Annotated in this window: 50 protein-coding genes and 1 tRNA gene (1 of these 51 running past the window's edge); 15 read left to right on the top strand and 36 right to left on the bottom strand. The window is 62.1% G+C overall.

Going from position 1 to position 57671, the window contains the following annotated elements; all coding sequences use genetic code 11:
* Positions 1-133: 133 nt before the first annotated feature.
* Positions 134-814 (top strand): polysaccharide lyase family 7 protein, encoded by a 681-nt coding sequence (locus CXP40_RS13850; protein WP_106734221.1) that lies wholly within the window; start codon positions 134-136, stop codon positions 812-814.
* Positions 815-874: 60 nt separating this feature from the next.
* On the opposite strand, the gene CXP40_RS13855 is transcribed toward CXP40_RS13850, so the two are convergent.
* The 16 genes from CXP40_RS13855 to metR form a co-directional block, all read right to left on the bottom strand.
* On the bottom strand, positions 875-2356 hold the full coding sequence (locus tag CXP40_RS13855) for a right-handed parallel beta-helix repeat-containing protein (protein ID WP_106734222.1): 1482 nt from the start codon (positions 2354-2356) through the stop codon (positions 875-877).
* 14 nt (positions 2357-2370) lie between these two features.
* Positions 2371-3486, bottom strand: coding sequence for a polysaccharide lyase (locus CXP40_RS13860; RefSeq protein ID WP_177429670.1), 1116 nt, complete (start codon positions 3484-3486; stop codon positions 2371-2373).
* On the bottom strand, positions 3477-4895 hold the full coding sequence (locus tag CXP40_RS13865) for an alginate biosynthesis protein AlgX (RefSeq protein WP_106734223.1): 1419 nt from the start codon (positions 4893-4895) through the stop codon (positions 3477-3479). Before CXP40_RS13865 ends, CXP40_RS13860 begins: the two co-directional genes overlap by 10 nt.
* Positions 4896-4929: 34 nt before the next feature.
* Positions 4930-5571 carry an alginate O-acetyltransferase AlgF gene (locus tag CXP40_RS13870; RefSeq protein WP_106734224.1) on the bottom strand — a complete coding sequence of 214 codons (642 nt, stop codon included), beginning with the start codon at positions 5569-5571 and terminating at the stop codon, positions 4930-4932.
* Between the two features lie 15 nt (positions 5572-5586).
* Positions 5587-6690 (bottom strand): alginate O-acetyltransferase, encoded by a 1104-nt coding sequence (locus CXP40_RS13875; protein WP_106734225.1) that lies wholly within the window; start codon positions 6688-6690, stop codon positions 5587-5589.
* A gap of 10 nt (positions 6691-6700) precedes the next feature.
* A complete protein-coding gene (locus tag CXP40_RS13880) occupies positions 6701-8134 on the bottom strand; it encodes an MBOAT family protein (protein WP_099523198.1) in 1434 nt (477 codons plus the stop codon).
* A gap of 17 nt (positions 8135-8151) precedes the next feature.
* Complete coding sequence (locus tag CXP40_RS13885; RefSeq protein WP_106734226.1) at positions 8152-9543, bottom strand: alginate export family protein; 1392 nt, start codon at positions 9541-9543, stop codon at positions 8152-8154.
* On the bottom strand, positions 9540-10979 hold the full coding sequence (locus CXP40_RS13890) for a sel1 repeat family protein (RefSeq protein ID WP_177429671.1): 1440 nt from the start codon (positions 10977-10979) through the stop codon (positions 9540-9542). The genes CXP40_RS13885 and CXP40_RS13890 overlap by 4 nt, the downstream gene beginning before the upstream one ends.
* A 43-nt stretch (positions 10980-11022) precedes the next feature.
* On the bottom strand, positions 11023-12168 hold the full coding sequence (locus CXP40_RS13895; RefSeq protein ID WP_099523195.1) for a PilZ domain-containing protein: 1146 nt from the start codon (positions 12166-12168) through the stop codon (positions 11023-11025).
* 17 nt (positions 12169-12185) lie between these two features.
* Positions 12186-13706 (bottom strand): glycosyltransferase, encoded by a 1521-nt coding sequence (locus tag CXP40_RS13900; RefSeq protein WP_106734228.1) that lies wholly within the window; start codon positions 13704-13706, stop codon positions 12186-12188.
* A 61-nt stretch (positions 13707-13767) separates the two neighbouring features.
* The gene (locus CXP40_RS13905; RefSeq protein ID WP_106734229.1) at positions 13768-15192 is read right to left on the bottom strand and encodes a mannose-1-phosphate guanylyltransferase/mannose-6-phosphate isomerase; all 1425 of its coding nucleotides are present in this window, start codon (positions 15190-15192) and stop codon (positions 13768-13770) included.
* Between the two features lie 114 nt (positions 15193-15306).
* Complete coding sequence (gene algD, locus CXP40_RS13910; protein ID WP_106734230.1) at positions 15307-16617, bottom strand: GDP-mannose 6-dehydrogenase; 1311 nt, start codon at positions 16615-16617, stop codon at positions 15307-15309.
* 809 nt (positions 16618-17426) lie between these two features.
* Entirely contained in the window at positions 17427-20582 is a 3156-nt protein-coding gene (locus tag CXP40_RS13915; protein ID WP_106734231.1) for an efflux RND transporter permease subunit, read from the bottom strand.
* A gap of 1 nt (position 20583) precedes the next feature.
* On the bottom strand, positions 20584-21666 hold the full coding sequence (locus CXP40_RS13920; RefSeq protein ID WP_106734232.1) for an efflux RND transporter periplasmic adaptor subunit: 1083 nt from the start codon (positions 21664-21666) through the stop codon (positions 20584-20586).
* A 6-nt stretch (positions 21667-21672) separates the two neighbouring features.
* On the bottom strand, positions 21673-22326 hold the full coding sequence (locus tag CXP40_RS13925) for a TetR/AcrR family transcriptional regulator (RefSeq protein ID WP_106734233.1): 654 nt from the start codon (positions 22324-22326) through the stop codon (positions 21673-21675).
* A gap of 221 nt (positions 22327-22547) precedes the next feature.
* Complete coding sequence (gene metR / locus CXP40_RS13930) at positions 22548-23465, bottom strand: transcriptional regulator MetR (RefSeq protein WP_045735252.1); 918 nt, start codon at positions 23463-23465, stop codon at positions 22548-22550.
* 167 nt (positions 23466-23632) lie between these two features.
* Between metR and metE the strand changes: the two genes are divergently transcribed.
* On the top strand, positions 23633-25936 hold the full coding sequence (gene metE, locus CXP40_RS13935) for a 5-methyltetrahydropteroyltriglutamate--homocysteine S-methyltransferase (RefSeq protein ID WP_106734234.1): 2304 nt from the start codon (positions 23633-23635) through the stop codon (positions 25934-25936).
* A 201-nt stretch (positions 25937-26137) separates the two neighbouring features.
* Positions 26138-27127, top strand: coding sequence for an alpha/beta fold hydrolase (locus tag CXP40_RS13940; protein WP_106734235.1), 990 nt, complete (start codon positions 26138-26140; stop codon positions 27125-27127).
* A gap of 10 nt (positions 27128-27137) precedes the next feature.
* Here the strand turns inward: CXP40_RS13940 and CXP40_RS13945 are convergent, their stop codons facing one another.
* Positions 27138-27398, bottom strand: coding sequence for a DUF6316 family protein (locus tag CXP40_RS13945; protein ID WP_106734236.1), 261 nt, complete (start codon positions 27396-27398; stop codon positions 27138-27140).
* A gap of 278 nt (positions 27399-27676) precedes the next feature.
* Here CXP40_RS13945 and CXP40_RS13950 point away from each other — a divergent pair, with 278 nt between their 5' ends.
* Positions 27677-28627 carry a DMT family transporter gene (locus CXP40_RS13950; protein ID WP_106734237.1) on the top strand — a complete coding sequence of 317 codons (951 nt, stop codon included), beginning with the start codon at positions 27677-27679 and terminating at the stop codon, positions 28625-28627.
* On the opposite strand, the gene CXP40_RS13955 is transcribed toward CXP40_RS13950, so the two are convergent.
* A complete protein-coding gene (locus CXP40_RS13955) occupies positions 28624-29091 on the bottom strand; it encodes an Lrp/AsnC family transcriptional regulator (protein WP_013714912.1) in 468 nt (155 codons plus the stop codon). The genes CXP40_RS13950 and CXP40_RS13955 overlap by 4 nt on opposite strands.
* A gap of 198 nt (positions 29092-29289) precedes the next feature.
* Between CXP40_RS13955 and CXP40_RS13960 the strand changes: the two genes are divergently transcribed.
* From CXP40_RS13960 to CXP40_RS13980, 5 genes are all read left to right on the top strand, one after another.
* On the top strand, positions 29290-32757 hold the full coding sequence (locus tag CXP40_RS13960) for an indolepyruvate ferredoxin oxidoreductase family protein (protein WP_106734238.1): 3468 nt from the start codon (positions 29290-29292) through the stop codon (positions 32755-32757).
* 81 nt (positions 32758-32838) lie between these two features.
* Positions 32839-33897, top strand: coding sequence for a Glu/Leu/Phe/Val dehydrogenase dimerization domain-containing protein (locus CXP40_RS13965; protein ID WP_106734239.1), 1059 nt, complete (start codon positions 32839-32841; stop codon positions 33895-33897).
* Between the two features lie 88 nt (positions 33898-33985).
* Complete coding sequence (locus tag CXP40_RS13970) at positions 33986-35383, top strand: sodium-dependent transporter (RefSeq protein WP_106734240.1); 1398 nt, start codon at positions 33986-33988, stop codon at positions 35381-35383.
* A 146-nt stretch (positions 35384-35529) separates the two neighbouring features.
* Positions 35530-35604, top strand: a tRNA-Arg gene (locus CXP40_RS13975).
* A gap of 161 nt (positions 35605-35765) precedes the next feature.
* The gene (locus CXP40_RS13980; RefSeq protein ID WP_106734241.1) at positions 35766-37097 is read left to right on the top strand and encodes an integrase arm-type DNA-binding domain-containing protein; all 1332 of its coding nucleotides are present in this window, start codon (positions 35766-35768) and stop codon (positions 37095-37097) included.
* 378 nt (positions 37098-37475) lie between these two features.
* Here the strand turns inward: CXP40_RS13980 and CXP40_RS13985 are convergent, their stop codons facing one another.
* The 18 genes from CXP40_RS13985 to CXP40_RS14065 all read right to left on the bottom strand — a co-directional run bounded on the left by CXP40_RS13985 (position 37476) and on the right by CXP40_RS14065 (position 48836).
* A complete protein-coding gene (locus tag CXP40_RS13985) occupies positions 37476-38252 on the bottom strand; it encodes a hypothetical protein (RefSeq protein ID WP_106734242.1) in 777 nt (258 codons plus the stop codon).
* 433 nt (positions 38253-38685) lie between these two features.
* A complete protein-coding gene (locus tag CXP40_RS13990; RefSeq protein ID WP_106734243.1) occupies positions 38686-40485 on the bottom strand; it encodes a DUF927 domain-containing protein in 1800 nt (599 codons plus the stop codon).
* On the bottom strand, positions 40482-41498 hold the full coding sequence (locus CXP40_RS13995) for a toprim domain-containing protein (protein ID WP_106734244.1): 1017 nt from the start codon (positions 41496-41498) through the stop codon (positions 40482-40484). Before CXP40_RS13995 ends, CXP40_RS13990 begins: the two co-directional genes overlap by 4 nt.
* Positions 41491-41811 carry a hypothetical protein gene (locus CXP40_RS14000; RefSeq protein ID WP_106734245.1) on the bottom strand — a complete coding sequence of 107 codons (321 nt, stop codon included), beginning with the start codon at positions 41809-41811 and terminating at the stop codon, positions 41491-41493. Before CXP40_RS14000 ends, CXP40_RS13995 begins: the two co-directional genes overlap by 8 nt.
* On the bottom strand, positions 41804-42085 hold the full coding sequence (locus tag CXP40_RS14005) for a hypothetical protein (protein WP_177429672.1): 282 nt from the start codon (positions 42083-42085) through the stop codon (positions 41804-41806). The genes CXP40_RS14000 and CXP40_RS14005 overlap by 8 nt, the downstream gene beginning before the upstream one ends.
* Positions 42078-42341, bottom strand: coding sequence for a hypothetical protein (locus CXP40_RS14010; RefSeq protein ID WP_106734246.1), 264 nt, complete (start codon positions 42339-42341; stop codon positions 42078-42080). The genes CXP40_RS14005 and CXP40_RS14010 overlap by 8 nt, the downstream gene beginning before the upstream one ends.
* The gene (locus CXP40_RS23840; protein ID WP_177429673.1) at positions 42334-42501 is read right to left on the bottom strand and encodes a hypothetical protein; all 168 of its coding nucleotides are present in this window, start codon (positions 42499-42501) and stop codon (positions 42334-42336) included. Before CXP40_RS23840 ends, CXP40_RS14010 begins: the two co-directional genes overlap by 8 nt.
* Positions 42494-42751: a hypothetical protein gene (locus tag CXP40_RS14015; RefSeq protein WP_256579443.1), complete on the bottom strand. Its 258-nt coding sequence runs from the start codon at positions 42749-42751 to the stop codon at positions 42494-42496. The genes CXP40_RS23840 and CXP40_RS14015 overlap by 8 nt, the downstream gene beginning before the upstream one ends.
* Before the next feature lie 504 nt (positions 42752-43255).
* Positions 43256-43492, bottom strand: coding sequence for a hypothetical protein (locus CXP40_RS14020; protein WP_106734247.1), 237 nt, complete (start codon positions 43490-43492; stop codon positions 43256-43258).
* A gap of 49 nt (positions 43493-43541) precedes the next feature.
* Positions 43542-43754, bottom strand: a complete 213-nt coding sequence (locus tag CXP40_RS14025; RefSeq protein WP_106734248.1) for a hypothetical protein — start codon at positions 43752-43754, stop codon at positions 43542-43544.
* Positions 43755-43758: 4 nt separating this feature from the next.
* Positions 43759-46272 (bottom strand): phage tail tape measure protein, encoded by a 2514-nt coding sequence (locus CXP40_RS14030; protein ID WP_106734249.1) that lies wholly within the window; start codon positions 46270-46272, stop codon positions 43759-43761.
* Entirely contained in the window at positions 46262-46384 is a 123-nt protein-coding gene (locus tag CXP40_RS14035) for a GpE family phage tail protein (protein ID WP_106734250.1), read from the bottom strand. The genes CXP40_RS14030 and CXP40_RS14035 overlap by 11 nt, the downstream gene beginning before the upstream one ends.
* An 8-nt stretch (positions 46385-46392) precedes the next feature.
* Positions 46393-46689: a phage tail assembly protein gene (locus CXP40_RS14040; protein WP_106734251.1), complete on the bottom strand. Its 297-nt coding sequence runs from the start codon at positions 46687-46689 to the stop codon at positions 46393-46395.
* A 9-nt stretch (positions 46690-46698) separates the two neighbouring features.
* Positions 46699-46953 carry an AlpA family transcriptional regulator gene (locus CXP40_RS14045; RefSeq protein WP_106734252.1) on the bottom strand — a complete coding sequence of 85 codons (255 nt, stop codon included), beginning with the start codon at positions 46951-46953 and terminating at the stop codon, positions 46699-46701.
* Positions 46950-47141 (bottom strand): AlpA family transcriptional regulator, encoded by a 192-nt coding sequence (locus CXP40_RS14050; protein ID WP_256579444.1) that lies wholly within the window; start codon positions 47139-47141, stop codon positions 46950-46952. The genes CXP40_RS14045 and CXP40_RS14050 overlap by 4 nt, the downstream gene beginning before the upstream one ends.
* Positions 47142-47185: 44 nt before the next feature.
* A complete protein-coding gene (locus CXP40_RS14055; RefSeq protein WP_256579445.1) occupies positions 47186-47512 on the bottom strand; it encodes an ogr/Delta-like zinc finger family protein in 327 nt (108 codons plus the stop codon).
* A gap of 134 nt (positions 47513-47646) precedes the next feature.
* Entirely contained in the window at positions 47647-47856 is a 210-nt protein-coding gene (locus CXP40_RS14060) for a helix-turn-helix domain-containing protein (RefSeq protein WP_106734254.1), read from the bottom strand.
* A 98-nt stretch (positions 47857-47954) separates the two neighbouring features.
* Positions 47955-48836 carry a hypothetical protein gene (locus CXP40_RS14065; RefSeq protein ID WP_106734255.1) on the bottom strand — a complete coding sequence of 294 codons (882 nt, stop codon included), beginning with the start codon at positions 48834-48836 and terminating at the stop codon, positions 47955-47957.
* 646 nt (positions 48837-49482) lie between these two features.
* Between CXP40_RS14065 and CXP40_RS14070 the strand changes: the two genes are divergently transcribed.
* The 6 genes from CXP40_RS14070 to CXP40_RS14095 all read left to right on the top strand — a co-directional run.
* Complete coding sequence (locus CXP40_RS14070; protein ID WP_157831688.1) at positions 49483-50820, top strand: lysine N(6)-hydroxylase/L-ornithine N(5)-oxygenase family protein; 1338 nt, start codon at positions 49483-49485, stop codon at positions 50818-50820.
* Complete coding sequence (locus tag CXP40_RS14075) at positions 50817-52016, top strand: YbfB/YjiJ family MFS transporter (RefSeq protein WP_106734257.1); 1200 nt, start codon at positions 50817-50819, stop codon at positions 52014-52016. The genes CXP40_RS14070 and CXP40_RS14075 overlap by 4 nt, the downstream gene beginning before the upstream one ends.
* Positions 52006-52590, top strand: a complete 585-nt coding sequence (locus tag CXP40_RS14080; RefSeq protein ID WP_106734258.1) for a GNAT family N-acetyltransferase — start codon at positions 52006-52008, stop codon at positions 52588-52590. The genes CXP40_RS14075 and CXP40_RS14080 overlap by 11 nt, the downstream gene beginning before the upstream one ends.
* Positions 52587-54449: an IucA/IucC family siderophore biosynthesis protein gene (locus CXP40_RS14085; protein WP_106734259.1), complete on the top strand. Its 1863-nt coding sequence runs from the start codon at positions 52587-52589 to the stop codon at positions 54447-54449. The genes CXP40_RS14080 and CXP40_RS14085 overlap by 4 nt, the downstream gene beginning before the upstream one ends.
* A 168-nt stretch (positions 54450-54617) precedes the next feature.
* A complete protein-coding gene (locus tag CXP40_RS14090) occupies positions 54618-55802 on the top strand; it encodes an aromatic ring-hydroxylating dioxygenase subunit alpha (protein ID WP_106734260.1) in 1185 nt (394 codons plus the stop codon).
* A gap of 102 nt (positions 55803-55904) precedes the next feature.
* Positions 55905-57671, top strand: the 5' portion of a protein-coding gene (locus CXP40_RS14095) for a TonB-dependent siderophore receptor (protein ID WP_106734261.1). Its footprint extends 420 nt past the window's final position; only the first 1767 of its 2187 coding nucleotides appear in the window; it begins with the start codon at positions 55905-55907; its stop codon lies beyond the right edge, outside the window.

The following is a 57671-nucleotide window of genomic DNA, read 5'->3' on the forward strand; positions in this document are numbered from 1 at the left end:
TACTGGGTCAGTTTTCGGTCAGCGGCAACATTCAGTGTGCCGATATTCTCCACCTCAACGCTCGAAGCGATGCTGGCACGGCCATGGAGAGATCGGGCGTAGACCACCGTTTTACCCTCGGAGTACCGCCCCCATGATCGATCTGTCCACCTGGAACCTCACCATCCCTGTCGGTGTTCCCGCCGCCGTTATTTCCACCCCCGTGCTGGCCGGTGGGTATCAGGATCACTACTTTCAGTCCAAGGAGGGCAAGCTGTTTTTCTGGGCGCCGGTCAACGGCACCACGACCGCCAACTCGACCTACCCGCGCAGCGAGTTGCGCGAGACTTTCGCTGACGGCGCTCTGCGCAACTGGCCCTATAGCGCTGCGGATAACGTGCTGACCGCCACGGCGAGAATCACCCAGGTGCCTTCGAACGGGCTGATCGCGTTCTCCCAGATCCATTCGAAGAACGGCACCTCGCCCCCCGTGATGCTGGGCTATCAATCCTTGTCGCCTACGGGCTATGGCAATGTGGTGATTTCGTTTCGAGGCAATCCGGCCAGCGCCAATGCAACCAAGATCGTGCTGTCGAGCAAGATCAAGCTGAATCAGGATTTCAGTTATGAGGTGTTTCTGGCGAAGAACGGCAGGCTGACGATTGGCCTGGTCGAGCCTGATGGCGCAGTCAGGTCCTGGAGCGGTGTGCTCAACTCGGCCTGGGCCAGCCACAACCTGTATTTCAAGGCGGGCGTTTACACGCTCGACAACAACGGTAATGAGACCAGCGCCGGGGCTGCTGTGTTTTCACAACTGAAAGTCGAGCACCGTTAGGGTCTTGGCCTGCACTCGGATCAGAATGAGTGCAGGTTTTTTGACCACGTCTGGCGCTGGTCAGTTGGTGCAGGTGGGGGCGTCTGCGCTGCTGCTGGTGCCGGTCAGAGGCTGGGATATCTGCAGGTGGCAGTTGCGCCGCACGGTGTTGTCGAGGATCTGGCTCTGTAGCGGCAGCAGGTCGCCGATCAGCAGGTTCTGCAATAGCGGGTTGGCGCGGTACTGGTTGCTGCCCAGCACGGTGTTCTGCATGCCTTCCACGCGGATCATGGCTTTGCCGATGCTTTCCAGGGTGTTGCCGGTGATGACCAGTTGGCCGGCGGTGAGCTGCTCGTTGCGCAGGCTGATGGCGTATTCCGGGGTGGACTGAATGCGGTTGTCGATGATCAGGGCGCCGCTGAGCCCGCCGGCGTCGATGGCGCTGAGCCGGCTGTTGGCGATCAGGTTGTTCTCGATCAGCAGCCCGGCGCCGCCGTTGATCTGCCGCAGCATCACGCCGTAGCCCTTGGACGCACCGAGGCGGTTGTTCTCGATCAGCAGGGCACCGCTTTGCTCGCTGACTTCGATGGCGCTTTTGCCGGTGTGCAGGATCAGGTTGTTCTGAATGCGCCCGCTGCTGCTGCCGCCGATGCGGATGCCGCTGTTGTGCTTAACGTCGTCGATACGGTTGTCTTCGATCAGGAAGCGGCTGTTGCCCAGGTCGATGCCGTACTGCTGCAGGTGGCTGAACTGGTTGTTGCGGATCAGGGCATCGCTGTGGCGCAGCTCCAAGGCGCTGGCCATGCTGTCGAAGCGGCTGTTGTCGATCAGGATGCGCGCCGCCGGCCGGGTGGCCGATTGCTGCGCGCTGATGCCGCTACTGATGCCGCGGGAGAAGTTGGCGTTGTAGCCGATCTTGACCAGGTGCGAGTCGGCAACCTTTAGACGGCTGCCGGCCCAGTTCATGATGAAGGGGCGGGTAGGGCGGTCGGTGGCCAGCGCGCGGCCGTCGCTCCAGCTTTCCAGGCGCGAACCCTTTACCTGCAGCAAGCCCTGGTTGATCAGCGCGGTGCCCGACGGGCCGAAGAGGTAAAGCACCTGATCGTCGATGAGCAGGGCGGCGTCTTCGGCGATCATCAGCGGGTAGCTGAGCAGGTAACCGTCTTCATGCTTACGCAGCACCTTTGGGTCGTTCAGTTGCGCGTGTAGTTGCGCCAGGCTGACGCTGCCACCGCGGATGACCACGGTGCGCGGGTGCTGCGCCTGGTAGCCGGCGATGGCGCGGAACAGGCCGTTGTGCACGAATGGCTCGAAGGGCCAGCTGCCCGCCTGCGCGGAGTACATCGGCTCCAGGCTGGCGTTGCCGCGTTGCGTCGGTGCCTGCAGATCGAAGGCCGGTGGCTGGCTCTGCTGCATGATCTGCTGGCTGGTGCGCTGTTGCTGCTGCTGTTGCCATTGCGGGTCCAGCGTGTGCAACGCCGCGGGGCCGCCGAGGGCACTCAGGCTGCAGGCTGCGCAGGCCGTCAGCAGCAGCGCGCGGGAGAGGGTCAGTGCCTGGGACATGGTGGCATCCTGCGTCAGTTGAGCTGGGGGTACAGCGGTTTCAGATCGCCGCCCACCTGGCTGTAATGATTGATGGCTTTGCCGTGCGCCTGGTACAGGCGTGCGGCCCATTGATGCTGCGGATAGCGAGTGAGAAAGGGCAGCACCCAGACCATCTTGTGCGGGCCGACTTCCGTCTGGCGCTCGGTCAGTTCCGCCAGGGTCTTGGGCTCCAGCACGGCGCGCGCGGCAAAGTTGGCCAGGCCGGCGAGTTTCTCGCGCTCCTGCTCGGTGAGCGGGCGACCGTTATGTTCGGCGGCCTCCACCAGCAGCATCAGCGGTACCAGGGCGTAGTGGCTGTAGTCGGCAGCCAGGCGGCCGCGGGCGACCTCCAGAGGCAGGTACTGGTAGTCGCCCTTGCCGGGCTCGAGCTGAGTGAAGGCGCGTCGCAGTGCGACATCGGCCCATGCCAGGGCGCGGTCATCGTCGAGCAGCATGGCGGTGGCAGCCACGGCCCAAGCGGCCCAGTAGTCGTGGTTGTTGAAGTAGATGCCACTGTCGTAGCGGCGTGGTTCGTACTCGGCCATCACCTTGGCCGACAGCTGGCCCAGCCAGCGCGTCTGAACGGCGCTCAACTGATAGCGCTGATCGCTCAAGGCCTGCACCTTGAGCAGTGTCGAGGCGATGGCGGCCAGTGCCCATTTGCGCGAGGCGACGCCGGTCTTGCTGGCGTCGTCGCTGAGCAGTGCCGACTTGCTGGCCCAGGCATCGAGCCACTGGTTCAGGCAGGCCAGGGCAGTGGTGGCTTCGTCGGCCTTACTGGTGCGCTGGAACACCTGAGTCGCCTTCACCAAGCCGCCGATGTATTGCTTGACCTGCTGGCGGATGCGCTCGGTGTCCTTGCTCTGACGCGCTACCAGCCGTGATTTGCTGGCGTCACTCTGGTCGTACTTGCTGTCCAGTTGCAGGTGTCCGGTGTAGGCGGCAGGCGGTTTTTTCGGGCAGCTTTCGTTGCGGTAGTCGCCCGTCATCTGCGCCGCTATGTTCGGCGTGTGGTTGCTCCAGATCGACTGTGCGGCGCTGGCGCTCATGGGGCCGGCGAGCAGCACCAGCATGGCCGTCAGGCGGCCGGGCGAAATCCTCACAGACATAGCTTGGTCTCGATCTGGAAGGGCTGCTCCACGACCTGGGTCGGTTCGAGCAGCACGGACAGCAGGTTGGCGTCGCGAAATTCTGCGGCGCGGCTCAACTCCAGGTAGTACTGGCCGCCGGTGACGATGGCTTCACGGCGGAACCACACCTTGTCGCGTGTGCCGTTGTCGTAGTAGGTGATGATGTAGAAATTCTTGATGTTGGGATCGCTGATGCGGATGTCGAGCACTGCGTCGCGACCCTTTAGGTCCTTGCGCTGCTCGCCGGCGTTGCTGAGCAGTTCGAGACGGTCGTTGAGACCCATGGACGGGCGTTCGACGCGGTCTTCGAGCAGGCTGTCGCTGGCTTTGCAGCCGCCGTTGACCGCCGGGATCAGCTGGCGGTAGGTCAGGTCGCCATCGAGGCGATAGTTGGCTGGCAGCTCCCAGATGATCAGCTTGGGCGCCTTGTCCGGGGCGTAGTTGGACGACAGCAGGTATTCCAGCAGCGAACCGTCCTGGCCCGCACCGGGCATGGCGTAGTTGATCAGGTCGCTGCTCAGGTACTGCTTGAGAAAACCGTCGAAGTTGAACTGCTTGGTCTCGTCTTCACGGGCGGCGGAGTTACTGGTGCCGACCAGGACGATTTCCGGGTCGGGCTGCTCTTCGAACAGCAGGGACGCATCGTTGTCTTCCGGAACGGTCTGGTAGCCGGGCACGAACTGATAACCGAAGTGGTTGCCGCAGATCGCCGCCAGGCCTAGGTTGAGGGTGCCGTCCTTGTACAGGGTCAGGGTTTGCTCGGTGGTGTAGCCCTTGCGCGGCAATTGCGCGTAGACCGGGTGCTGGCGAATGGCGTCGGCAGTGACCCGGGCGGTGGCTTCTGCACCTACCGGGGTCCAGTGGTGGTCGCGGCGGAAGAAGAAGTCCTTCGGTGGCTGTTCGACCAGGGTCATGATGTCCGGAACGATGGCGCCACCATCACGCATCTGCTGCAGAAACTTGCGCAGGTTGGCGCTGGCGCGCGCGTAGTCGAAGCCATGCATCTGTCCTGGCTGCAACTGAGCGCGATGCATCAGGCCGCGAGTCGGCTGCACGGCCACTGCCACTTGAGTGCCATGGCTGGCGAACGCACGCATCAGACGGGCGAATTCCGGCTGCATGGCTGGCGGAATGCCGAATTCGTTGGTCAGGTCGACTTCCGAACGAAACAGCCAGCGGTCGCTCCCCGGCACGATCTGCTTGAGCGACTTCATGTTGCCTTCGGCATATTCCTCGGGCGCACTGAGTTGCGGGCAGATCAGGCATTGCAAGTCCGTACATTCATCGGTCTTTTCGCTTTGCGACGCAGCGGAAACGTTCTGTACGCCCGCTGCGATCAGGCTACCGATGGCCAGGAGAAAATAGTGCTTCATGCTCTTTGCGATCATCGTCCGCTCACTTGTTTGGCCAGCCGTTCAGGGTTCATTCGCTGGGGTCGATGCTGTTGGCCAGGGTTATCGCGCGGTAGCCGTTGGCTGCGGGTAGCAGGGCGTAGGTGTAGGAGCGGCCCTTTTTCAGGAACAGCTCGTCGAAACCGATCAGCTGTTCGCTGTCGGCATAGGCGGCGAAGGCGATCTTCAGTTCGTTGACCATGCGGCTGCCGGTCTCGTCGCGCTTGATGGTGTCGACCACCACGTGCTGCCCGTCGACGGTCTTCAGCGCCGCCGGCTTGTCGGTGAGGTTGTAGAAGGCGATCTGCGCCTTGCGCGGTTCGTTGACGAACTGGTCGGCGATCAGCAGCAGTTGGCCGTCGCGGTAGATCACCGTGCTGGCGGTATTGGCCTTCAGCTCGTGCTCGATCGCCTGGTTGGCCACGGCGATACGCTGCTTGCCTGGCGTAACGAAGCGATAGCCCCCGAACTGGCCTCCGGTGACGACCTGAGGTTTGTTCTTGCCGCTGAGGGTGACCTCGATGTTGCGTTCACTGAGGTTGAGTACCCGTACGAAAGCCGAGTTGGCCGGGGCCACCGGGTCGTAAAGGTCGGCGTTGCCGTCCTGGGCCTGTGCGGCGGCGCTGGCGATCGTCAGCAGGATGATCAGGGCGCGGGAGATGAGGGCGGGCATATGACGTTACCTCGGTCAGTGTTGGGCAGTTTCTGGCATAGCCAGGGCGGAAGGAATCTGACGCTGGGCGAGCAGGGTGCGTAGGGGGAACTCCCAGATCACGGTCTGCAGGTCACCGCTTTTCGCGGCTGGGCCGGCGAGAAATTCGCTCATCGATTGGAACGGGCCGCGGGCTTCAAGTGCGACGCTTACCAGGTCACGCTGCAGGGCCTCTTTGAGAAAACCAACGAAATTCCAGTCATCGATGCGCGTGTAGCTGGTGCCTACCAGCGCCAGCGACACGGCCTCTTCGCCGAACAGGCTGTCGGCAAGGTCGTTATGGCTCTGCTGCAGGGTTTCGTAGAGCTGGATATGCACTGGCTCGAAATAGCTGGGCGCCAGCCTGGGGTCGAACTTGAGATAGTTGAGCAGATCACCGGTCACCTCTTTTTCACTGACGGCCTGGGTCAGGTAAGGGGTGTCGCCCAGTAGCTCGGGAAACTGCTTGGCCAGAGTCTGGGCTGCCAGTTCGGCGCCCCTTGGGCTCCAGTGGGTGTCGTTACGCAGGAACAGCTGCTCGGTGGCCGCCGCGCTCTGGTAGGCGCTGCGCAGGTCCACGGTGTCGATGCCGTGGTCGTGCAGGCGCTGACTGAAGTGCTGGTACAGGCCGCTGATCTGCTGCGAGGGGGTATAGGTGGAGTGTTCGGCGTAGGTGTCCAGCTTCATCGGAATCGGCAGGACGATCAGCCGCGCGCCCTGTTGCGCCAGTTGCGCGCGCACCTTGTCGATCAGCACGATTTGCCGCTCCAGGTTGCCCTCGAGGTCACGGGGTTGCAGGTATTCCTGGTTGGTGAACAGCCAGCCGTCGCGGCCCAGTACCACGCCGCTGGCGCCTTCACGAAAGATCGCGTGCTGGATGTTGGCCCACAGCTCGACGGATGGGTCGCGCAGGAACAATTGCTTGTCGTAGAACTGCTCGAACTTGCGCACCAGTTTGCCATCGAGAAACAGCGACAGAGCCTGGGTCTGCGTGCCGGCGAAGGCGAACACCGTCGGCAGCGAGTACAGGAACATGGCGCACAGCATCACGCAGAAGAGAATCCCGTTGATCTTGCTGGCCGAGTTCATCACCGGAAACATGTGGGCATCCTCAGAACTGGAAATACAGGAAAGGTGAGAAGGAGTTCGCGGCCAGGCGGGTCAGCGTCAGCAGGAAGCCGACCCACAGCAACAGGGCGCTGAAGCCGCTGACGTGCTGCATGAAGTACTGGTCCTTGTGCGTGCCGGCGTAGTAGCGAATGTTGATGCCGCCGGCGATGACGATCCACAGCAGGGCGATCAGGGTGAAGGTCATGCTCATGGCGGAGGTGCCGAACCAGTAAAGGTCCAGCGAGCCGATGCCGTTGAGGCCGATCAGCGCCTGGTAGACCTGCAGGGCGTGCGGCAGGTTGCCGGTGAAGAACAGTGGCATGCACGAGGCCAGCACGAACATGCAGCGGGCATTGCGCCAGAAGTTGTAGGGCGTATTGACCTTGGTGGCGATACCCAGCTTGCGTTCGACCACCATGGCAATACCGAAGAACAGCCCCCAGAAGATGAAGGCGAAGCTTGGCCCGTGCCAGAGCCCGGACAGCACCATGGTGATGACCAGCCCGACGAGCATACCGGCCAGGCGCTTGCGTACCAACGGCATGTACACGTAGTCACGCAGGAAGTCGGCCAGGGTCATGTGCCAGCGCTGCCAGAACTCGGTGATGCTCTGCGCGATATAGGGCTGGTTGAAGTTCTCGGCGAAGCGAAAGCCCATCATCATGCCCAGGCCGATGGCCATGTCGCTGTAGCCGGAGAAGTCGAAGTACAGCTGCAGGGCGGAGATCAGCAGGCCAAACCAGGCGTCGGCCATCTGCAGCTCATCACCGCCTCCAATGAACAGGGTATTCATCGGTGCCAGGGAGTCGGCGATCAGCACTTTCTTGATGAAGCCGAGCATGAAGCGGCAGGCACCGAGGGAAAACAGCTCCAGCGAGTGGGTGCGGTTCTTCAACTGCTTGTCGATCAGGCTGTAGCGCAGGATCGGCCCGGCGATCAGTTGCGGGAAGAGGGCGATATAGGCAGCGAAATCGACGAAGCGATTGGTGGGTTCGGCATTGCGTCGATAGATGTCGACGATGTAGCTCAGCGCCTGGAACACATAAAAGGAGATGCCCAGCGGCAGGATGATGTGTTCCAGGGTGAAGGTGTTGATGCCCAATGGCTCCAGCACTGCCACCAGCACATCGGCACCGAAGTTGGCGTACTTGAAGTAGCCGAGGGTGGCCAGGTTGCCGATCACGCCGACGGTCAGCAGGCGAAAGGCAATCTTCTTCTCGCCGGCATCGATTCGCGCCTTGATGCGCAGGCCGAACCAGTAGTTCCAGTACGAGATGGCAACGAACAGCAGCAGGAAGTCCGGACGCCACCAGGCGTAGAACAGGTAGCTGCCGAGCACGATCACGTACGAGCGCCAGTGGTCCTTGGCTATGTAGTAACAAAGCAGGAACACCGGCAGGAACAGGAACAGAAAGACGTTGGAGGCGAAGATCATGCTAGCGCTGCTCTCGGTCAGTAAGTCAGGGTTATGCCCAGCGTCAGTTGATAGTCATCACCGATTTCCAGCGCGCTACCGGCCTTGAAGTAGCTCAGGCTGGTAAGGGTGTTGAGCTGTACCCGTTTACCGTTGTAGGCCAGCGGGAACATGCGCCAGTAGTGGTTGATGTCGAGCACCTGGCCCAGGTGGGACGAGCTGGTATCGCGTACCACGCCTTCGTTGGTGGTACGCAGGGGCATCTGCGCCGAGCTGTTACGCAGGTGCAGGTCGCTGATGCGCAGATCCAGCGCGCTGCGGTCAGTGGGCTGGGTTTCCAGCACGATGCCGTAGAAGGCGAGGTTGCTCAGGTTGACGCTGACCAGGTTGCTGACCAGGCGATTGCTGTAGCTCAGCGGATCGTTGCGTCGGTCGGACTGAATGCGGTTGAGGGTGAACCCGTCGCTGCCGCTGTCGTCCGGGCGATCGGTGATACCACCGCTGATGCCTACGCGCGGTGTCCATGGCAGTGTCTCGAAGCGTTTGCCGACATCCGCCACCACCGCCCAACCGGTCTTGTCGCCACTGTCGCGCAGGCCATTGTTCTGCGTGGTTTCCAGCCTGCCGTCGAGTGCAGCGACTTCCAGATGGTAGTCGCTGATCAGCGATGTCAGGTGGCGGGTATCACCGTGCACAAATACGCCGTAACGCAGGCCATCGAAGTCCTGGCGATCATCCGGCGAGCTGCCCGAGTAGTCGTCCTCGTACAGCAGGCGCGCGCCGATCCAGTGATCGGCATGCCAGCGCAAGGCGTATTCGGCCATCAGGTAACGAATCTTCTTGTCGCGCGGGTCGAGTCGGTTGTCGTCGGAGTTGTAGTAGTAGAACTTCTCGGCGATGGCGACGAAGCCGCTGGCGAAACTGTCGTTGTAGTCCAGTCGCAAGGCTTCGATGCTGTCGTCCCACCAGATACCGAAGCGATCACTGAAGCGCTGGCGGCCGAGGGTCGCGGAAAAGCGCGGGTCGTCGCCCAGCAGGTTACGGCGTACATAGAACTCGCGGGCTTCGCTGTAGGCATGGCGCCGACTCGATACGTTCTCGTCATTGCCCTCATCGCTTTGCAGGGCATTCGGATCTGTGTCGTAGTTGAGCCACAGGCGGCCGAAGGCTTCCCACTTCGCCCAGCGTTGCTCGGGCGAATACCAGCGGTAGGACGGCTCGTAGCGCAAGCTGAAGAAGCTGCGACGGTCTTCGCCCAGGCGCGTTTCGTCCGGCCCATAGCCGGTACGCAGGAACAGCTTGTGCGTCAGCAGCGAGGTGACCGGCTCCAGCTCGGGCGAGGTGAGGCTGGGTTCTTCTGCGTGCAGCAGGCCGAGCGGCAGGCAGGCGAGCAGCAGTGCTGCGCGGCTAAGGGCGTTAGGAGCGCTCACAGTGTGGATTCCTCGATAAGACGGTTGCCTTCGGCGGTGGCTGTATCGCGCTGTTCAGGCGTGAGCCGGGTGCTGAGCGAGTGCATCAGATCGCTGGCGCGCAGGTCGCCCAGCTCATGGGCGGCATAGGCAAAGGCATAGGCCTTGCCGTTATCGCGGCAGATGGCGCGGCCGTAGGTATAGAGGCGGGCGATGCGCAGCAGGGCATTCACCGAGCCTTGGCGGGCCTCTTCCATGTACAGCGCCAGGGCGCGATCCTGATCGGGCTCGTCCAGCCCGCCCTGGCTGTACAGGTCGCCTTCGAGCAGCAATGCCTCGGGGTATTGCTCGGCCTGCAGTTCGGCGATCAGGCGTTGGCTCAAGCGTGGATCGAGGGTGCGCCACAGCACCATGTGCAGGCTGGCGCGCAGTGCCTTGATGCGCTGCGGAGTGATCGGGTTTTCGCGTTCGACCATGCTCAGGGTCGGGCTATTGTTCTGGCGTTGTTCCAGGCGTTGAATCAGGGTCAGCACCGGCTCCGGGCTGTAACGGTCCGGTGCGGTCATGAGAAAGCTGGCCTTGCTCAGCATGGCTGGGCCGAAATCACGTTCGATGGCGTTGTCCAGCCACTGCAGTACTTCCCGGTCGAGCTGTTCGACCAGGCTGGCATGGGCCTTTGCCTTGAGTTCGCGGGCTGCTTTTTCTTCGTCGTTCTGCGCGCGGGTTGTCGGGCGGTTGTTGTTGAAGGTGCTGATCTCGATGTTGCGAATGTTCGCCACCTGCTGGGCGATGCGGTGCACCAGGTCGATCGGCAGCGCGTTCATGCGCGGTGCCAGGCGTTCGGCGAAGGCGCGAAACAGCACGTTGCGCTGCTCGCCAAGAAAGTCGTAATAGCGCTGTACGGCGCGCGGGTCACTCTCCACGGCCAGCTGGAACCACTTCTCGGCTTCGTTTCTGTCGCCGTAGCGGGCTGCCGCCACCGCTCGGTACAGCGGCGCGTGGCAGTAGATCAGGCAGGCGCGGTCATAGAGTTCGATCAGGCGGGTGACTTCGTCCTGCGTGAACAGCTCGGGGTAGACCAGAAACACTTCGAGGCGCGTGTCGACTGCGATGAAATCGCGTCCCGGTGTAAAGCGGCTGAGGGCCTGACGCATGTATGTGCGGTTGGCCTCGCGCCAGCGCGGCTTGTTGTCCAGCAATCTGGCCAGGGGAATCAGCGCACCGATGTCACCGCGGCCATCGGCGAAGGCCTGCTTGAACAGGTCGATGGCCTGTGTGGTGTTCGCCGGGCTGCGGCTGGCCAGTACCTCGCCAAGCAGGCGCGTGGCGGCCAGGTCGCCACGCGCGGCCAGATGGCGCAGGTCTTCCTCGACCTCCGCCTGGCCGTCCTGAAACAGCGCATAGCGGACCTGCTCGAGGCTGCGTGCCGCATGAGCCGAGCTGGCGAGAGCCAGCATCAGAGCGGTTGTGCAAAGAAGATATCTGACCGGCATGGCGACCTCAGAACGTCCAGCGCAGTGGCAGGCCAAGTTTGAAGTCGACGGCAGTGGGCAATTGATAGGCGCTGCGCGGCAACTCCTGATCCGGCTTGATGGTCAGCTCGACCATTTGTCGTTGATCGTCGACGCGGCTGGCGACGATCTCGCCGGTGTAGATGGTGTCACTGCCCAGGACGCGCATCTCGACCGCTCGCACGCGCTCGATCTTGTCCATGCGCTCGAACGGCACGCTGGCCTTGACGTTCAGCGGCTGATCCTGCGGCAGCAGGTGCACCAGTTGCTCCTGCTTGTAGGCGAAGCCGTCCATACGCGGGCGGGGGAAGTACAGGCTGCAGTCGCAAGGGCTGGCGATCACCGTCTCGACGGTCACGCGGCCGAGCAGGGCGGCTGCATCCTGTTCGGAGAGGCTGGCCAGAGCGGCGATGTCGGTCGGGCTGGTCAGGCTGCTGGCCAGTTGCGTGGACACGCTGGCCAGCGGCTGGCCGGTGCTCACGCTGGTCTGCTCGGGGCCGATCAGGTACTTGAGGTTGCCGTTCTCCGGCATGCTCAGCACATAGGCGTTGGCGCTGACCACCGCCTGTGCGGCCGGCATCTGGAAGAACAGCAGGTAGCTCTTGTAGACGATCAGGCTGACTGCCGCGAGGCCGGCGCCGAGAAACAGCATCGAACCCAATGCCGCCTTCAAGCGTTCCGTGGGCGTACGCGAGCTGGCCTGCTTGGTCTTGCGCTCCTTGATGTAGTTCTCGCGCTGCATCACGTTGAACAAGCCGTTGATGTCGGCGATGTCGCCGGACATGTAGGCCGAGATGATGTAGCGCAGGATGTCGCGCTTCTGCCGATCCAGCTCGACGAACTCGGCGCCGACTTCGTGACCGCGCTGGGAGACGATCTTCAGCTTGGTGTCGATGTTCAGATCGACCTTGTTCAGCTTCAGCTTGATCGAGCCCTGGAACAGGCTACCGAGCTTCAGTGGCTGCTCGTAGGACAGGCCGATGCCGCCCAGGGAGATGTCCAGGATCTCGCATTCCACGCCGTTCAGGCCGTGACCTTGCAGGCTGATGCGGGCGGGGATCTTGGCGCGCACGAACTGGCGCTCATCGATCGCTTCGTGAACAACGTTTACAGGTAAGACAGTGGTGCTACTCATAGCATTCGCGCCTTTACTTAAGATTGCGTGAGTTCTAGCAGGACCGAAATGACCCCGAAGAAGATGGCAATGGAGGACAACAACATCGTCTTCGACGTCCATCGATTAAGGGCTGCATCGAAACTGACGCTGCCGTTGCTGAGCGTGGTCTTTTGCCGGGTCCAGCTCTGCTGATCCATGTGGAACATGGTGTAAACCTTCATCACCGAGCCGACGATCTGGTTGTAATACAGAACGAAGGGGTACATCGGATGCACCGGGTGCTTGGCAAAGAAGAACAACAGCGTTACCAGGGTGCGCGACAACAGGACCCAGAACAGGTACAGCAGCAGGTACTGGATGCCGAACAGCAGGCCGGCCACCACCGAGGCGCTCAAACCCATCAGGCAGGTCCACATGGACACGCGCTGGTCGTACAGCACGTACATGGTGAACAGGCCCAGGCGGTCGAGGCCCAGCAGTCGGGTGGCGCGGAAGTTCTGGCGCAGCGAGTTGCCATACCAGCGGTACATCAGTTGCCGGGTCGCGCGCAGGAAGCTGTTGTCTGGTGGATGCTCCACCGTCAGGGTGTGGCTGTCGGGCACGTAGAAGGTGTCCCAACCGGCGCGCATCAGGCTGAACCAGGAGGATTTGTCGTCGCCGGTGAGGAACTGGAAGCGGCCCAGCCGCCAGTGATCGAGGAAATCGGCTTCCACGTCCTTGATGAATTCCGGGTTGGTCATCACGCTGGCGCGGAAGAACGACAGGCGCCCGGTCATGGTCAGCACGCGTTTGCTCAGCGCCATCGAGCACATGTTGATGTGCCGCTGGACGAAGCGCATGGTGTGCCACTCCTGCATCAGCTTGCTGCCTTCCACCTCGCAGAACTCGTTGGTGGTGATGCCGCCGACGCTGGGTAGATAGGCGAACATGCTGACGGCGCGCTCGACGCAGCCGGGCAGCATCATGGTGTCGCCATCGACCACACCGACCACGGCGTTTTCCAGGGGCATCTGCCGGGACAGCGCGCGGAAGGCATGCGCCAGGCCGTCGCGTTTACCGGTGCCACGGGCGCGCACGATGATCAGCTTGATATCGTCGCGGTCACGGACCTCCTGACGCATGATGTCCTTGATGAAGTTCTCGTCGCCTTTCTCCACGATCGAGGCGATGACGGTGCATGGCACCGGCATCCGCTGCACTTCCTGAAACACCGACTGGTAGACCTTGAAGGTGGTGTGGGTCGGGATACGGAAACTGGTCACCACCATGAACATGTGCTCGGGCAGTGCCGCAGCCCCCATGCGCTCGACGGCCTTGCGCATGCGTGGGAAACGCCAGTGCAGGAAGTACATGCCGCGGACATAGTGAGTGGCCGCATTGCCATAACGCCACATGCCCAGCGCACCGATCAGAAAAATGAATTTCTGATGCGACGGGTCGAGGTAGCTCGGGTCGACCATTTCCGAGGCAAGCGCGAGCAGGGCGATTAGGCACGCCCAACCGCACAGCTTGCCGAAGCCGGATGAGGTATCGACCCCGTTGAATAACCTAGGCATGTGACGTGCTTCCTCCAGTGAAGCCGTGTACGAGCGTCAGCCGCTGTGACGCTGAAAGTCGCTAGTTGACCGTGGTGTCGGTGCGGCCGTAGACATCCTCGAAGCGCTCGATGTCGTCCTCACCCAGATAGCTGCCGGACTGGACCTCGATGATCTCCAGAGGAATCTTGCCGGGGTTGGCCAGACGGTGAACCGCGGCGATGGGGATGTACGTCGACTGGTTTTCCCAGAGCAGGAAGGTCTTGTCGTCACAGGTCACCCGTGCGGTGCCGGAGACCACGATCCAGTGCTCGGCACGGTGGTGGTGCTTTTGCAGTGACAGGCTGGCGCCTGGCTTGACCACGATGCGCTTGACCTGAAAGCGGTTGCCGCTGTCGATCGAGTCGTAGCTGCCCCACGGGCGATAGACCTGGCAATGGTTCTGCGCCTCGGCGCGCCCATCGCAGGTGAGGGTGTTGACCAGTTGTTTGACGTCCTGCACGTGATCCTTGTGGGCGACCATCACGGCGTCCTTGGTCTCTACCACCACCACGTCCTTCAGGCCGACCAAGGTCACCAGCTTGCTCTGGCTATGGGCCAGGCAGTCCTGGCTGTCATGAATCACCACGTCGCCAGAGCGGCTGTTGCCGTTGTCGTCCTTATCCTGAACGTCCCACAGCGCGGACCAGGAACCGACGTCGTTCCAGCCTGCTGCGAGCGGCACCACGCAGGCGCGCTCGGTCTTTTCCATCACCGCGTAGTCGATGGAGTTATCCGGGCAGCACTCGAAGGAGCTGGGGTCGATGCGGATGAATTGCAGGTCGCTCTTGCTACGGCTGAGTGCCAGCTGGCAGGTGTCGTAGATGTCCGGGTCGTGACGCTGCAGTTCTTCCAGATAGCGGCTGCAGCGGAACAGGAACATGCCGCTGTTCCAGACGTAATCGCCTTGCGCCACGAACTCGCTGGCGGTGGCCAGGTCGGGCTTCTCGACGAACTGCTCGACTGACAGAACGCCACCCGGCAGCCCGGCTCGCTCGCCGGTCCTGATATAGCCGTAACCGGTCTCGGGTCGTTCGGCGGGGATGCCGAACAGCACCATTTCGCCCTGTTCTGCAGCCTTGCGAGCTACACCGAGGGCGCCGTGGAATACCTGCAGGTCTTCGATCACGTGATCGGCCGGCAGCACCAGAAGCAGTTCGTCACGCCCGGCCGCGAGCAGGTGCATGGCGGCGATGGCCACGGCCGGCGCGGTGTTGCGGCCGAACGGTTCCAGCAGAATGGTCTGCGCCTCGTTGCCGATGGCGGCAAGTTGTTCGCTGACGATGAAGCGATGTTCTTCGTTGCATACCACGATGGGGCGGCTGATGCCTTCGATTGCCAGGCGGCCGAGCGTCTGCTGAAACAGGGTCTCGCTGCCGGTGAGGGCCAGGAACTGCTTGGGATATAGCTTGCGCGAGAGCGGCCAGAGTCTGGAGCCACTGCCGCCGGACAAAATCAGAGGAATCATGCTGTCACTCCTTGTAAACATCGGCTCGGATCGTATGGGCAGTGAACTGGCGACACGCCATAACCAACCAAGCGGCACCTGACTGGTGCCGCCTCTGTTCTTGTTAGCTGTCTGCTACCAGCAGATGCCTTCCTTGTTGGCCTGGGTGGCATGCGCCATGAACCCCACGAGATCGACGATCTGTTTGTCGTCGCCGACGCTGTTCATGACCTCGGCGAAGCGCTGTTCGCCATTGCCGATGATCAGTACATCGGATTGCGAGACCACCTCATCGAGCTCCTTGCACAGCAGCGAGGAAACGTGAGGGATCTTCGATTCGATGTATTCCTTGTTCGCGCCGAACACGCGGGCGTACTCGACGTTGCTGTCGAAAATACGCAGCTCATAGCCTTTGCCGATCAGCATTTCGGCCAGCTCGACCAGGGGGCTTTCGCGCAGGTCGTCGGTGCCGGCCTTGAAGCTCAGACCCAGCAGGCCGATGCGGCGCTTGTCGTAGTGGGTGACGATGTCGAAGGCTTTTTTCACCTGGGCGGCGTTACTGCGCATCAGCGAGCTGATCAGCGGTGTTTCCACGTCCAGGCTGCCGGCGCGGTAGGAGAGGGCGCGCACATCCTTGGGCAAGCACGAGCCGCCGAAGGCGAAGCCGGGCTTCATGTAGTACTTGGAGAGATTGAGCTTGTGATCCTGGCAGACCACATCCATCACTTCGCGGCCGTCGACGCCGGCTGCCTTGGCGATGTTGCCGATCTCGTTGGCGAAGGTGACCTTGGCCGCGTGCCAGACGTTGCAGGTGTACTTGATCATCTCCGCCACTTCGATGGACTTGCGGATGATCGGAGCGTCCAGTTCGCTGTACAACTCCTGCAGTAGGTCGCCGGACTGCTCGTCCAGTTCACCGATCACGGTCATGGCCGGGAAGTCATAATCCTTGATCGCGGTGCTTTCACGCAGGAATTCCGGGTTGGTGGCCACGCCGAAATCGACACCGGCTTTCTTGCCGGACGCTGCTTCGATCAGGGGAATCACCACATTCTTTACCGTGCCCGGCAGAACCGTGCTGCGTACGACCACAGTGTGGCGCTCCTGCTTGTCGCGCAGGGCGGTACCGATCTGCTTGCACACCGACTCCATATAACCGAGATCAAGGTCGCCGTTGCGCTTGCTCGGCGTGCCCACGGCAATGAAGGACAGTTCGCTGGCCAGGACTGCTGCCGCCACATCGGTGGTGCCACGCAGCAAGCCGGAGTTGACGCCGGCTTCGAGCAGTTCGGCGAGGCCGGGTTCGACGATGGGGGACTTGCCTTGATTGATCAGGTCGATCTTGGTTTGCGATACGTCGACGCCGATGACCTCATGGCCGCGAGCCGACAAGCAACCGGCGCATACGGCGCCCACATAACCCAGGCCAAAGATGCTGATTCGCATAGATCCCTCTCTCATATAAGTGAGCTAGCCGATTTGAACTGGCCAACATCCGTGTTCATTAAGTACGCCATTAAGATTGCGTAATGGTTACTGCAATCGAATGGGGTGCTCGAATTGGCGCGGATACTAAGTTGGCTGTTTTGGCATTTCAAGCAAAACGTGAACCAAAAGTTAGGAAATGTGTGCTGCTCACTTTATTTAATATTTTTTATAATAAAAACAATTACTTGTAATTGTTGTTTTTTAGGCGCCAAAAAATAGTTGTAGCTTTTTGGTGCGTTATTTTTATGGCGTCATAAAAACATTATCTTTTGTGCTTGGTTCTATTGCACTGAAGTAAGACTCTGCTCGGAAGTTGTGCGTGAGTGTGCTGCGTAGTTTTCAGCGCCACGAACGGAGGTGGTGATCTGCCATCATGCGAACGTGCTGGGGGAGTTTCGAAGTGTCAGAGTTGCCAGGGGAGCTTCTTTGCTCTGTGAGTCGGGCCACGTAATTGAGGCTTGGCACGATGCCAGTGCCTGGACTACTCTCCGGTCACCGGGCTAACGAAGTGGCCAACAGGCAGGATGCCGACCCCATACACTTCGTTAGCTCGGTGTTCATTGCTTGCGCTGGCCTATGCGAGGCGAGCGGAAACGACAAAGCCCTCCGAGAGAGGGCTTTGTCGTTTCTGCAAGACGCCTTGCGCGTCTGCTGTCTGTTAAAAGCATCCCTGCTTCCTTTCCATTCCCGCCCTAAGCACCGTTGTTGGTTAGCCTAGGCGATATCTGGCGTTTTGCCGTGTTGCCCCTGCCAGGTGGACTCCAGTATCAGTCGCTGCGCTGTAGGTGCGTTCTGTCGGGTTTGGGGGCTATCAGGTGCTCGGGCAGGTCGAGCAGGTCGGTGTCGTAGGTCTCCAGTGGCGGTGGGCGCCGTTCGAAGCGGGCACCGAGCACCAGCATGCAGGGCGTGAGCAGCAGGGTTAGCACCGTGGCGAAGGCCAGGCCGCCAGCGATGGCGCTGGATAGCTGCGTCCACCACTGTGTCGAGGGGGCGCCGAAGCCGAGGCTCGGGGTGATCAGGTCGACGTTGATGCTGAGCACCATGGGCATCAGGCCGAGGATGGTGGTCACTGCGGTGAGCAGCACTGGGCGCAAGCGCAGGCTGCCGGTTTCCAGCGCCGCTTCACGCGGTTCCAGGCCCTGGCGACGCAACTGGTTGTAGGTGTCGATCAGGATGATGTTGTTGTTCACCACGATGCCGGCCAGGGCGATCAGGCCCATGCCGACCATGACGATGCCGAACGATTGACCATTGACCAGCAGACCCATCAGCACGCCGGCGGTGGACAGGACGATGGCTGACAGTACCAGCGCCGCCTGGTAGAGGCTGTTGAACTGTGTCACCAGGATAATCGCCATGAGGAAGATGGCGACGACGAAGGCGGTCATCAGGAAGGTGGCCGCCTCGCGCTGGTCGGCATCCTCGCCGGCGAACGTCACCTTGACCTCGGCCGGTACATCGCCGAGCGCTTCGCGCAATGCCTTGAGGCGTTCGTCCAGGCGCGCACCTTCGGCCAGATCGGCCTGCAGGGTGATGGTGCGGTCGCCGTCCACGCGCCTCAGGGTGCCGACCTTGGGCGCAGGCTGCAGGTCGACGAAGTTGCTCAGCGGCACCTGGCCGGCCGGTGTGTTGAGGGTCAGGCGGCCGAGCTGGTCGAGCGAGCGCCAGTTGCCGGGCAGGCGCACACGGATGTCCACTTCGTCGGTGGCATCTTCGGGGCGGTAGGTCGCCAGTTTCAGGCCGTTGGTGATCATCTGCACCGCGTTGCCGACGCTGAGCACATCGGCGCCGAAGCGTGCGGCGGCCTCGCGGTCGACCTTGATCCGCCACTCGATGCCGGGCAGGGCGCGGTCGTCCTCGATATCGGCGAAGCCGCCGAGGCGCGTCATTTCCCCGCGGATACGCTCGACCCACTGCTCGCCCAGTGCAGGGTCCAGTGAGCTGATCTGCAATTTGACCGGCTTGCCGTCAGTGGGGCCCTGTTCCTGTTTACGGAACTCCAGCACCACGCCAGGGATACCCGCGGTACGCTGGCTCATTTCGGCGAGGATGTCCTTGGCCGGTCGGCGCTGGTGCCAGTCGACGAACTGGAACTGCAAGGTGCCGATCACGTCGGCACCGAGCTGGCCCTGCTGGCCTTCTGGCTGGGCCAGCGAGCGCGCATACAGCGCCTTGACCTCACGCATGCCGATCACCTGCTTTTCCACCTGCTGGAGCAGGGCGTCCTTCTCCTGCACCGACAGATCGCCGCGAGCGCGCAGCCAGATCTGCGCGCTTTCCGGCTCGACGTCGGGGAAGAATTCCACACCATGGTTGAAGCGCCCGTAACCGACGTAGATCAGGGCGATCAGCGCCAGCATGCCGAGCAGGGTCAGCCCCGGGCGCTTGAGCAGCGTCGCCAGCAGATTGCGGTAGGCGTTGCCGGCGCGATTGGTGCTGGGGGCTTGCGGGCGTGCCTGGCCGCCAGTGACGGCGCCGAGCACCGGCAGAAACACCAGGGCCATGGCCAGCGAGGCCAACAGGCAGAGAATCACGGTTGCCGGCAGGTACTTCATGAACTGGCCGACCACGCCGGGCCAGAACAGCAGTGGTAGGAACACCACCAGGGTGGTGGCGGTGGAGGCGATCACCGGCCAGGCCATCCGTGTCGCGGCATTGGCCCAGGCCTGGCGAGGCGTCTGGCCCTGTTGCAGGTAGCGGTCGGCGAGTTCGGAGACGACGATGGCGCCGTCGACCAGCATGCCGGCCACCAGAATCAGGCTGAACAGCACGACGATATTGAGGGTGAAGCCGAGCATCCAGATCAGCAGGATGCCGCTGAGGAAGGCGCCGGGAATGGTCAGGCCAACCAGCAGCGCCGAACGCATGCCCATGCTCGCCACCACCAGGATCAGCACCAGGACGATGGCGGTGAGTACGTTGTTGAGCAGGTCGCCGAGCATGTTCTGCACTTCCTGCGACTGATCCATGATGTAGCTGACTTCCACACCTGGCGGCAGCAAGGGCTTGGCTTGCTCCATCAGTGCCTTGACCTGATCGATGGTCTCGATGATGTTGGCGCCGCTGCGCTTGGCCACTTCCAGCACGATGGCCGGCTGGCCGTTGATGCGGGCGAAGCCGGTCGGGTCCTTGAAGGTGCGGCGGATGGTGGCGACGTCGGCGAAGGTGACCACGCTGTCGCCGACCACCTTGATCGGCATGCGCATCACGTCTTCGAGGTCTTCGATGACGCCAGGCACTTTCATGCTCATGCGGCCGGCGCCGGTGTCCAGGCTGCCGGCAGCGACCAGGCGGTTGTTGCGGCTGACCAGGTTGAACAGCTCGTTGTAGTCGATGCCGTAGCTGTCGAGCACTTGCGGGTCGACGACGATTTCCAGCAGGTCTTCACGGTCGCCGCCAATTGTCACCGAGAGCACCTCGGCGATGCCTTCCACGTTCTCCTTCAGGCGCCGGGCGATATACACCAGCTCGGTTTCGGCGATGGGCCCGGACAAGCCCACCGACAGTACCGGGAACAGCGCCACATTGACTTCGGTAACGGTCGGCTCGTCGGCCTCTTCAGGCAACTTGCTGCGCGCGGTATCGACTTTCTCGCGCACGTCGGCCAGCGCCACCTTGGCATCGAAGCCAGCGTCGAACTCCAGCGTTACCGAGGCGTGGCCTTCGCTGGAGACCGAGCGCATTTCCTTGACGCCCTCGAGGCTGCGCAGCTCCTGCTCCAACGGGCGTACCAACAGGCGCTCGCCGTCTTCCGGGCTGATGCCTTCGAGGGTCACCGACACGTAGATGATGGGGATGACCACGTCCGGGTTGGATTCCTTGGGCATGGCGATGTAGGCCACCAGCCCGCCGCAGAGCAGGAACAGCAGGATCAGGATGGTGGTGCGACTACGGTCGAGTGCGGCGGCGATCAGTGCGTGCATCTCAACTGCCCTCGGCCGCAAGTTGTGTGCGTACCTGCTGGCCGGGTTGGACGAAGCCCTGGCCGAGGGTGATCAGTGCCACCTTTGGCGGCAGCCCGCTGACCCAGGCGCCCTGATTGTCGACGCTGATCAGTTGCACTGGCGTGAACTCGACGCGCTGCGCATCGTTGACCCACTTGACGCCGTGGCGGCCGCTTTCATCCAGGCTGAGCAGGGCAGGGGACAGACGATGAGCCATGGCCTCGCCAGTCTGGATGTGCAGGGTGGCGCTGGCACCGGCCAGACGCAGGCCTTCCGGGTTGTCCAACTTGACCTCGATGCGGAAGCTGCGTGACCCGGGATCGGCAGCCGCGGCGATAAAGTGCAGCTCACCTTGCAGCGTACGGCCATCAAGCAGTTCAACTTTTACCGGCTGGCCCAGTTCGAGCTGGGTGACCTGCTGCTGGGCGATCTGTGCGCTGACCTTGAGGCGGTCGATATCCACCAGGGTCAGCAGGCTCTGCCCGGGCTGGACGAAATCGCCCAGTTCGACCATGCGCTGGTCATAGATGCCGGCAAACGGCGCCCTGATCTTGGTGTTGCGTTGCTGCAGGCGGGCGCTGTCGAGCTCGGCACGGGCCTTGGCCAGTTCGCTTTCCAGGCGCATCAGCTCGTTGGCCGACACCAGGCTGCGCTCGCGCAGGCGCTTGGCGGCGGTGACGTCGCTCTGACGTTGGCGCACATCGGCCTCGCTGCGCGCGACCTGGGCCGGACGGTCGTCTGGTGAAATGCTTAGCAGCAGTTGATCGGCAGCGACGCGGTTGCCTTTGTCCTGATCCAGGTTCTGCACGCTACCGCTGACCTGAGCGCGCAGTTCTACCCGGCGCCAGGCCTCGATCTGCCCCTGCACCACATGCTGGCGTTGCATGGGTTGGGCTTCCAGCCACTGAATTTCGACGCGCGCCAGATCGTTGGTGATGGCGGGCTGGTCGGGCTCGACAGCGTCACGAGCGACGAAACGATCGCCGCTGAACAGCCAGGCCAACAGCAGGACTGCAATGACGACGGCAATGATCCAGGGACGCTTGCTGAGTTGGGCGAACATGTGGGTTTACTCGCTGAGGGCAGGCGCTGTGTGCAGCGCGGCGGCCTGGCCTTGCAGGCCGGCAATGATGAAGTCGGTGACGCGATCGAAATACGCATCCAGTTCGATGTATTCGGCCCAGTGCGCGAAACCACCGGAGGCGATGCGCGCCATGACGCCATTGACGCAGGCCTCCACGCCCCAGAGCAGATGCTGGCAGTGGGCGGGGGAGAGTTGCAGGCCGAAGCTGTTCTGCAGCAGACCGCTGAACAGCGTCATGTACTGGTGTTCAAGTTCGATGAACTGGTCGCGGTAGAGCGCTTCCAGGCGTTCCTGAAAAGCTGGGCGGTCGCACAGCAGGCAAAGCTGCGCTTGCAGCGGATCGGCGTGGAGCAATTCGAAGGCGCGGCGAATCACCAGGCGCATGGCTTTGTCCGCGGGCGCAGTGCGGGAGATTTCCTGCATCTCGGCCAGGTGCTGGCGCGAGCAATCCAGCACCAGGCGCGCATAGAGTGCTTCCTTGCTGGAAAAGTGCTTGTACACCGTGCCCTTGCCAATGCCGGCGTGACGGGCCACCTCGGCGATGGTGACGCGATCCCAGGACTGTCCCTGAAATAGCTGGCGAGCGGATTGCAGTAGGGCGTTTTCCCGCTGCTGGAAGAGCTGATCCTGATAGCGCATGACGGTTCCGGGTTTCGTGACCGGCGGTCATGCTATGACTGTTGGTCACAATGCGGCAATACGGGAGTTGTAACAAGGCAATTGTGGGGGGGTAGCCGTTCACTGCCTCATTCACCGCAAGGCACGGCTCCTACAGGGATACGTGTAGGAGCCCCGCCCCGGGGCGAGGCTTCTAACCCGCCCTACGACATTCGCTCGATCCTTGTCCCATCAAGCCACGCTCAACGCGCCACGCTGACGCCTTCGAGACTGGCGAAGGAGGTGTCCTTGGCGGTGAGCAGGAAGTCGCGCATAAATGGTGCGTCGAGCATGTCAGTGCGTATCGCCGCGTAAAGCGTGGCGAACAGGCCCTTTTCGCCCAGACGCTTGGCGCTGACGTAGCCGCGCGAGCTGTACTCGTGCAGCGCCCAGTTGGGCAGCCCGCATACGCCACGACCGCTGGCCACCAGTTGCATCATCATCACCGTCAGTTCGGAGGTGCGCACCTGTGCCGGCTCGATATCGTTGGGTTCGAGAAAGCGGGTGAAGATATCCAGGCGATCACGCTCTACCGGGTAGGTGATCAGGGTTTCCGTGGCCAGGTCCTGGGGTTGGATGAAGGCCTTGTGTGCCAGGCGATGCTGGTTGGCGACAGCCAGCATCGCCTCGTAGGTGAACAGTGGTACGTAGGTGATGCCAGCCAACTCGATGGGATCTGAGGTCACCACCAGGTCCAGATCGCCACGGGCCAGGGCCGGCAGCGGAGCGAAGGAGAAGCCCGAGGCCAGGTCCAGCTCCACTTCCGGCCAGGCGTCGCGGAACTGGTCGATGGTCGGCATCAGCCACTGGAAGCAGCTGTGGCATTCGATGGCCATGTGCAAGCGGCCAGCGGTGCCGCCCGCCAGGCGCGCCAAGTCACGCTCGGCGCCGCGCAGCAGGGGCAGGGTGGCGTCGGCGAGTTGTAGCAGGCGCAGACCAGCGCTGGTGAAGCGCACGGGCTTGGTCTTGCGCACGAACAGCTGCAGGCCGAGGCGCTCTTCCAGCTCTTTGAACTGGTGCGACAACGCCGACTGGGTCAGGTGCAGACGCTCGGCGGCTTCCACCAGGCTGTCGGTCTCGCGCAGGGCGTGCAGGGTTTTCAGGTGGCGTAGCTCGAGCATGGCGGTTCTCTAAAAGGTTTCACTCATCCAGTGGCGTATCTGGATGAAAATGGTTCATACAGCCTACATGAGTAAATCTTTAGATCAAGACGAAAATCTTGAGTTTGTCTCACTCGGTGTCGGTGTCGAGAATGGCGTCATCTCGATTGATTCTGGAGTTTCACGACATGGCCCTGTCCCATTCCCTAGGTTTCCCGCGCATCGGCCGCGACCGCGAACTGAAGAAAGCCCTCGAAGCCCACTGGAAAGGTGAGCTGGACGAAGCTGGCCTGCGCGCCGTCGGCCAGCGTCTGCGCGCCGAGCACTGGCAATTGCAGAGGGATGCCGGTATCGACCTGCTGCCGGTGGGTGACTTCGCCTGGTACGACCAGGTGCTCAGTCATTCCCTGGCCTTTGGCGTCATCCCTGAGCGTTTCCGTCCGGCTACCGGCAAGCCGACGCTGGACACTCTGTTCGCCATGGCGCGTGGGACCGTTGCAAACAAGAGCAGCGTTACTTGCTGCGGCGGTGCTCATGCCCAAGAGATGACCAAGTGGTTCGATACCAACTACCACTACCTGGTGCCGGAGCTCAGCGCGGGTCAGCAGTTCGCCCTGAGCTGGGAGCAACTGTTCGAGGAGGTGGCTGAGGCGCATGCCCTCGGGCACAAGGTCAAGCCGGTGTTGATCGGACCACTGACTTACTTGTGGTTGGGCAAGGTCAAGGGGGGCGACTTCGACAAGCTGGAGCTGCTCGAAAGCCTGCTGCCGGTCTATGGCGAGATCTTCCAGCGTCTGGCCGCGCAGGGCGTGGAGTGGGTGCAGATCGACGAGCCGATCCTGGTGCTCGACTTGCCGCAAGAGTGGAAGAACGCGTTCGAGCGCGCCTACAACCTGATCCAGCGCGAGCCGTGCAAGAAGCTGATCGCCACCTACTTTGGCGGCCTGGAAGACAATCTTGGTCTGGCCGCCAACCTGCCTGTAGATGGCCTGCATATCGACCTGGTGCGTGCGCCGGAGCAGTACCCGACCATCCTTGACCGCCTGCCCGCATACAAGGTGCTGTCGCTGGGCGTGGTCAACGGGCGCAACGTCTGGCGCTGCGATCTGGAGAAATCCCTTGAGGTGCTGCGTCACGCTCACGAACGCCTGGGCGAACGGCTGTGGGTGGCGCCGTCCTGCTCGCTGCTGCACAGCCCGGTGGATCTGGCTCGTGAAGACCAGCTCGATGCCGAGCTGAAAGGCTGGCTGGCTTTTGCCGTGCAGAAATGTCAGGAGGTCGCATTGCTCGGTAAGGCCCTGGAGGTGCCGGAAGACGCTTCTGTGCAAGCCGCCTTGCAAGCGAGCCGCTCAGTACAGGCTGCTCGTGCAGCTTCAAAACGTATTCACAAACCCGAGGTGCAGGCCCGTCTGGCGGCGATTCGTCCGCGCCATGCCCAGCGTCAATCGGCGTTCGCCGAGCGCATCGAGCAACAGCGTGACTGCCTGCAACTGCCATTGCTGCCGACCACGACGATAGGCTCCTTCCCGCAGACCTCGGCGATTCGCCTGGCGCGGCAGTCGTTCAAGCAGGGCAAGCTCAGCGCGGCCGAGTACACCGAGGCCATGCACAGCGAAATTCGCCAGGCGGTGCAGGTGCAGGAGCGTCTGGGCCTGGACGTGCTGGTGCATGGCGAGGCCGAGCGCAATGACATGGTCGAGTACTTCGCTGAGCAACTCGATGGCTATGCCTTCACCCGCTTCGGCTGGGTGCAGAGTTACGGCTCACGCTGCGTAAAACCGGCGGTGATCGTCGGTGATCTGAGCCGGCCCGAGGCCATGACCGTGGAGTGGATCAAATACGCCCAGAGCCTGACCGACAAAGTGATGAAGGGCATGCTGACCGGCCCGGTGACCATGCTGATGTGGTCGTTCCCGCGCGAGGACGTGTCACGTGAAGTGCAGGCTCGGCAACTGGCGCTGGCGATTCGCGATGAGGTGGTGGACCTGGAAGCGGTGGGCATCAAGATCATCCAGATCGACGAGGCGGCGTTCCGTGAAGGGCTACCACTGCGTAAATCCGCTTGGCAGCACTACCTGGACTGGGCCAGCGAAGCTTTCCGTCTGACCGCCAGCGGCGTGCGTGACGAAACCCAGATCCACACTCACATGTGCTACAGCCAGTTCAACGATGTGATCGAGTCCATCGCGGCGATGGATGCCGACGTGATCACCATTGAGACCTCGCGTTCGGACATGGAGCTGTTGGCAGCGTTCGAGAAGTTCGCTTACCCGAACGACATCGGCCCCGGCGTGTATGACATCCACTCGCCACGGGTGCCGGACAGTGCCGAGATGGCCGGGCTGTTGCGCAAGGCGGCGCGGCGTATCCCGCTCGAGCGCCTGTGGGTCAACCCCGATTGTGGCCTGAAAACCCGCGCCTGGCCGGAAACCGAGGCGGCGTTGGTGAACATGGTGGCCGCCGCCAGGCAGTTGCGTGTCGAGCTGGCCTGATTGCCCGGCAGTGGTCGCGGCTGAAGCCCCTCCTACGGATAGGTAGGAGGGGCCCTCGCGACGCTCTGGATCGCACTTCTGGTCACCGTCTGGGCAACCGTTCGTCCCCCTTCATCAAACTGTCACGCTTGTGTGGCAGCGCCGTCGAACGACTTTCATCAGACTCGCACTTCAGTGGGGTTCTGCGTTTCTGGTGTTTTCATGCGTGCATTCATTTTCCTGGCCGCGTTGCTTTGCGGCTTGCCGTCTCTTGCGGCCAATCGTTGCGACCTGTCCGAGCCGACCCGCTATGCGGATGTCGGTGAGGTGCGTCTGGCTTATCAAAGTATCGGCAACGAACGCGATCCGGCGCTGCTGCTGGTGATGGGGCTGGGTGGGCAGTTGATCCACTGGCCTGACGAGGTGGTCGAGCGTCTCTGTCAGCAGGGCTTTCGCGTCGTGCGCTTCGATAATCGCGATGTCGGGCTGAGCACCTGGCGGCGGCCTGCGCCGAACATCAACCTGCCGTACGAAGTGCTGCGCTATCGCCTGGGTCTGTCGCTTGGTGCGCCTTATCACCTGCGTGAGATGGCCGGTGATGCTATGGGGCTGATGGACCAGCTCGGTGTCGAGCGCTTCCATGTTCTGGGCGCAAGCATGGGTGGCATGATCGCGCAGCATCTGGCAGACCTGGCGCCGCAGCGCGTTCTCAGTCTGACGCTGGTGATGACCAGTTCGGGCGCGCAGGGATTGCCCGCGCCCAGCGATGCGTTGGTGGCGTTGCTGGCAAGGCGTGAGGCCGGTAGTCGCGAGGCTGCACTGCAGCAGCAGGCGGACTTGCTGGCGGCCCTCGGTAGCCCGACGGTGCATGATGATCGTGCCTTGCTCTTGCATCAGGCTGAACAGGCCTATGACCGCGCCTTCAATCCCGAAGGCGTGCAGCGTCAGCTGCTGGCGATTCTTGCCGAGTCGAGCCGCGTCGAGTTGCTCAATCGCCTGAACGTGCCGACGCTGGTGGTGCACGGCACGGCCGACCCGCTGTTACCGGTGATGCATGGGGTACACGTGGCTGCGCATATCAAGGGCTCCGAACTCAAGTTGATTCCGGGCCTGGCGCATCGCTTTCAGGATGCCTTCAAGGAGCCTTTGCTGGCCGCAGTGCTGCCGCATCTCGCGGCGCATCGGGGGGATTTGGGCTTGGCGCGTCTGTAGGTGGGAGCGCTCAAAGCTCCTGATTGTGCTTGATCGCTTCGCGGCGCTGCAGGTTGTCGATGTGCTCGCTGCTATGGCGTAGTAGTTTGTCGGCCATGACCATGCGCTCGATGTAACGCACGATGCTCTGTTCGGCGTCGTGACGGGAAAGGTAGGGACCCTCCAGCGTGCCTTCGCGAGTGGCGAAGAAATATTGGCCGTTGACGGCGCTGACGCGTGAGCTGCGGTAATGCGTGCCCGGTTGAGGGTCGATATCGCGTTGGCCGAACATGGCGGGGACTCCATCTGCAGGTGCTGGATAACCTGAGTCTACTGTGGCCAATGCGACCTGCTTGGCAAAACGACAGATGGTAGATTTTGGCGGCTTGTTAGAGGCTTTTAGCGGATTTTATGGATTATTGGCGCCGATCGGCTGGCGTTTCTGGGTTGCCGATCAGTACAGTTTCGCTCGGCAACTGTGCTGAACTGTTGCTGTGTCGGTGTGGTGGCCTCTCCTAGAATGCTCTGCTGCGGTCGACATGCTCTGTTGGCTGCCTGCCAGAGGTTGCCATGCACATTTCTTCCGGCCGTTGGATGTACGGCCTGCTGCTGGCCCTGATCACTTCGGTGCTTTGGGGCATCTTGCCAATCAAACTGAAAGAAGTTCTCCAGGTGATGGACCCGGTAACGGTCACCTGGTACCGCCTGGCCGTGGCCGGCTCCCTGCTGTTTGCCTACCTCGCTGCGAGTCGTCGGTTGCCGCGTTTTCGTCCGCTCGGGCGCAAGGGCGGTTGGCTCCTGGCGCTGGCCATTGGCGGGCTGACGGCCAACTACGTGTTGTATCTGGTCGGGCTCAATCTGCTGAGTCCCGGCACCACGCAACTGGTGATCCAGGTCGCGCCGATCCTGCTGCTGATCAGCAGCCTGTTCGTCTTTCGCGAACGTTTCAGCCTGGGCCAGGCGATTGGCCTGATGGTGATGCTGCTGGGCTTCGGCCTGTTCTTCAATCAGCGCCTGGGTGAACTGCTGACATCGCTGACCACCTATACCACCGGCGTGCTGACCGTGCTGGCCGCGGCCTTCGTCTGGACCTTCTACGGTCTGGCGCAGAAGCAACTGTTGACCCTGTGGAGTTCGGTGCAGGTGATGATGGTCATCTATCTGGCCTGTGCGCTGTTGCTGACGCCCTGGGCGCAGCCGCTACAAGCGCTGCAACTGAGCCCGCTGCAAGGTTGGCTGCTGCTGGCTTGCTGCCTGAATACCCTGGTCGCCTACGGCGCTTTCGCCGAGGCACTGGCGCATTGGGAGGCTTCGCGGGTCAGCGCGACCCTGGCGCTGACACCGCTGGTGACCTTCGTTTCCGTGGCGCTGGCCTCGAGCTGGTGGCCGAACCACGTGCTGCCCGAGCAGGTCAACTGGATCGCCTACGCTGGCGCCGTGGTAGTGGTGCTTGGCTCGGCACTCACCGCGCTTGGCCCGTCGCTACTGGCCGCTTGGCGGGCGCGCAGGGCAGGGCGTTAATCCAGCGGCAGCTCGGTGGTGCGTTTGACCTCGCTCATCGCGATGTGCGAGTGCGCCTCGTGCACGTGCGGGCGCTGCAGCAGGTGGTCACGCAGGAAGCGCTCGTAATCGGCGATATCCTTGGCCACCACCTTGAGCAGGTAGTCCGAACCGCCAGCCATGCTGTAGCACTCCAGTACCTGCGGGTAGCCGACCACCGCTTGCTCGAACTCATCCAGATTGCCGCGGCCGTGTGCCGACAGCTTGATGTCGACGAACACCGTGATGCCGAAGCCCAGGCGCTTATGGTTGAGCAGGGCGACCTTGCGTTCGATCAATCCCTCTTCCTGCATGCGGTTGATCCGCCGCCAACAGGGTGACTGCGAAAGCTCGACCTTTTCCGCCACCTCGGCGGCCGAGAGGTCGGCATTATGTTGCAGCAGGCGAAGAATCCGGCGGTCGATAGGGCTGAGCTTGTCCTGCATGATTGTTTCCAATTTATTGTGATTGTTGGAAGGATCATGCGGAGTATCGCCTTCGCTACTCGAAAATAGAAAGAAAAAAGCGGAACCCTCCAGTCATGATTTAGGCAAATCCGTCGCAGTGATCCTGCGGCAGGACTCAACGGAGCGTGTCTACCGTCGCGCTCCCTGTGCTCGCCATAACAATAAAAGGAGCGCTCCATGTCACTGGCCGAAATCCGCCTTGATGACAAATATCGCCTCGCTACTGGTCACCTCTACCTGACCGGCACTCAGGCGCTCACCCGCCTGCCCATGCTGCAGAAGCAGCGTGATGCCGCCTTCGGACTCAATACCGCCTGCTTCATTTCCGGCTATCGCGGCTCGCCCTTGGGCGGTCTGGACAAGAGCCTGTGGGATGCGCGCGAGTACCTGAAGGAAAACCACATCCACTTCCAGCCCGGCGTCAACGAAGAGCTGGGTGCCACAGCGGTGTGGGGCAGCCAGCAGGCCAACCTGTTTCCTGGTGCGCGCTACGACGGCGTGTTTGCCATGTGGTACGGCAAGGGGCCGGGCGTCGACCGCAGCGGCGACGTGTTCAAGCATGGCAACTCGGCCGGTGTCTCCAAGCACGGCGGCGTGCTGCTGCTGGCGGGGGACGACCACGGCTGCAAGTCCTCGACCATCGCCCACCAGAGCGAGCATGCGTTCATCGCCGCGTCGATTCCGGTGCTCAATCCGGCCAACGTCCAGGAGGTGCTGGACTACGGCATCATCGGCTGGGAGCTGTCGCGCTACAGCGGCTGCTGGGTGGCGCTGAAGACCATCGCCGAGAACGTCGATTCCTCGGCGGTGGTGGACGTCGACCCACTGCGCATCCAGGTGAAGATTCCCGAGGATTTCCAGCTGCCGGAAGACGGCGTGCACATCCGCTGGCCCGATCCGCCCCTGGCGCAGGAAAAACGCCTCAACGTCTACAAGATCTACGCCGCCCGGGCCTTCGCCCTGGCCAACAACCTCAACCAGGTCAAGCTGGATTCGCCCAACCCGCGCCTGGGCATTATCACCACCGGCAAGTCCTACCTCGACGTGCGCCAGGCGCTGGACGACCTCGGCCTGGACGAGGCGCTGTGCGCCAAGGTCGGTTTGCGCGTGCTCAAGGTCGGCATGAGCTGGCCGCTGGAGCCGGTCTCGGTGCACCAGTTCGCCGAAGGCCTGGATGAAATCCTGGTGGTGGAAGAGAAACGCAGCATCATCGAGGATCAGCTGACCGGCCAGCTCTACAACTGGCCGGTGGGCAAACGCCCGCGGGTGGTCGGTGAGTTCGATGAGCAGGGCAATTCGCTGTTGCCCAACCTGGGCGAACTGACTCCGGCGATGATCGCCCGGGTGATCGCCAAGCGCCTGGCTCCCATCTACAGCAGCCCGACCATCGAGGAGCGCCTGGCCTTCCTTGATGCCAAGGAAAAAGCCTTGGCCGCGCCCAAGCACAAGACAGCGCGCACGCCGCATTTCTGCTCGGGTTGCCCGCACAACAGCTCGACCAAAGTGCCGGAAGGTAGCCGCGCCCTCGGCGGCATCGGTTGCCACTATATGACCCAGTGGATGGACCGCAGCACCGATACCTTCACCCAGATGGGCGGCGAGGGCGCCACCTGGATCGGCCAGGCGCCGTTCACCGACACCCCGCACGTGTTCCAGAACCTCGGCGACGGTACCTACTTCCACTCCGGCCACCTGGCCCTGCGCGCAGCCGTGGCCGCCGGGGTCAACATCACCTACAAGATCCTCTACAACGACGCGGTGGCCATGACCGGCGGCCAGCCCATCGACGGCGAGCTGCGCATCGACCAGCTCAGTCAGCAGGTGCATGCCGAGGGCGTCAAACGCATCGCCCTGGTCAGCGACGAGCCGGACAAGTATCCAACTCGCGCTACCTTCGCGCCGGGTGTGACCTTCCATCACCGTCGCGAGCTGGACGCCGTGCAGCGCGAGCTGCGCGAGGTCAAAGGTTGCTCGGTGATCCTCTACGACCAGACCTGCGCCACCGAGAAACGTCGTCGGCGCAAGCGTGGCAAGCTGGTCGACCCGGCCAAGCGCGCCTTCATCAACCCGGCGGTGTGCGAGGGCTGCGGTGATTGCAGCGTCAAGTCCAACTGCCTGTCGGTGCTGCCGCTGGAAACCGAACTGGGGCGCAAGCGCGAGATCGACCAGAGTGCCTGCAACAAGGATTTCAGCTGCCTGGAAGGTTTCTGCCCAAGCTTCGTCACCGTCCACGGTGGCAGCCTGCGCAAGCCTGAGGCCGTTGGCCTGAGCGCGCTGTTCATCGCCTTGCCGGAGCCGAAACAGCCGGTCCTGAGTCGCCCCTGGAACATCCTTCTGCCCGGTGTTGGCGGTAGCGGTGTGACCACCGTTGGCGCGCTGCTGGGCATGGCCGCGCATATCGAAGGCAAGGGCTGCACCGTGCTCGACCAGGCCGGCCTGGCGCAGAAGTTCGGCCCGGTGATCACCCATATCCGCATCGCCACGCAGCAGAGCGACATCTACGCCGTGCGTATCGCCGCCGGGGAGACCGATCTGCTGTTGGGCTGCGACCTGGTGGTGTCCTCCAGCGAGGAGGCGCTGGCCAAGCTCAACGACAAGATTGCCCATGCGGTGATCAACAGCCATGAAGCGGCCACCGCCGAATTCACTCGTAACCCGGATGCCCAGGTGCCTGGCGCCGCCATGCGCGAGGCGATCAGTGAGGCGGTGGGTGAGGGCAAGACCCGCTTTGTCGACGCTACCCGCCTGGCTACTCGCCTGCTCGGTGACAGCATCGCCACCAACCTGTTCATGCTCGGCTATGCCTATCAGCAGGGTTTGGTTCCGGTGTCGGCCGAAGCGCTGAACAAGGCCATCGAGCTCAACGGCGTGGCGGTTCAGCTCAATCAGCAGGCCTTCCTCTGGGGCCGGCGCGCGGCTCATGACCTGGCTGCGGTGGAAAAACTCGCCGCGCCCAAGGTGGTCGAAGCGCCGCATTGCAGCACCCTGGAGGAGATCCTATCCGACCGCGTGCAGCGCCTGACGGCCTACCAGAACGCCGCCTATGCCGAGCGCTATCGCGAGCTGGTCGAACGTGTGCGCAAGGTCGACAGCGATGCGCAGCAGCGCCTGAGCAAGGCCGTGGCGCGCTACTACTTCAAACTGCTGGCCTACAAGGATGAGTACGAAGTGGCGCGTCTGTACAGCGATGCGACCTTCCGCAAGCAGCTCGAGGCCCAGTTCGAAGGTGACTACCAACTGCAGTTCCACCTGGCGCCGAGCTGGCTGAGCAAGCCCGATGCGGCCACCGGCCAGCCACGCAAGCGCAGCTTCGGCCCCTGGATGCTCAAGGCGTTCGGCGTGCTGGCGCGCTTCAAGTTCCTACGTGGCAGCGCGCTCGATCCGTTCGGTCACAGTGCCGAACGTCGCCTGGAGCGCGAGCTGATCGAGGAATACGAGGCCAACGTGGCCTACCTGCTCACCGAGCTCAATGCCGACAATTACCGCACCGCGGTGGCGCTGGCCGAGATTCCCGAGCAGATCCGCGGCTACGGTCACGTCAAGGAGGCGGCGCTGGCCAAGGCACGCGAGCAGGCGACGCAGCTCAAGGCGCGCCTGACCGTCAGCGAGATCGCCGCCGTGCAGTTGTTCGAACCGGCTGCCTGAGCCCCAGACCCATCCCCTTTGCCACCCTCTCCCACGCGGGAGAGGGGCGGCCTTTTACGACCCGAAAACCGAGGTAACCCGATGTCCGTCTTCACTCACGTCGACTTCGATCAGCACGAACAGGTGGTCTATGGCCACGACAAGGCCAGCGGCCTGAAAGCCATCATCGCCATTCATGACAGCACCCTTGGCCCTGCGCTGGGCGGTTGCCGCATGTGGAACTACGCCAGTGACGAGCAAGCGCTGCGCGACGTGCTGCGTCTGTCGCGCGGCATGACCTACAAATCGGCCCTGGCACGCTTGCCGCTCGGTGGCGGCAAGGCCGTGATCATCGGCGACCCGCATCACGGCAAGAGCGAGGCGCTGTTCCAGGCCATGGGTGATTTCGTCGACAGCCTGGGTGGGCGCTATGTCACCGCGGCGGACTCGGGCACCGGCGTGGCCGAAATGCGCATCATGGCCGAGCGCACCCGCCATGTGGCCGGCGCCGGGCAGCGCGAGGCGTTCGGGGGTGGCAGCCGTGACGGTGATCCGTCGCCATCGACCGCCTATGGCGTGTTCATCGGCATTCAGGCGGCCGTGGCGCATCGCCTTGGCCGCCTGAATCTCCAGGGCGTTCGCGTGGCCATCCAGGGCGTCGGTCAGGTCGGCTTCGGCCTGGCCAAGTTGCTCAAGGATGCCGGTGCGCAGCTGTGGGTGACGGATATCTTCGAAGCCAACGTGCAGCGCGCGGTCAGCCAGCTTGGCGCTACCGCGGTCGGTCAGCACGACATCTATGGCCTCGACGTGGACGTGTTCGCGCCGTGCGCGCTGGGTGCCATCGTCAGCCTGCAAACCCTCGAAGCCCTTCGCGCGCCGATCATCGCCGGTGCGGCCAACAATCAGCTGGCCGACGCCAGCCTGGCCGAGCTTCTGCGTCGCCGCGAGTGCCTGTACGCGCCGGACTACGCGATCAATGCCGGCGGCATCATCGATGTCTGCTACGAACGCACCGGTGGCAGCGCTGCACAGCTCAAGGCGCATATCGAAGGCATCGGCCCGACCCTGACGGAAATCTTCCAGCGCGCCGAACGTGAAGGCGCGACCACCACCGCGATTGCCGACCGCATGGCCCGCGAGCGCCTGCAAGGCGGGCTGTGACCTGCGCACCCTCGATGCGCGCCAATCACGGGGTGGGTCGACCACCCCCGTCTCCTGACTTTTCACAACAACAAGAGGGCCAGTCCCAATGAGTCAAGACAGCATCGCTTCCGGCGCCATCGCCGGCGCTTCCAGCAACAGCGCCGGGCGCGGCTTGTGGTCGTCGCGCTGGGTGTTCTTCCTTGCCGCCACCGGTTCGGCCGTCGGCCTGGGCAATATCTGGAAGTTCCCCTATATCACCGGGCAGAACGGCGGCGGCGCTTTCGTCCTGGTTTACCTGGCGTGCATCCTGGCCATCGGTATTCCGCTGCTGATGACCGAAGTGATGATCGGCCGTCGTGGCCGTGCCAATCCGGAGGGGGCTATCGCCGCTCTGGCCAGGGACGCGCGGGCCAGTCGGCACTGGCGCTGGCTGGGCACCCTGGTGGTGCTGACCGGCTTTCTGATCCTGAGCTTCTACACGGTGATCGCCGGCTGGGCCGTGGCCTATACACCCACGGCCATGAGCGGTGGCTTCAGTGGTTTGAACGGGGAGAGCAGCGGGGCGCTGTTCGGCGCCATGCTGGCAAACCCCTGGAATCTGGCTGGCTACGGCACGCTGGTGTTGCTGCTGACATTGGCTATCGTCGCCTTCGGCGTGCGTGGCGGGCTGGAGCGCTCACTGCGCTTTCTGATGCCGGGGCTGTTCGTGCTGCTTTTGGTGCTGGTGGGCTACGCGGCCACCACCGGGCACTTCATGCAGGCGGTGCATTTCCTCTTCGATGCCGACTTCAGCAAGCTCAGCGGGCAGGGCGTGCTGGTGGCGCTGGGGCATGCCTTCTTCACCCTGAGCCTGGCCAGCGGTGCGATGATGGCGTACGGCTCCTACCTGCCGGCGGGGACCTCGATCGCCAGAACCGCGCTGATGGTGGCGCTGGCCGATACCGGTGTGGCGCTGCTGGCGGGGCTGGCGATCTTCCCGCTGGTATTCGCCAACGGCCTGGAGCCAGGCGCGGGGCCGGGGTTGATCTTCGTCACCCTGCCGATTGCCTTCGGCCAGATGCCGCTGGGGCAGATGATCGGGGGGCTGTTCTTCATCATGCTGGCAATTGCCGCATTGACCTCGGCGATTTCCCTGAGCGAGCCGACCATCGCCTGGCTGACCGAGAAGTTCGGCATCAGCCGTCTGAAGGCGGTGCTGGCCAGCGGTATTACGCTCTGGTTGCTGAGTCTGGGTACGGTCCTGTCGTTCAACGCCTGGAGCGAGGTGACCCTGCTGGGCAAGACCTTCTTCGACAGCCTGGACTTTCTCACCACCAACCTGCTGATGCCGCTGGGAGGCCTGGCCACGGTGCTATTCGCGGGCTGGGCACTGAGCCGCAAGCTGGTCCAGGAATCCATCGGCATCGACCAGCCACAGCTGTTCGCGCTGTGGTGGCAGGCGCTGCGTGTGGTCACGCCGCTGGGGATTCTGGTGGTATTCCTGCACAGCCTCGGGTTGTTCTGATTGAGTATGCCTCCACCCTGCGCCGAGCCGGTGTGGGGTGGGGTTGTCGCTTGAGACATTACCGGGTCGGCCGCTCTACGGCATGACAAAACCGCGTGACGCCGCTAAGATGCGCGCGGTCTTGGCGACACCACTCGCTGGGCCAGGTCCCCTTAGTTCAACGGATAGAATAAGCCCCTCCTAAGGGCTAGATGCTGGTTCGATTCCAGCAGGGGACGCCAAGATTTTGTCTCTCATTGTCTCCAGTTGTCTACGGAGACCAGCAAAGCCGGCTATCTCAGCCGGCTTTGTTGTTTCTGGTTGTCTCCTTTTATCTATACACATATCCAGCTTTTAGGGGTATGTTTGGGGGTACGTTGGTTCGATATTTGAGCGTACCCCTATGGCTCGTACTGTCACCCCTCTGACCGACACCAAATGCGATGCCGCCAAGCCCCGTGACAAGGACTACAAATTGTTCGACGGACAGGGGCTTTTCCTGCTGGTGAAGGCATCTGGTGTGAAGACTTGGCGCTTCAAGTACCGGCGTCCGGACGGGCGCGAGGGGCTGGCGACCTTCGGCAACTACCCAGCTCTTGGACTGCGTGCTGCGCGTGATCGCCGGGCCGAGGCCCTGGAGCAACTGGCCTTCGGTCAAGACCCTATTGAGGTCGCCAGGCTTGCCAAGCTAGACGCGGCCAATGCCCGGGCCAATACGTTCATGGCCATGGCCCTGGAGTGGTACGCGGCATGCGCTCTCAAATGGTCGCCAGGGCATGCCGCCACGGTGTGGCGCAACCTCGAGTTACACGTGTTGCCGGCGCTTGGTGCGCGCCCGCTGGGTGAGTTGAAAACCCGGGATCTGATGCAGCCACTCAAGGCTGTGGAGAAGCGCGGCACTCTGGAGCTGGCCGGACGGCTACGCCAGTACATCACCGGCATCATGCGCATGGCTGTGCAGCACGGGCTGATCGACAGCAACCCGGCCAACGACCTGGTGGGCGCCACTGCCACTCGCAAGAGCACGCATCGGCCAGCGCTGCCACTGGATCGGCTATCCGAGCTGCTGCAACGCATCGAGGCCGACTCTGGCCGGGCGCTGACTCGGCATGCGGTATCGCTCACCCTATTGGTGTTCATCCGTTCCAGTGAGCTGCGCTTTGCCCGCTGGAGTGAGATCGATAGCGGCCGGGCGATGTGGGAGATACCCGGCCAGCGTGAAGCCATCGAGGGCGTCAAGTTCTCCCACCGTGGCGCCAAGATGGGCACCCCGCACCTGGTACCGCTGAGCCGCCAAACGCTGGAGCTACTGGAGCAAGTACGCCAGCTCACCGGCCGCTTCGATCTGGTGTTCCCTGGCGACCACTACCACCACAAACCCATGAGCGAGAACACCATCAACAAGGCTCTCCGGCGTATGGGCTATGACACTAAGGTGGATCTGTGCGGCCACGGCTTCCGTACCATGGCCTGTTCGGCCTTGGTGGAGTCCGGGCTATGGTCGAAGGATGCCGTTGAACGGCAGATGAGCCACCAAGAGCGCGACACGGTACGGGGTGCTTACATCCACAAAGCCGAGCATCTGCAGGAGCGTCGGCTTATGTGCCAGTGGTGGGCCGACTACCTTGATGCCAACCGGCAGCAGTACGTCACTCCCTATGATTTTGCTCACCGCTGGGAAGAGATCGGCAACGTTGTGTCGGTCATGGGGCGCCGTGCAAAGGCGCAAGGTTGATTGGCTGTTTTCGAGACTTCCTGAGCTTGCCCAGGCTCGGCTAAGACGCTCGTTTTTCCTATCCAAGGCTTCAGGGCTGCGAAGGCTGCCCACCAGGGCAAAATCGCCGGTTAAGAACAGGGCCTCGGTGCAGGGATTCGCAGGGAAAAGAAACCTCAAGCAGGCGGCCAGGAGCCCAGTAACGGTGATGCTTGGCGATCTGTGCAGGCAGTGCAGGGAAAGCGGTAGGTTTAGTGGGCAGGCGTGGAGGGGGGAAGATTGCGCGCGCCCGCAGCAGCTCCATCAGCAGCAAGGACGGCAGCCGGTAGGGTGGGAAAGGGGACGAGGTCAGGGCAAAAAGAAAGCCGCACAAGGCGGCTTTCTTAGATGGGTAAACGGTTAGGCGCTTGCTTGAGGCTGCTGGCCAAGCTGTACCGACAAGTCCTTGAGCTTGCGCTGCATGGCGATGGTGGATTCAAGCTCTTTTGGCAGCACCTCTACGGGTAGTTTTCCGATTGGCTTCAGTTCCTGAAACGTGCCGTCCTCCTGCGCTTCGAAGGTGCTGCGTGCTTCGTTGATCTGGCTTTCCACCAGTCGTCCCAGTCGCAACGTGCGCGCTTTCTCCGAGGCGTTAATGGCATCAATTTCGTTTGCATGAAGGCGCGCGGAGCTGTTCTGGAGTTGCCCTTTTGGATTGATCAGGCCCTTTTTCTCCAGATTAGAAACGAACACTTGTGCTTCTGGGGTCGCTAAGAGCGCGGCAGCGGATTCGGTCAGGCAATGGTCAAGGTAGCGTTCCGCGATCCCCTCACGGCAGGTATTGAAGGTGCGGCGTGCTTTGTCCGTTTCGATCTGACACAGCTCGAACTCGGGCTGTAGCTCTTTCGCCAGGTTGTTGTATTCCTCGGCCAGTTCGCGGCCATCCAGCTCCTGCCGCTTGAGATCTCGGATGGCTTTGGTCAGCTCGCCATCCTGCTCACGGAACTGCTGACGCCATTGCTCGCCAACCTTGGTTGACTCTTCGCTGGCTGCTGCTGCCGTCTTCCGGTGTTTCTCGATGCGCTGTGCCAGGCCGACCAGGCGTTCGCGAATGCCCAGGTATTCGGCTTTCAGTTCCTGGAGCCGCAGCAAGGATTGCTGGATCTCGCTGGGAAGTGAAGTGATTTGCTCGTTCATATTGGATCTCCATCTAGTGGGGTGTATGCGGCCGGTACCGGCCAAGTGGTTCTGCTCGAAGGCGACAGCGGTGCGGGCCGGTCATCGCGTAAAAGCAATCTACTGGCGTGGAACAAATGGGTTGAGCTGTGTCAACAAAAACAACACATCCCCCCCTTGTTCCAATGTCTGAATTCGAAATTGGTGGGAACGCGGGATCGTGGGCACAACCGCTCTAAATCGGGCCTTACAGGCCGAAAGCTTGTTCCCACCGTTTTTTGAGCGGGAACAGACAGGGGGGGCAGCCTATTAATCAAGCAGAGTTGTGTTCCCTTGTTCCCACTCTCGTTTCTATAACGGGAACGCTGCAGGCCTTGCTGTTTCTGGGCTGTTCCCGCGTTCCCGCTGTTCCCGCTGAAAATGGTCAGCTGGGTAATGTTGGTAGGCCTCATCATCAAGGGCGCCCCTCGACATCGTTTTCCAGACGGTCGGGATCAATCACGTAAAAACGGGCGCTACCCTCACCTGGTAGGCGGTACTTTTTCGTCCGGCGGCTGCCGTTGGTTTCCTCGTCCATCTTGGCCAGCGCATCAGCAGCAGCCAGGGCGCGCACGATCCGTTCCTTGCCAAATCCGGATGCAGCAGAGAGGAGGCCGGGTGAGTTGAACAAGTAAAGGCGCTTGTCGTCGTTCACCTCGTAGTAACCGGCTCGATCGCGCACGGTGACGTTGGCATGTTCGGCGCGGACGTCAGAGAAGCGGCTGTCAGCGTGCAGGGCGATGAAGTCGGCGATACCCCGCAAGATCTGGCGATCTTCGGCGTTGCCGTCGCCCATCCTGGCCAGCCACTCGCCGAACAGTTGGCGGCATGCATCGGCTGCGGTACCGGCCGGCCAATGCAGCAGCTTGCGGGCAATGGCCTGTTCACCGGCCAGGGCCATGATGGCGAAGCGATCAGCCACCCGGCCGGCCTGCGAACTCTCTGTGCGGAAGGTCTCACGCAGCTCGCGGAAGCCCGCGAGCAAGTCGCTGTGCTCAGGGTGCCCCAGCAGGTGCTCGACGAACGCCGGGCCGAGGTGGCCATAGTGCTGGGCAACCGCGTCACTCAGCACGCGGTGGAATTCCTGGCCGGTCATGCCGTGCACGTGGTCGAAGGCCCGGAACGTGCGAGTGCCGGCGTTCACATCCACCAGGCGCAGCTCTGCGCCGGCGTGTGCGCCATTGCCGCTCATGGCGGCGTGTTCCGACAGCGACCGCTCGCCACTGGAGAGGGCCAGAACGCGCCAGGTGAGCTTGGCGCGTCCTTCCCGTTCGCGGGTCATGGTGCTCTTGCCCATGCCGTTGGCGATGGCGTAGGCCATTTCTTGCACGCGCTTGGGGTCGGCCCGCTTGATTTCGTCGAGAATCAGCACCGTGTCATTGCGTGATGCTGCCTCGATTTCTACGCCGCCCTTGGACACATCCCAGGACGCGGCGAACGTGCCCGGGTTGCCCCAGACCGACGCGGCGATCAGTTGCGCCAGAGACTTGCCGCTCGAGGAGTCGCCCACCAGGTGCACGCCGCCACCGTTCACGCCGACCTTCGCCAGCAAGGGGCCGGCCAGGGCACAGCACACCGACAGGATCAGCACCGGGTTGCCCGCGCAGTAGGTGGCTACTGCGCTTTGCCAGGAGGCCAGCGTGCCCTTGCTGGTGAACAGGTTCACCGCCCGCCCGGAGTCCTGAAAGCGCACGTCACCGTTGCCGATGACGCGAGAGGGCAGGACGAATACCCCGGACTCATGCCAGCCCGGTTTCGTCGTGGTGGCAATCACTCGTTCGGGTTCGTGATGGCTGGAAAGGTACGGCGCCAGATGTCGGCGCTGGTGGTACTCGATGTTCAGCCCCTGGCGCATCAGGGCACGCATTACCTCGTCACCCTTGCCGGCCAGCAGCTCCATCGGCATGACCCACTCGATCCGGCGTCCGCGGTACAGGAAGCACAGCAGCCGGCCGATGCTGCCGTCCTCGCTGTTCACCGTCTCCGCTTGCACATGCAGCGGCGAACAGATCCAGTGATCGACAGGCACCGGCTTTTCATCCGGGCCGCTGTTCTTCACCGCGTGGTACCAGGTTCCGGCACGGTAGAGCCTGCCCTCGACCGTCGTGTCTTCGTCGTAGACGGCGAAACGTGGGCGCTCCAGCTTGTCCGGCGCGGGCGCTGTCGGCTCGCCAACTAAGCTCAGGTCGGCCTTCTTGCCCTTGGTGCTGCTCATGCGGAAATCTCCCTGTGCTGAATGCGCCACAGGTGCAAGTCGTTGAAGTCAGAAAGCTCGGCCGGCGCATCGCCCGGCCATTCGGGAAACACCACCCGCGCCTCGGCCGCATTGGCGGCGCGGTTCGCGGCAGTTCGCCCTGGGTTGCCCTGGGTCTGGCGGTCGTCGTCGCCAGCGATGACTAGGTCCAGGCCGGCGCCGTAGCGCTCGCGCATAGCGATGGCCACCGCCTTGAGGTTGCCGGCGCTCAGTGCGCAGACCACCGGGTCGCCGGTGTGAGCATGCAGCGTGGCACCCGTTGCCCAGCCCTCGCAGACGTAGAGCCGGCAACCCTCGGTGATCCTGCCCAGAGGCGAATAGCAGCCCTGTACGCGCCCCCCGGTCAGATAGCGCTTGTCGCCGCTGGGGTGAATGATCTGCAGGTTGACCAGATGCCCATCCGAGCACAGCGGCACCAATAGGCGACCCTGGCTCAACAGGCGCAGCGTGTACGGTTTTACCTGCTTGGCCTGCAGGTAGCGGTGCAGGTGATCAGCTGGTTTTGCCATTCCCCAGAGCATGGCGGCTTGCTGAGCCGCCTGGCGCTGGCGGAGTTGGAGTTGCTCACGCGCTTCCTTGGTGCGGCGTTCGGCCTCCAGGCGCGCCTGCTCAGCGGCCAGGGCGCGTTGCGAATCGCGCTGCGGGTCAGGCTCCTGGCGTTCAAACAACCCCAAACCAAGGCGTTGGTCGATCTCCTGAGCCGCCTCGTGCTGGCGACAGCCGCGCAGATAGGCTAGCAGCGACACCAGGTCGCCGCCGTGCGCCTCATTGTCTGCGAAGTCGTTCCAACGCCCGTTATCCAGCGAGACACCGAAGGACCCGGCCTGGCGATCTCCACGGGCGATGTTGCGAGCCACCCACTCCCGGCCGCTGCGTGAGCCTTCCGGCAGCCACTCGGGCAGCAGGCGTTCGGCAGCGTGCAGGGCGTGCACGGCGGTCTGGCGGATCAGGTCGGCGATGCTTGGCTCAGTCATCGTCCTGGCCCTCCTGCTCCGACTCGGGGGAGGCTACAGGGCTCGTAGCCGGTGCCTTATGGTGGGCGCGAAGGCGCTGCTGCAGGCGCAGCATGAAGGCATCGCGAAAGGGCTCGCGCGCGCTGCCAGGTGTGCGGTCAAGCCTCTCGTGCATCAGCTCCAGCAGACTCTGCTCGTTGGGGTTTCCCAACCAGGTGTTGAGCACGTCAGCCGCGCCGTCGACGGCAGCTTGGTACACCACCGAATGCGTGGTGACAGCGGCAGGCTGGCCATCGGCTGCCGGCAAAATGGCGTAAAGATGGGCGTCATGCATGTTTGCAGCCCTCCCGTTTGGCCGCTGCGCCTGCTGCCTTGAACAGGTCGTGGGCATCGTCCAGCAGCAAGGCGGCAGCCTCGGCCACATTGCTCAAATCCTGGGCGCCGGCATGCTCGAGCTTCATGCAGGAGAGGCTGTGCATGAGGCCGCGAACGGCACTCAAGCGTTGTTCGGCACATTCCTGCAGGTCGAGGTAGCTGCCGTCCGCCGCTATCAGCAGTACCGGATTGTTTTTGGTGGGGTTGCTGGTCAACGGGAAAAAATCAGTCATTGCCAGCACCTCCCTTGGCATCAGCCGGCAGGCAGACCTGCAGCAGATAGATGGGCATGTAGTTGATATGCACCTGGCCGGTGTTCTTAGCCTGGGCGATCTGCTCGCGCAGGCATTCGGCGGCAGCCGGGTCAGTGTTCAACTGATCCAGTGCATCGAGTGCGTCACTCAAGGTTTGCCGGGGAACGGGGTTGGCCGCAGTGCTGTTCATCACTGCGCCGACCAACTGCGCCAGAGTTTGAGGGAGGTCAGCCATGGCGCACCTCCTTCTGATCCTGGGGCTGGTGCTGTTGCGCCAAGGCTTCAATCGCCCTGGCGAAGAACAGGCGTTCGCCATCGTCGAGTTGGCGATAGTGCTGCAGAAGGGTTTGCTCTTCCTGGCGCAGGGAATCGTGCGCGTGTTGTTGCTTACGCATGGTTCACCTCCTTTGCTTTCAGGGCAGTGGCGATTTCTTCGCAGGCATCAGCCCAGGCGTCCCCCTCCAAGTTCTCCAGCCAGTCGCATGCGTTGGCTTGAGCCTCAAGGGCGCGCTGGATGGCGCGGTGGTGGTTGTAGCGATTGAGTCGAACGGTAAGGGAGGATTTGCTACGCAGTGCGGCAAGGGCCATTGCCCGGTGAGCGGCGGCGCGGATTTTGGACGGATTGAGGGCGTGCGAATGCATCATGGGTGTAGCTCCTTGATTTGAGGAGCTGCCACGAACCGTCGCCAAACGATTATGGGTGGCAGCTGTGCGCAGGTTGGCGAACCGGGAATCAAGGCACCCGGCACTCCCGAAGGAGTCCCACGCACAGCCGCCATAACACGAAATTGCGGGCATAAAAAAAGCGCCTGCAATCGGATGGTGGGCGCTGTTGCGCCTTGATTTACTCGGGTCGCCAAACCCGGCCGCTGAATTGGCAGCGACGCGGCGACTATAGGCCGGCAGGCGTGAGCCTGACAAGGCCTGCCGAGGAAAGTTTTTCCCGCTGCGTACAACCACTGCTCCGGCAAAGTGGCTGAAATGCCCGCCGCTGGTGGTATGCTTTGTCCTGTTGGATGGTGTTTCTCTCTGGGCCCTGGTCGCGTTGCCGCGCTGACCGGGGCTTTGTCTTTTCTGCAGCATGCAAAACTCCTATCCGCCCGGCGCAAGGCCAGGCAGCGTGTGTTCAAGGTGAGTGGGTGGGTTAGGTCAGAAGTCGGCCAGCACTTGCACCTGGATATCTGCAGGTGCTGGCCGACTGCTGAATTTCTGGCTAGGCCCGTTGACCCGGTCGGTCATGGTTTGTGTGCCCGGGGCGGCACCATAGAGCGCCCGGTGCTTCAGGCTCTGGATCTGTTTCAGCTCGTCGCCGATACGGATGAACAGCAGGGCTTCTTCCTGGCTGATCTGCATCTCGCGGCCGTCGATTTTCAGTTTGATGGTCATGGCGTTTTCCTCTTTGTGAGTGGTGCCTTCCCCCAGCACCTCATACGAGTTACGCCTCGAGCTGGTTGGTCTCCTCGTAGGTCATCTGCACCACGGTACGGTTGTCGATGGCGCCGGTAACGGGCGCTCCAGGCATAGCGATAGCCCGCTTGATCATGTCCTCGAATGCCTCGCTGTTCTGCTTGAGCGTCTCGCTCAGTGGCTCGATGTCCTCCAGGGTATGCCCGAGAGTTGGGAAGATCGTCAGGTGCAATTTGCTCATGGTCTTACTCCGTGTCGTATAAGGCGGAACGCTGGCGTGCCGCTTGTTGGCGAAAGATCTGCTCGACGTGCTTGCCCACGGCCCGGCCGATGGCTTGTTCGTCCATGCCCGGGGCAGGGTTCACAGTGATGGATATCTGTGGTGCGAATGGGGCCGGGGTGGCCTTCTGTGCTGCCCGCGCCGTGATCGGTGGGCGTGTGTCCATTTGGGCAGTCTCGGTGGCCATCACTGGTGCTGCGATCCCTGTGCCGATGGTCAGTGCGCCCGCTGCTGTCAGGTGTTTGGTGGTGGCCTGCATCTGCGCCAGTACACCGCGCTGGCCATCCGACAAGCCATTGCGGAGGCCTTCCATGGTGTAGCCGCCCAGCTCAGCAAAGACACGGCTGGGGGAGTGGATGCCGAGCAGGTTTTTGAACTTGTTCACGATGCTGTTGGCCATGTCGCCGATCATGGCCGCGGCATTGGGGAAGGCGTTCTTGAAGCCTTCAATCAACCCCTGAACGATGGCAGCGCCGGCATCTGTGAACTTGCGTGGTACATCCATACCCAGCCAGTTCAATAGGTCGGCGATCACCGTCCAGAACAGGCCGAGTGGATTCCAATCCAGAATCACGCGCGACACCCGGCCCAGGAAGTTCATGGTGTCGGCGAAGATCTGCCCCCATGTCTGGCCAAAGAAGGCTTTGATTGGCTCCCAGTTGGCGTAAACAAGGTAGGCAACGCCTGCCAGGGCAGTGATTGCAGCGATAACGGCCAGTACAGGCCAGGTGACGGCTCCAGCGGCAACGGCCAGCACTGTGAGGCCGTAGCGCACTAGAGCAATGGGGCCGAGGATGCTGGCGAGCATCATGGTCAGTGCTCCACCGGCTGCCATCAGCAGGCCCAGGCCGGCCACGACCTTCAGAATCTGCTGAGCAAGTACAGGGTTTTCATTGATCCAGGCGCCAATGCTGCGAATCACGCCGGTAACGGTCTGGATGAAGTCGCGCAACGGGCCTTCGTTTGTATCGGTGATGCTGTTGCCAACCTCTTCCCAGGCGCTGCGTAGACCCTTGAGGTCACCATCAATGTTGTCGGCGATGACCTGAGCCATACGGGCGTTTTCGCCCTGCAGGTTGGACAGTTGATCTAGAAGCTTGTCCAGTCCACCTTCACTCATCTGGCTTACCAGCTCACCAGTGCCAGAGCCAGCTTCCTGGCCGAATAGTGCTTGCAGCATGCCCTTGCGCTCGACGTTGCCGAGCTTGCGTGTGGCGTTGTTGATATCCCGAAGAATTTCCGGCCAGTCGCGCATGCCACCGCTAGCATTGGTGACTTGCAAGCCGAGTTTTTCAATGACCTTTGCAGCTTCCTTGCTGGGCTTTGTGATTCTGGCGTTCATGGCTCGCATGGTGGTGCCTGCCATGCTTCCTTGGATACCAATGTTGCCCAAGAGGCCAGCCATGGCCGCCGCTTGCTCCAGGGTCATGCCAAGGTCTTCAGCGCCGCCCATGTACTTCATGGTTTCGCCCAGCATTTCGAGATTGACGTTGGCTCGTGCGGCGGTACCGGAAAGCACATCGGCTACGCGGGTGATATTGCCTTCTACCTCGGGGTCGATTTTGAAGGCGCTGCTGATGTTTGAGGCAATGTCCGCTGTGCGGGCCAGCTCAGTGTTGTTGGCCAGGGCAAGATTGAGAATATCGCCCATGGAGGCCAGTATCGCTTCCGGGCTGAAGCCGGCACGTGCCAGGAAGGTTTGCCCTGCACCTACCTCGGTCGAGCTGAATGCAGTCGAGGCGCCTTTCTCGCGTGCTTGGGCTTTCAGTGCCTTGAAGCGCTCGTCATCTTTCTCCAGGCGGGTGATGGCCTGAAGCTCGCTCATCTGGGCGCCGTAGGCGATCCCAGGTGCAAGCAGGCGCGCCCCGGCATAAAGAATGCCGCTACCAGATGCCAGGCCACCGGCCCCCACGCCGGCCATGCTGCCAGCCAGAGCCTGGGTACGCTGATACTGTTGTTTGGCTTTGCCCAGGCGCTCTTGAACGCGAGCGATGGCGGCAAGCCTGTCTCTCTGCGTTTTCATCTTTTGGTTTACGGCGTCGATTTCACTACCAAGGGTCTTTTCTCGATCCTTCAGTGTTGCCGTGCTGATGCCGGCCTCTTTGAACTTGGCAATCGTTTTTTGCAGCTCGGTTCGTTGGCCTTGATGCTTGCGTGACAACTGATCAACCGCCTGAGAGGCGTTCAGGAAGCTTTTCTGGAATGCAGCACTGGGCGCAGCCATACCTTTCAATTGTTCACGCATTTCGCGTAGGCGTTGCTGTGCTTTGTTCAGTGCTTCCGAGCTTTCCCGAACGGCGCTGTGCTGCTTCTTGTAGCTGCTGATATCGCTCTGCAGATTGTTGAGTGCTTTCAACTGATCGCGGCTGGCCTGGAGCTGCTTTGTAAGCTTGCCGCTCCCCTGCACAAGCGCACGAATAGGCTTGGTGGCCTTGTCGATTGCCTGCAGTCGCACTTCAAGTTTCAGGTCACGTGCCATTGTCTGTTCCAGAGCGCTTACGAGCTTGCTCGCGCCATTGCATCAGCTCGGGGAGGGGCATCGGATCCATTTCCGATGGCCCCCAGTGAAAAATCACGGCGATATCCGCCATGACGTCCTCTACACGTCGAGGGAGTCCGGCTCCACTTCCGTCGGCACCAAAAAACCGGCTACCTCGACCCCCAGTTTCACCAGGTCACAGGGCGCCAGGCTCGATACTTCTTGCTCTACCAGGGTAGGGATGGTGATGCGCGGCAACAGCTTACGCAGGGCATCTACCTCCATACGCAGCAGGTCGGTAAGGGCAATGCCGCGCAGCTCACCGGACTTGGGGTGGCGGACTTCGATCTGACTGATGGATTGCTCGCCACGGATGATCGGCGTGCTCAGGGTGACGATGCTCTGTTTGGTAATCATTGGGCGTTCCTACGTTGCTTGTGTGGTTGACTGGTTGCGGGCTGCCAGGCGTTCGGCGATATAAAGGTCTATTTCAGCCTCGAGCCAGGCAACGCTGTTCACGCCGATCTGCACCGGCGCGGGGAAGGTGCCCTCGCGGATAGCCGCGTAGATTGCAGCGCGACTTTTTCCGGTTTTGAGCTCCACCTCGCGGCGGCGCAGCAGGCGGTTGCCTACGGGGATGCTCTGCAACGGGTGAAAAGGGGGCAGGGCTGGCCGGCTCATGCGTGTTGCTCCCGGTTCTGTATCCGGCTCTGGATCCAGGCCAATATTTCGCTGCGGACGAACGCCACCGGGGCATTGCGTGCGCTGCTGTCAGTGAGCTTGACCGGTTGCGGAAAGGTCGGGTCGCGCTTGATCAGCTTGTAAACGGTCGGGCGCGCCAGGCCGGTTAGTTGCAGTAGTTCGTGCATACGCACCAGAGCTACAGGCTCTTTTGAGAGAGACGTGGCCCGTGTCATGACCCAGCACCCTCCGTGCCGCAATCCTGACCTTCCAGGCGCGGAGCCTCTGGCTCAAGAGGCATGTTCAAGGCGAGGCGTACGATGTTCCGTAGAGCACTTTGCGCATAGGGCAGTGCGACATCTGGATTCGGCTGGCTCGATGGACTTAAACGGTGAGTAATTTCCTCGAGACCAATAAACGACGCGCCACAGACCGGGTTCTTGCAATAGAGGTAGGTCGTTGCCAGTAGCAGATGCTTCTTCTTGGTGTCTCGTTTGATAATTCGCGCCCCGCAGTCTGGGCAGCGCTGCATGAATACATTTGGGTCTTTGGCAGTCATGTGGTCTGTGCCTCGTACAGTAGACGACTTAAGCCTGCCCAAGCCCTCCAAGGAACGAAACGAAGTGCTGTCGTAGCGCGCCCCGTTCAGACGCCAAGTCGCTTCACTTACCTGGAGCCCTGGCAGAGCAGCCATCACGGCTGCCCCTGCAGGTGGTGTTGCAACCAGGCACGCACGTCCTCCTGGCGATAGCGCACCAGGCGGCCGACTTTCACATAGGGGAGTGTTTGCCGACCTGTGCTGCGCCAAGTGGCGAGAGTGCGCACGGACACACCAAGAGCCTGTGCCGTTTTAAGTGGTGGCCAAAGGTCAGCGCCGTGCGCCGTAGGGTGCTCTGTGGTCATTCTTCATCTCCGTGATGCGCTGTAGGTTCACGGAGCGAAGAATGCCGAGAGAGGGGCGGGATGTGCGGTTATTGGAAAATGGAAAATTCCATTTCGTGTCAGTCCATGGCTTTCAGGGCTTTCCCCAGTGCTTCCTGAAAGCCTCGTTTCCCATATCCATGGCCGTCGTATTTCAGCTTTCGCGCTGTGTCCTCCAGCGCTTTGGCAATCGCGTTCACGTTTGGCTTGCCTGCTCTTTTCAGGCGGGCTTTGTTGGATGGAAATTCCGCATTCTCATCTAGCCGTTCGGCCAGATCGGCTATCAGGTAAGCGGCGAAAGCTAAGGTTTTTAATGCGCCGGATTCGTTTTCGGGCTCTTCAGGAGCGGCTTGTGGTTGATCGGTTTCGACCTCCATTGATCCTCCACCAGTAAAGGCGCAGCACGCGATAGGGAATGACTGATCTCCGAATGTTGCTGTGCCAAGTAATGATTCGGGATATCGGGCGGTGAGTTTGTTCTGATCCGCAAGAAACTCTGCCAGGTGGCCTATATGAGTTAGCTCCAAGAAGTCGGTCGCAGCAACAGATACCGGCTCTCCTTTTTCACCCAGCCTGTAGCAGGCACCGATTACTTTTCCATCCTTAGCCACTGTTACTCCAATAGGGTAAGGCGTAGCCCGACCTACTGCGTTCTTGAAGCCAAAGTAGTCAAGAATCGGAACAGGCCCATCGTAGAGACAAAATGGTTCGGTCTGAAAACTCTCGAGGAAAGGACCTCCATGGGCGATCTGTGGACTGTCTTCATAGCCAGGAGGCAGAGGCATTAAATTCGTGAACAGTCCTATTTCAGCGCCATCCTTTGGCCAGTAATAGGCTTGGATGCGGTTTTTCAATGCTGCCCTAGTAATGGCTTCTGCTGAATACGATTCACCTGTTTTCCTGTTCAGCCAATCAGCTGCCTCCTCGAAAGTTAGCCAATCCTTAAAGTCGAAGTCACTCATCAATATTCCTCATGAACAGCACCTCAAAGTGGCCAGGGCCAGGCGCTGAACAGCATGCTGGATCTGTCAGGCGTTATATGGTTGTCAAGATACAAAGGGAGATAAGGGGAGACAACCAGAAGCAACCTGCCGCCAGAATGGCAGGCGCAGATAGGCAGGTGAACAGCAGAAAACAGGGGGTGATTTCAGGTTTAGGGGTACGTTTGGGGGTATGTGATCAATATCGAAACGATCAAGGCCTTTTATCACGTGGCCTTGAGTGGCTATGTTCGATTCCAGCAGGGGACGCCATCTTCATCCTCTCCGATCTGGTGTGTTTCTCCGCACTTTCCTCTGCTTCATCACGGCCGGCCTTTACTGGCTTGCCGTATTTCCCCGTGGTCATCCTGCAGCGATCCCGCCGCCATCGGACGTGTTTCAGGCGTCTGATATCGCACTTCTGAATACTTCGTTTCACGCCCGTTGAAAGCCTGCGAGACCTCTGAATCGCGGGTTTGGTTCCTCCAATTTCTATTCGCGCTTCTCTCTGAAATGCCGTGATAGGACGTGCGTCTCCTTATAAGTATTTGTTCCTATACGCTGTTGCAAATCATTATCATCAAGGTCTAGTATTCGGCCACTTTCATCCGGACTGATGAGGCGCAACGTGACCACGGAATTGCCCTACGACTTCATTGCCATAGGCCTGGGGCCTTTCAATCTCGGGCTGGCATGCCTGGCGGAGCCTCTGGGGAGCCGCAGCCTGTTTCTCGACAGAAAGGCCGAATTCAGCTGGCACCCCGGTATGCTGCTGGACGGTACCACGCTACAGAATCCCTTCCTCGCCGATCTGGTCTCGATGGCCGATCCCACCAGTCGTTTCAGCTACCTCAACTACTGCAAGCAGCAAGGCCGCTTGTACAACTACTACATCCGCGAGAACTGGTACCTGTCGCGCCAGGAGTTCGACCGCTACTGCAAGTGGGCGGCGGCTCAGTTGGACAATCTTCGCCATCAGCATGAAGTGCAGGAGGTCTGGTACGACGCTTCGCTGCCTGGCTATGTGCTGGCCGGGGTGCGTGGCGATACCGGCGAAGGTTTCCAGTACAGCTGCCGCAAGCTGGTGATCGGTATCGGCGGTGTGCCGCATATTCCAGCCTGCTGTAGCCCGGGCGATGCCCGCCAGGCGGTGCATACCTCGGCTTATCTGGGCAGCAAGAAGGCACTGCAGCGTTGCCGCAGCATCACGGTGATCGGCAGTGGGCAGAGTGGCGCCGAGGTCTTTCAGGATCTGCTGGAGCAGGCGCCGCAGCATGGCTACCAGTTGAACTGGGTGACCCGTGCGCCGCGGTTCTTCCAGATGGAGAACGCCAAGCTCACCCTCGAGTTGATCACGCCGGACTACGGTCGCTACTTCTACGGCCTTGGCGACGGGGTCAAGCAGCAGATCCTCGATGACCAGCGCAGTATCTACAACGGCATCAATCAATCGCTGATCGAGCGCATCTACCAGACCCTGGACGAGCGTCAGCAGCAGGGCCTTTCCGGTGTCAGGCTGCTGCCCAACCTGGCGTTGCAGCAATGCCGGCGAGACGCTGCCAGCGGGCAGTGGCAACTGGAGTTTCAGCATGCTCAGACGGGCGCGCGTTATGGCCACGCGACCGACGGGCTGGTGTTCGCCACCGGCTATCGCTACCAGCTGCCAAGTTTCATCGAAGGCATTCGCGAGCGGATTCGCTGGGATGCACAAGGGCGTTACGCGCCATCGCCGAACTGGGCGGTGGATCATCAGGATAGTGAGATCTATGTGCAGAACGTGGGCTTGCACAGCCATGGCCTGACCAACCCCGATCTTGGTCTGGCCTGCTGGCGCAATGGTCGCTTGCTCAATGAGCTGACCGGGCGTGATGCGTATCCCTGCGAGGCGCGCACCACCTACCAGGATTTCCAGCCGCCGGCTGACTGCGGCTTCGTCGCGCTCGGGCAGGGGAGCGCCTCTGCATGAACCTGCGCACCACCATTCTGATCATGTCGGGCTTCGGCGTGATCAGCGATTCGATTCTGATCGCCTTCTACCCGCAGTTCTTCGAAACCCGCTACGGCGTGACCAGCCCGGTACACGTGGGGGCCTATATCGCTGCCATCTCGATTGCGGTGATGTGCATGTTGCCGGTCTGGGCGCGGGTGGCCAGGCGCATCGAGACCATGCACCTGCTGCTCTACACCCAGGGCGCGGCGGCGCTGTTCTGCCTGGCCTCGATCTGGGCGCCAAGCGTAGAGAGCTACTGGGTGCTGAGCCTGATGATGTTCATGACCAAGGCCAGCTACCTGCTGATGTTTCCCTACCTGATGCGTCTGGAAGAGCCGCAGAACCACAGCCTGGTGATCGGCCTGCTGTCGGTGGTCATCCATATCGGCGCGATCTTCGGCGCTGCCGTCGGTGGCATGGCGCTGGAGCATTACGGGCCGAGCTTCTGCATTGCCCTGATGGCGGCCGGGGACCTGGCGCAGATGGCGCTGTGCCTCTATCTGATCCGCACGGGCAGGGTGGTCAAGGTACTCAGCCGCGAGGAGAAGAGCGGCCAGGCACCGGTGCCGCGGCGCAGCCCGCAGGCGCTGTCGGCGCTGCTCAAACTGTGCCTGCTGATGTTTCTCTTCGACTTCAGCGCCTACCTGGTGCGGCCGTTCTTCACCCTGTACTGGGAGGCGCGCACGGGGCTGCACGAGCCGCTGCTGACCGGCCTGGTGTTCGCCATTCCCGGCATCGTCGCGTTGCTCGCGCTACTGCTCAAACACCTGGTCGTGCAGCAACCACGCTGGGTCGATCACACCCTGTTCAATCTGCTGCTCGGTGCCTTGGGACTGGCACTGCAGGCCAGCGAGTCGCTGGAGCTGATCATCATTGGCCGCTGCCTGTATGGCTGGGCGCTGTATCAGGTGATCGTCAAGCTCGAGGTCACCCTGTTCAAGGTCAGCACGCCAGATGCCTATGCCCGCGACTTTGGCGTCACCAACTTCTTCCAGAACCTCGGCGTGCTGTTGTCTTCGTTCGGCGCCGGGTTCCTGGTCAATCTGGTTGGTATTCCGCTGACCTTCATCATCGCTGCGGCAGGCCTGCTGCTGACGGCGATCATCGACCGCGGCTGGTTCGGCGTCGACCGCCGGCACGCCGCTCAGGGAGAACTCTGCCATGCCAACTGAAGCCATTGCGCTGAGCCAGCCGCGGGCGCTGCTCGACCCGCATTTCACCTTGCGTCCGCTGCGTCTCGACGAAGACGTTGCGGTGATCCACCCCTGGTACCAGATGGATTACGCCCACTACTGGAACATGCAGGACATGACCCTGGAGGCGACCCGCAACTTCTACGCCGACGCCCTGGGCAGCGGCCATATGCGTGCCTTCATGGGTTTCTACCGTGGCGCGCCGGCCTTCGTCATGGAGTGCTACGACCCCCGGCACGACCCGCTCGGTAAGCGCTATGCGGTGCAGCCTGGTGATCTCGGCATGCACTTTTTCGTCGGCCCGAGCGCTCAGCCGATTCGCCACTTCACCCGTGACGTGCTGCGCGCGGTGATGGCCTTTCTCTTCGACGAACTCGGTGCGCGCCGCGTGGTGGTGGAGCCGGACTTTCGCAATCACAAGGTGCATCGCCTCAATCGCCTGGTCGGCTTCGTCGAGCAAGGGCCCGTGGAGCTGCCCGCCAAGACCGCACTGCTGGCGTTCTGTACGCCCGCCGATTTTTTCCAATCACTTGAAGGATCAAGCCCGCTATGACTTCTCCTCGTCTGGATCATCCCGCCTCGGTCGTCGCCCATCTGACCCCCGAGCTGTGGCACAAGGTTAACCGCCTGTTGGTGCGCAAGGCCATCGCCGAATACGCCCATGAGCAGCTGTTCAGCCCGCAGTTGCTGGGTGCGGCCGAACGCGAAGGCTGGCAGCGCTACGAGCTGGCGGCCGACACCGAGGGCTGCGTGTATCGCTTCGAAGCGCGCACCATGGCCCTGCGTCATTGGCATATCGAGCCGGCCAGCATCGAACGCCTGCTCGATGGCCAGCCGCAGGCGCTCGATGCGCTGACCTTCGTCATCGACTTCAAGCGTACGCTGGGCATTCCGGCGGACAAGCTGCCGGTGTATCTGGATGAAATCAGCAGCACGCTCTACGGCGCCGCCTTCAAGCACGGCGAGCGCGCGCTGAGCAGCGCCGAGCTGGCTGACGCCGACTACCAGACCATCGAGGCTGCGATGATCGAGGGCCACCCAGGCTTCGTCGCCAACAACGGTCGCCTGGGCTTCAACGCCTTCGACTTCCACGCCTACGCACCGGAAACCGGCTCGCGCTTCGCCATCATCTGGCTTGCTGTGCACCGCGACAACGCGCACTTCGCCGCCGTACCTGGGCTGGATCACGAACAATTGCTGCGTGAGGAACTGGGCGAGGCGCAGCTGCAGGCCTACCGCCAGCAATTGCACGAGCAGGGACTGAATGCCGATGACTACCTGCTGATGCCGACCCATCCCTGGCAGTGGTTCAGCAAGCTGAGCCTGATGTTCGCCGCCGACATCGCCCAGCGCAAAATCGTGCCGCTGGGGCGCAGCAGCGACGAGTACGTCGCCCAGCAGTCGCTGCGTACCTACTACAACATGTCGCAGCCGCAGCGCTGCTACGTGAAGACCTCTTTGTCGATCCTCAACATGGGTTTCATGCGCGGCCTGTCGCCGTACTACATGGCCGGCACGCCAGCGATCAACGCCTATCTGGACCAGTTGATCAGCAGCGATCCGGTGCTGCGTGAATACGGTTTCAGCATCCTGCGCGAAGTCGCCTCCGTGGGTTATCGCAACCGCTACTACGAGGCGGCGCTGGAGACCGACAGCCCGTACAAGAAGATGCTGTCAGCGCTGTGGCGGGAGAGCCCCGCTAGCCGCCTGAAAAGCGGCGAACGGCTGATGACCATGGCCGCGCTGTTGCACGTCGACCCACAGGGGCAGGCCCTGCTACCCGAGCTGATCCGCCGTTCCGGGCTGGCGCCGCGGGCCTGGATGCGTCGTTACATGGACGCCTTCCTGCGACCGCTGATGCACTGCTTCTATGCGCACCACCTGGTGTTCATGCCGCATGGCGAGAACCTGATTCTGGTGCTCGACGGCCACGTGCCGGTGCGCGCGATCATGAAGGACATCGCCGAGGAGTCGGCGATTCTCGACAAGGACGCGCAAATGCCGCCGGGCCTGGAGCGGTTGGCCGTGGACGTGCCGGAGGACTACAAGATTCTCGGCATCTTCATCGACGTGTTCGACGGTGTGTTCCGCCATATGAGCCAGATTCTCGAAGAGAACCAGTGCATGAGCGAGACCGAATTCTGGCGCGGTGTCGCCGAGTCGGTGATCGACTATCAGCACGCGCACCCGGAGCTGGCCGAGCGCTTCGCGCGCTACGACTTCTTCGCGCCGAGCTTCCTGCATTCGTGCCTGAACCGCCTGCAACTGAAGAACAACCTGCAGATGGTCGACCTGGCGAACCCGGCGGGCAGCCTGATCATGGCCGAGCCGCTGGCCAACCCGGTCGCACCGTTCGCACCTCGTGTCGAGCACGAGCCAGCGCCGCGGCGTATCGCCGAGCTGCAGCGCTAGCTGCCTGCCCCGTCAGGCGGTGCTTGGCGGGGCAACGACTTCCATGGTCCGGATTGGGCCATAGCCCAAAGCCTGAGGCGTTGGCGCGTCTACGCGGGAGGGATCGGTGCAGGCCGGTTTCAGCTCGCGGCTGCCAGCCAGCCTTGAGTTCGCTGCAAGGAGCCAAGCATGTACAACCCCAGTCGTACCGCTCAGTTTGCCGCCACGCCCTACGATTTTCGCGCCACCGAGCCGCAGCTGCCGATTCATAGCTACTGCGACCCGGCGATCTACGAATGCGAGCAGGAGCTGATCTTCCGCCACTGCGCCAATTACATCGGCCACGAGAAGATGGTGCCCGAGCTGGGCGACTGGTACGCGCTGCCGCACGAGGAGCACAGCCGCATCCTAGTGCGTAACGAACATGGCGTGGAGTTGCTCTCCAACGTGTGCCGTCACCGTCAGGCACTGATGCTCGGCGACTTCAGCCCGGGCAGCGATGCCAGCACCGTGCGCCGTGGCAATCTGCGCGCCACCGGCAATCGCATCATGTGCCCGCTGCACGCCTGGACGTACGACACCAGCGGGCTGATCGTCGGTGCGCCGAAGTTTCCGCAAAAGCCCTGCCGCAACCTGCCGCGCTACCCCCTGAACAACGTTGCCGGCTTTCTCTTCGAGGGGCCGCGTGACCCGGTCGCCGACATCGGCGCGTTGTTCCGCCGCCCGGACATGGACTTCTCCGATTACCAGCTCGACCACGTCGAGATGCACCCGTGCAAGTGCAACTGGAAGACCTTCATCGAGATCTACAACGACGACTACCACATCGTCTCTTTCCATCCCGGCCTGCGCCGCTACGTGCGCAGCGAGGGGCTGCAGTGGGACTACGGCGACTGGTACAGCCTGCAGCGCATCAACGTGAACCCCAACCTGGCGCGTGCCGGCACCGATACCTACCGCGCTTGGCATGAAGGCCTGATGGCCGTGCATGGCGATGCCGCGCCGGATTTCGGTGCGATCTGGGCCAGCTACTACCCGACTCACATGATCGAGGTGTTCCCCCACGCCCTGGTGCTTTCCACCGTTTACCCCAAGGGCGTGCACGAGTGCCTCAACGTCGTCGAGTTCTATTACCCGCAGGCGCTGTGCGAAGGCAATCGCGAGCTGGTCGAGGCGCACCGCGCTGCCTACATGGAAACCGCCATCGAGGACGACGAGATCGCCGAGCGAACCGATGCCGGCCGGCGTGCGCTGTATCAGCGCGGCGTCGATGACAGTGGCCCGTACCAGATACCGCTGGAGGAGGGCATGCAGCACTTCCACGGCTGGTATCGCCAGGTGATGGGTCAGGCCCTGGCTGCCGAGCGCCGCTAAGGCGCGCGTATCGGCCCGACATGGAGGTTGCTGCAATGAGCTGATGTCCCCTTGTGCTGTGCCCACGCCTTATCCAACTCAACCAAGAAAAAGTGTCTGCCCATGAAATCGATGTATCACTCACAACACCCGGCGCGCTTGCGCGCTACCTGCAGCTCTCGCGTACTGGCCATGGCCCTGTGCCTGGCGCCATTGACCTGGCCGGTGGTGGCCGCCGCAGCCGAGGAAGAAGGCGAGGCGGTGGTGCTGCAGCCGGTCAGCGTTACCGGCGTCAACCAGGCGCCGCCGGTCGTCACCGAGCAGAGCGACTCCTACACCCTGGGTCGCAGCGGCACGGCGACCAAGCTCGACCTGACGCCGCGGCAAACGCCGCAAACCATCACCAGCGTGAACCGTCAGCAACTCGATGACTTCAAGCTCGGCAGCGCCAACGATGCCCTGCAGGCGGCGGGCATCGGCGTGCAGCGGGTCGAGACCGATCGCACCTACTTCACCGCGCGTGGCCTGGACGTGAACAACTTCCAGATCGATGGCATCGGTGTGCCGTTCTCTTCTGAAGAGCAGATGGGCGACATCGATACCTTCCTCTACGACCGTATCGAGATTCTCAAGGGTGCCAACGGCCTGACCTCCAACCCCGGCAACCCATCGGCGACGATCAACTTCGTGCGCAAGCGCCCGACCCGCGAAACCCAGGCGCAGCTGGGCTTCAGTTATGGCTCCTGGCAGACCCGACGCCTGGAGGCCGATGTGTCCGGTTCGCTCAACGACAGCGGCACGCTGCGCGGGCGCGCCCTGGTCGCCGGGCAGGAGGGCAACTCCTACCTGGATCGCTACCAGCCGAGCAAGACGCTGTTCTCCGGCATTCTGGAGGCCGACCTGACCGACAGCAGCACCGCGACCATCGGCTACTCCAAACAGCGCAACCGCCCGGAAGGTATCATGTGGAGCGCGCTCTCGCTGTACTACACCAACGGCTCCAAGGTGCATTACGACCGTTCGCACAGTACCGCGCCGGACTGGAGCTACTGGGATACCGATGACGAACAGACCTTCGCCGAGCTGAGAACCGACTGGGGTGGCGGCTGGCAGACCCAGGTGACCCTCAACTACCGCGAGATCGGCTCCGACGCCGAAATGCTCATGGCCGGCGGCGTGCCGGATGCAAGCACCGGACTGGGACTGACCACCTATGCGTCGAAGTTCGACCGTACCGAGCGCCAGCTGCTGGGCGATGCCTCGGTCAAGGGGCCGTTCGAGCTGTTCGGTCGTACCCATGAGGTGGTGCTGGGCAGCAACTGGTCGCGCACCCGCGCGCACTGGACCTCCAGCGACGATGCTGCGGGGGTGGCGCTGCCACCGGTATGGGATTACGACGGCAACTATCCGCGCCCGGATTTCGCCAGTGTCACCAGCTGGGCCGACTACACCACCTACCGCCGCAGCTATTACGCGGCTGGGCATTTCGCCCTGAGCGACCAGCTCAAGCTGATTACCGGGGTCAACCACAGCAACCTCAAGAGCAGCGGCGAACGTGTCGGTGAAGGCCATCAGTACGACAAGAGCAAGTCCACGCCCTATGTCGGCCTGACCTACGACCTCAACGACAACTACTCGCTGTATACCAGCTACACCGAGATCTTCAGCCCGCAGCACCAAGTCGATCGCAACCATGCCTTGCTCGAGCCGATTGAGGGCAACAACATTGAGGGCGGAATCAAGGGCGAGTGGTTCGACCGCCGCCTCAATGCCAGCTTCGCCCTGTTCCGTACCAAGCAGGACAACACCCCAGAGTACGCCGGCTTCGATAGCGTTGAGGGTTTCTCCTATTACCAGGGCGTGGACACCAAGGTCGAAGGCTATGAAATG

This window comes from Pseudomonas sp. YY-1 (assembly GCF_002843095.1).
Lineage (GTDB): Bacteria > Pseudomonadota > Gammaproteobacteria > Pseudomonadales > Pseudomonadaceae > Aquipseudomonas > Aquipseudomonas sediminis_A.

Coding starts and splice junctions, on each gene's coding strand:
- CXP40_RS14025 (WP_106734248.1), bottom strand. CDS start 43,754: ATGAGCAAATTGCACCTGACGATCTTCCCAACTCTCGGGCATACCCTG.
- CXP40_RS13965 (WP_106734239.1), top strand. CDS start 32,839: ATGTCCGTCTTCACTCACGTCGACTTCGATCAGCACGAACAGGTGGTC.
- CXP40_RS14045 (WP_106734252.1), bottom strand. CDS start 46,953: ATGAGCCGGCCAGCCCTGCCCCCTTTTCACCCGTTGCAGAGCATCCCC.
- CXP40_RS14050 (WP_256579444.1), bottom strand. CDS start 47,141: ATGCACGAACTACTGCAACTAACCGGCCTGGCGCGCCCGACCGTTTAC.
- CXP40_RS13945 (WP_106734236.1), bottom strand. CDS start 27,398: ATGTTCGGCCAACGCGATATCGACCCTCAACCGGGCACGCATTACCGC.
- CXP40_RS14000 (WP_106734245.1), bottom strand. CDS start 41,811: ATGCATGACGCCCATCTTTACGCCATTTTGCCGGCAGCCGATGGCCAG.
- CXP40_RS13900 (WP_106734228.1), bottom strand. CDS start 13,706: ATGCCTAGGTTATTCAACGGGGTCGATACCTCATCCGGCTTCGGCAAG.
- CXP40_RS23840 (WP_177429673.1), bottom strand. CDS start 42,501: ATGCGTAAGCAACAACACGCGCACGATTCCCTGCGCCAGGAAGAGCAA.
- metR (WP_045735252.1), bottom strand. CDS start 23,465: ATGCTCGAGCTACGCCACCTGAAAACCCTGCACGCCCTGCGCGAGACC.
- CXP40_RS13925 (WP_106734233.1), bottom strand. CDS start 22,326: ATGCGCTATCAGGATCAGCTCTTCCAGCAGCGGGAAAACGCCCTACTG.
- CXP40_RS13880 (WP_099523198.1), bottom strand. CDS start 8,134: ATGATCTTCGCCTCCAACGTCTTTCTGTTCCTGTTCCTGCCGGTGTTC.
- CXP40_RS14065 (WP_106734255.1), bottom strand. CDS start 48,836: ATGAGTGACTTCGACTTTAAGGATTGGCTAACTTTCGAGGAGGCAGCT.
- CXP40_RS13970 (WP_106734240.1), top strand. CDS start 33,986: ATGAGTCAAGACAGCATCGCTTCCGGCGCCATCGCCGGCGCTTCCAGC.
- CXP40_RS13870 (WP_106734224.1), bottom strand. CDS start 5,571: ATGCCCGCCCTCATCTCCCGCGCCCTGATCATCCTGCTGACGATCGCC.
- CXP40_RS14035 (WP_106734250.1), bottom strand. CDS start 46,384: ATGGCGGATATCGCCGTGATTTTTCACTGGGGGCCATCGGAAATGGAT.
- CXP40_RS13940 (WP_106734235.1), top strand. CDS start 26,138: ATGCGTGCATTCATTTTCCTGGCCGCGTTGCTTTGCGGCTTGCCGTCT.
- CXP40_RS14090 (WP_106734260.1), top strand. CDS start 54,618: ATGTACAACCCCAGTCGTACCGCTCAGTTTGCCGCCACGCCCTACGAT.
- CXP40_RS13890 (WP_177429671.1), bottom strand. CDS start 10,979: ATGCTGGCTCTCGCCAGCTCGGCTCATGCGGCACGCAGCCTCGAGCAG.
- CXP40_RS13850 (WP_106734221.1), top strand. CDS start 134: ATGATCGATCTGTCCACCTGGAACCTCACCATCCCTGTCGGTGTTCCC.
- CXP40_RS13995 (WP_106734244.1), bottom strand. CDS start 41,498: ATGACTGAGCCAAGCATCGCCGACCTGATCCGCCAGACCGCCGTGCAC.
- algD (WP_106734230.1), bottom strand. CDS start 16,617: ATGCGAATCAGCATCTTTGGCCTGGGTTATGTGGGCGCCGTATGCGCC.
- CXP40_RS14040 (WP_106734251.1), bottom strand. CDS start 46,689: ATGATTACCAAACAGAGCATCGTCACCCTGAGCACGCCGATCATCCGT.
- CXP40_RS14030 (WP_106734249.1), bottom strand. CDS start 46,272: ATGGCACGTGACCTGAAACTTGAAGTGCGACTGCAGGCAATCGACAAG.
- CXP40_RS14075 (WP_106734257.1), top strand. CDS start 50,817: ATGAACCTGCGCACCACCATTCTGATCATGTCGGGCTTCGGCGTGATC.
- CXP40_RS13990 (WP_106734243.1), bottom strand. CDS start 40,485: ATGAGCAGCACCAAGGGCAAGAAGGCCGACCTGAGCTTAGTTGGCGAG.
- CXP40_RS13895 (WP_099523195.1), bottom strand. CDS start 12,168: ATGAGTAGCACCACTGTCTTACCTGTAAACGTTGTTCACGAAGCGATC.
- CXP40_RS14005 (WP_177429672.1), bottom strand. CDS start 42,085: ATGACTGATTTTTTCCCGTTGACCAGCAACCCCACCAAAAACAATCCG.
- CXP40_RS14015 (WP_256579443.1), bottom strand. CDS start 42,751: ATGATGCATTCGCACGCCCTCAATCCGTCCAAAATCCGCGCCGCCGCT.
- CXP40_RS13865 (WP_106734223.1), bottom strand. CDS start 4,895: ATGATCGCAAAGAGCATGAAGCACTATTTTCTCCTGGCCATCGGTAGC.
- CXP40_RS14085 (WP_106734259.1), top strand. CDS start 52,587: ATGACTTCTCCTCGTCTGGATCATCCCGCCTCGGTCGTCGCCCATCTG.
- CXP40_RS13980 (WP_106734241.1), top strand. CDS start 35,766: ATGGCTCGTACTGTCACCCCTCTGACCGACACCAAATGCGATGCCGCC.
- CXP40_RS14080 (WP_106734258.1), top strand. CDS start 52,006: ATGCCAACTGAAGCCATTGCGCTGAGCCAGCCGCGGGCGCTGCTCGAC.
- CXP40_RS14055 (WP_256579445.1), bottom strand. CDS start 47,512: ATGACTGCCAAAGACCCAAATGTATTCATGCAGCGCTGCCCAGACTGC.
- metE (WP_106734234.1), top strand. CDS start 23,633: ATGGCCCTGTCCCATTCCCTAGGTTTCCCGCGCATCGGCCGCGACCGC.
- CXP40_RS14010 (WP_106734246.1), bottom strand. CDS start 42,341: ATGGCTGACCTCCCTCAAACTCTGGCGCAGTTGGTCGGCGCAGTGATG.
- CXP40_RS13955 (WP_013714912.1), bottom strand. CDS start 29,091: ATGCAGGACAAGCTCAGCCCTATCGACCGCCGGATTCTTCGCCTGCTG.
- CXP40_RS13920 (WP_106734232.1), bottom strand. CDS start 21,666: ATGTTCGCCCAACTCAGCAAGCGTCCCTGGATCATTGCCGTCGTCATT.
- CXP40_RS13905 (WP_106734229.1), bottom strand. CDS start 15,192: ATGATTCCTCTGATTTTGTCCGGCGGCAGTGGCTCCAGACTCTGGCCG.
- CXP40_RS13855 (WP_106734222.1), bottom strand. CDS start 2,356: ATGTCCCAGGCACTGACCCTCTCCCGCGCGCTGCTGCTGACGGCCTGC.
- CXP40_RS13960 (WP_106734238.1), top strand. CDS start 29,290: ATGTCACTGGCCGAAATCCGCCTTGATGACAAATATCGCCTCGCTACT.
- CXP40_RS13860 (WP_177429670.1), bottom strand. CDS start 3,486: ATGTCTGTGAGGATTTCGCCCGGCCGCCTGACGGCCATGCTGGTGCTG.
- CXP40_RS14060 (WP_106734254.1), bottom strand. CDS start 47,856: ATGACCACAGAGCACCCTACGGCGCACGGCGCTGACCTTTGGCCACCA.
- CXP40_RS13915 (WP_106734231.1), bottom strand. CDS start 20,582: ATGCACGCACTGATCGCCGCCGCACTCGACCGTAGTCGCACCACCATC.
- CXP40_RS13875 (WP_106734225.1), bottom strand. CDS start 6,690: ATGTTTCCGGTGATGAACTCGGCCAGCAAGATCAACGGGATTCTCTTC.
- CXP40_RS13950 (WP_106734237.1), top strand. CDS start 27,677: ATGCACATTTCTTCCGGCCGTTGGATGTACGGCCTGCTGCTGGCCCTG.
- CXP40_RS14020 (WP_106734247.1), bottom strand. CDS start 43,492: ATGACCATCAAACTGAAAATCGACGGCCGCGAGATGCAGATCAGCCAG.
- CXP40_RS13985 (WP_106734242.1), bottom strand. CDS start 38,252: ATGAACGAGCAAATCACTTCACTTCCCAGCGAGATCCAGCAATCCTTG.